The sequence below is a fragment of the Pseudomonas sp. I3-I5 genome (assembly GCF_022699445.1).
Classification (GTDB): domain Bacteria; phylum Pseudomonadota; class Gammaproteobacteria; order Pseudomonadales; family Pseudomonadaceae; genus Aquipseudomonas; species Aquipseudomonas fulva.
In genome coordinates this window covers 4,749,567-4,805,000 of record NZ_CP093940.1, presented here as the reverse complement: position 1 = coordinate 4,805,000, position 55,434 = coordinate 4,749,567, and the positions used below count along the sequence as shown (strand labels likewise).

At 61.1% G+C, this 55,434-nt stretch carries 51 protein-coding genes (2 of these 51 running past the window's edge); 28 read left to right on the top strand and 23 right to left on the bottom strand.

The window, feature by feature from the left end; genetic code table 11:
• Window positions 1–1,110, bottom strand: partial view of a CaiB/BaiF CoA-transferase family protein gene (locus tag MOP87_RS21640; protein ID WP_027913209.1) — the 5' portion only. The gene continues 111 nt to the left of window position 1, outside the view; only the first 1,110 of its 1,221 coding nucleotides appear in the window; it begins with the start codon at window positions 1,108–1,110; the stop codon falls past the left edge of the window.
• A gap of 13 nt (window positions 1,111–1,123) precedes the next feature.
• Window positions 1,124–2,305 (bottom strand): acyl-CoA dehydrogenase, encoded by a 1,182-nt coding sequence (locus MOP87_RS21635; RefSeq protein ID WP_027913210.1) that lies wholly within the window; start codon window positions 2,303–2,305, stop codon window positions 1,124–1,126.
• Between the two features lie 156 nt (window positions 2,306–2,461).
• Between MOP87_RS21635 and MOP87_RS21630 the strand changes: the two genes are divergently transcribed.
• From MOP87_RS21630 to MOP87_RS21560, 15 genes are all read left to right on the top strand, one after another.
• A complete protein-coding gene (locus tag MOP87_RS21630) occupies window positions 2,462–3,367 on the top strand; it encodes a LysR family transcriptional regulator (protein ID WP_027913211.1) in 906 nt (301 codons plus the stop codon).
• Window positions 3,368–3,782: 415 nt separating this feature from the next.
• A complete protein-coding gene (locus tag MOP87_RS21625; protein ID WP_027913212.1) occupies window positions 3,783–4,904 on the top strand; it encodes a Re/Si-specific NAD(P)(+) transhydrogenase subunit alpha in 1,122 nt (373 codons plus the stop codon).
• A gap of 12 nt (window positions 4,905–4,916) precedes the next feature.
• Window positions 4,917–5,237: an NAD(P) transhydrogenase subunit alpha gene (locus MOP87_RS21620; protein ID WP_023532697.1), complete on the top strand. Its 321-nt coding sequence runs from the start codon at window positions 4,917–4,919 to the stop codon at window positions 5,235–5,237.
• A complete protein-coding gene (locus MOP87_RS21615; RefSeq protein ID WP_027913213.1) occupies window positions 5,234–6,670 on the top strand; it encodes an NAD(P)(+) transhydrogenase (Re/Si-specific) subunit beta in 1,437 nt (478 codons plus the stop codon). The genes MOP87_RS21620 and MOP87_RS21615 overlap by 4 nt, the downstream gene beginning before the upstream one ends.
• Window positions 6,671–6,856: 186 nt before the next feature.
• The gene (locus MOP87_RS21610) at window positions 6,857–8,350 is read left to right on the top strand and encodes an acetyl-CoA hydrolase/transferase family protein (RefSeq protein ID WP_028687772.1); all 1,494 of its coding nucleotides are present in this window, start codon (window positions 6,857–6,859) and stop codon (window positions 8,348–8,350) included.
• A 339-nt stretch (window positions 8,351–8,689) separates the two neighbouring features.
• Entirely contained in the window at window positions 8,690–8,905 is a 216-nt protein-coding gene (locus MOP87_RS21605) for a DUF1127 domain-containing protein (protein WP_027913215.1), read from the top strand.
• Window positions 8,906–9,190: 285 nt separating this feature from the next.
• Entirely contained in the window at window positions 9,191–9,508 is a 318-nt protein-coding gene (locus tag MOP87_RS21600; RefSeq protein WP_027913216.1) for a DUF2388 domain-containing protein, read from the top strand.
• Between the two features lie 29 nt (window positions 9,509–9,537).
• Complete coding sequence (locus tag MOP87_RS21595; RefSeq protein WP_059183484.1) at window positions 9,538–9,831, top strand: DUF2388 domain-containing protein; 294 nt, start codon at window positions 9,538–9,540, stop codon at window positions 9,829–9,831.
• 36 nt (window positions 9,832–9,867) lie between these two features.
• Entirely contained in the window at window positions 9,868–10,188 is a 321-nt protein-coding gene (locus tag MOP87_RS21590) for a DUF2388 domain-containing protein (RefSeq protein ID WP_023532340.1), read from the top strand.
• Complete coding sequence (locus MOP87_RS21585) at window positions 10,185–12,140, top strand: DUF4105 domain-containing protein (protein WP_049695234.1); 1,956 nt, start codon at window positions 10,185–10,187, stop codon at window positions 12,138–12,140. Before MOP87_RS21590 ends, MOP87_RS21585 begins: the two co-directional genes overlap by 4 nt.
• Before the next feature lie 289 nt (window positions 12,141–12,429).
• A complete protein-coding gene (locus MOP87_RS21580) occupies window positions 12,430–13,737 on the top strand; it encodes a CitMHS family transporter (protein ID WP_023532698.1) in 1,308 nt (435 codons plus the stop codon).
• Window positions 13,738–13,807: 70 nt separating this feature from the next.
• Window positions 13,808–14,578, top strand: a complete 771-nt coding sequence (locus MOP87_RS21575; RefSeq protein WP_027913220.1) for a TerC family protein — start codon at window positions 13,808–13,810, stop codon at window positions 14,576–14,578.
• Between the two features lie 208 nt (window positions 14,579–14,786).
• Window positions 14,787–16,445 (top strand): Na/Pi cotransporter family protein, encoded by a 1,659-nt coding sequence (locus MOP87_RS21570; RefSeq protein WP_027913221.1) that lies wholly within the window; start codon window positions 14,787–14,789, stop codon window positions 16,443–16,445.
• A gap of 30 nt (window positions 16,446–16,475) precedes the next feature.
• A complete protein-coding gene (locus tag MOP87_RS21565; RefSeq protein ID WP_110606311.1) occupies window positions 16,476–17,882 on the top strand; it encodes a pitrilysin family protein in 1,407 nt (468 codons plus the stop codon).
• A 76-nt stretch (window positions 17,883–17,958) separates the two neighbouring features.
• On the top strand, window positions 17,959–18,981 hold the full coding sequence (locus MOP87_RS21560) for a DUF5924 family protein (protein WP_027913223.1): 1,023 nt from the start codon (window positions 17,959–17,961) through the stop codon (window positions 18,979–18,981).
• A gap of 31 nt (window positions 18,982–19,012) precedes the next feature.
• On the opposite strand, the gene MOP87_RS21555 is transcribed toward MOP87_RS21560, so the two are convergent.
• The 6 genes from MOP87_RS21555 to MOP87_RS21530 form a co-directional block, all read right to left on the bottom strand.
• Window positions 19,013–20,242, bottom strand: a complete 1,230-nt coding sequence (locus MOP87_RS21555) for a spore maturation protein (RefSeq protein ID WP_023532681.1) — start codon at window positions 20,240–20,242, stop codon at window positions 19,013–19,015.
• 134 nt (window positions 20,243–20,376) lie between these two features.
• The gene (gene gltP / locus MOP87_RS21550) at window positions 20,377–21,705 is read right to left on the bottom strand and encodes a glutamate/aspartate:proton symporter GltP (RefSeq protein WP_023532821.1); all 1,329 of its coding nucleotides are present in this window, start codon (window positions 21,703–21,705) and stop codon (window positions 20,377–20,379) included.
• Between the two features lie 728 nt (window positions 21,706–22,433).
• On the bottom strand, window positions 22,434–22,904 hold the full coding sequence (locus MOP87_RS21545; protein WP_088522797.1) for an inhibitor of vertebrate lysozyme family protein: 471 nt from the start codon (window positions 22,902–22,904) through the stop codon (window positions 22,434–22,436).
• A complete protein-coding gene (locus MOP87_RS21540; protein ID WP_023532363.1) occupies window positions 22,901–23,062 on the bottom strand; it encodes a DUF1328 domain-containing protein in 162 nt (53 codons plus the stop codon). Before MOP87_RS21540 ends, MOP87_RS21545 begins: the two co-directional genes overlap by 4 nt.
• 34 nt (window positions 23,063–23,096) lie before the next feature.
• Window positions 23,097–23,387 (bottom strand): hypothetical protein, encoded by a 291-nt coding sequence (locus MOP87_RS21535; protein WP_027913225.1) that lies wholly within the window; start codon window positions 23,385–23,387, stop codon window positions 23,097–23,099.
• Between the two features lie 173 nt (window positions 23,388–23,560).
• Window positions 23,561–24,382: a BON domain-containing protein gene (locus tag MOP87_RS21530; RefSeq protein WP_242809974.1), complete on the bottom strand. Its 822-nt coding sequence runs from the start codon at window positions 24,380–24,382 to the stop codon at window positions 23,561–23,563.
• Window positions 24,383–24,593: 211 nt separating this feature from the next.
• Between MOP87_RS21530 and algB the strand changes: the two genes are divergently transcribed.
• On the top strand, window positions 24,594–25,940 hold the full coding sequence (gene algB / locus MOP87_RS21525; RefSeq protein ID WP_027913227.1) for a sigma-54-dependent response regulator transcription factor AlgB: 1,347 nt from the start codon (window positions 24,594–24,596) through the stop codon (window positions 25,938–25,940).
• 11 nt (window positions 25,941–25,951) lie between these two features.
• Window positions 25,952–27,718, top strand: coding sequence for a KinB sensor domain-containing domain (locus MOP87_RS21520; RefSeq protein WP_033737087.1), 1,767 nt, complete (start codon window positions 25,952–25,954; stop codon window positions 27,716–27,718).
• A 13-nt stretch (window positions 27,719–27,731) separates the two neighbouring features.
• On the opposite strand, the gene MOP87_RS21515 is transcribed toward MOP87_RS21520, so the two are convergent.
• From MOP87_RS21515 to MOP87_RS21485, 7 genes are all read right to left on the bottom strand, one after another.
• Window positions 27,732–29,336: an EAL domain-containing protein gene (locus MOP87_RS21515; RefSeq protein ID WP_027913229.1), complete on the bottom strand. Its 1,605-nt coding sequence runs from the start codon at window positions 29,334–29,336 to the stop codon at window positions 27,732–27,734.
• A 104-nt stretch (window positions 29,337–29,440) separates the two neighbouring features.
• On the bottom strand, window positions 29,441–30,229 hold the full coding sequence (locus MOP87_RS21510) for an N-acetylmuramoyl-L-alanine amidase (protein ID WP_242809973.1): 789 nt from the start codon (window positions 30,227–30,229) through the stop codon (window positions 29,441–29,443).
• 76 nt (window positions 30,230–30,305) lie between these two features.
• Window positions 30,306–32,180 carry a GGDEF domain-containing protein gene (locus tag MOP87_RS21505; protein WP_111475826.1) on the bottom strand — a complete coding sequence of 625 codons (1,875 nt, stop codon included), beginning with the start codon at window positions 32,178–32,180 and terminating at the stop codon, window positions 30,306–30,308.
• Window positions 32,181–32,275: 95 nt separating this feature from the next.
• The gene (locus MOP87_RS21500) at window positions 32,276–33,130 is read right to left on the bottom strand and encodes an endonuclease/exonuclease/phosphatase family protein (RefSeq protein WP_242809972.1); all 855 of its coding nucleotides are present in this window, start codon (window positions 33,128–33,130) and stop codon (window positions 32,276–32,278) included.
• Between the two features lie 11 nt (window positions 33,131–33,141).
• Window positions 33,142–33,774, bottom strand: a complete 633-nt coding sequence (dsbA, locus tag MOP87_RS21495; protein ID WP_242809971.1) for a thiol:disulfide interchange protein DsbA — start codon at window positions 33,772–33,774, stop codon at window positions 33,142–33,144.
• Window positions 33,775–33,925: 151 nt separating this feature from the next.
• Complete coding sequence (locus MOP87_RS21490) at window positions 33,926–34,543, bottom strand: c-type cytochrome (RefSeq protein WP_023532830.1); 618 nt, start codon at window positions 34,541–34,543, stop codon at window positions 33,926–33,928.
• Window positions 34,544–34,574: 31 nt separating this feature from the next.
• Window positions 34,575–34,847 carry a cytochrome c5 family protein gene (locus MOP87_RS21485; protein ID WP_242810561.1) on the bottom strand — a complete coding sequence of 91 codons (273 nt, stop codon included), beginning with the start codon at window positions 34,845–34,847 and terminating at the stop codon, window positions 34,575–34,577.
• Window positions 34,848–35,075: 228 nt separating this feature from the next.
• Here MOP87_RS21485 and yihA point away from each other — a divergent pair, with 228 nt between their 5' ends.
• Window positions 35,076–35,708 (top strand): ribosome biogenesis GTP-binding protein YihA/YsxC, encoded by a 633-nt coding sequence (yihA, locus tag MOP87_RS21480; RefSeq protein ID WP_027913235.1) that lies wholly within the window; start codon window positions 35,076–35,078, stop codon window positions 35,706–35,708.
• 298 nt (window positions 35,709–36,006) lie between these two features.
• On the opposite strand, the gene polA is transcribed toward yihA, so the two are convergent.
• The gene (polA, locus tag MOP87_RS21475) at window positions 36,007–38,754 is read right to left on the bottom strand and encodes a DNA polymerase I (protein ID WP_242809970.1); all 2,748 of its coding nucleotides are present in this window, start codon (window positions 38,752–38,754) and stop codon (window positions 36,007–36,009) included.
• Window positions 38,755–38,829: 75 nt separating this feature from the next.
• Between polA and MOP87_RS21470 the strand changes: the two genes are divergently transcribed.
• On the top strand, window positions 38,830–39,117 hold the full coding sequence (locus tag MOP87_RS21470; RefSeq protein ID WP_027913237.1) for a DUF2782 domain-containing protein: 288 nt from the start codon (window positions 38,830–38,832) through the stop codon (window positions 39,115–39,117).
• A gap of 68 nt (window positions 39,118–39,185) precedes the next feature.
• On the top strand, window positions 39,186–40,136 hold the full coding sequence (locus MOP87_RS21465; protein ID WP_104925679.1) for a homoserine kinase: 951 nt from the start codon (window positions 39,186–39,188) through the stop codon (window positions 40,134–40,136).
• 99 nt (window positions 40,137–40,235) lie between these two features.
• Here MOP87_RS21465 and MOP87_RS21460 read toward each other — a convergent pair whose 3' ends face one another.
• Window positions 40,236–41,141, bottom strand: coding sequence for a zinc ABC transporter substrate-binding protein ZnuA (locus tag MOP87_RS21460; RefSeq protein ID WP_027913239.1), 906 nt, complete (start codon window positions 41,139–41,141; stop codon window positions 40,236–40,238).
• 66 nt (window positions 41,142–41,207) lie between these two features.
• Here MOP87_RS21460 and zur point away from each other — a divergent pair, with 66 nt between their 5' ends.
• From zur to MOP87_RS21440, 4 genes are all read left to right on the top strand, one after another.
• Window positions 41,208–41,693: a zinc uptake transcriptional repressor Zur gene (gene zur / locus MOP87_RS21455; protein ID WP_027913240.1), complete on the top strand. Its 486-nt coding sequence runs from the start codon at window positions 41,208–41,210 to the stop codon at window positions 41,691–41,693.
• Window positions 41,690–42,463 (top strand): zinc ABC transporter ATP-binding protein ZnuC, encoded by a 774-nt coding sequence (gene znuC, locus MOP87_RS21450; protein WP_027913241.1) that lies wholly within the window; start codon window positions 41,690–41,692, stop codon window positions 42,461–42,463. The genes zur and znuC overlap by 4 nt, the downstream gene beginning before the upstream one ends.
• Window positions 42,456–43,238, top strand: a complete 783-nt coding sequence (znuB, locus tag MOP87_RS21445; protein ID WP_027913242.1) for a zinc ABC transporter permease subunit ZnuB — start codon at window positions 42,456–42,458, stop codon at window positions 43,236–43,238. Before znuC ends, znuB begins: the two co-directional genes overlap by 8 nt.
• A 125-nt stretch (window positions 43,239–43,363) precedes the next feature.
• Window positions 43,364–44,071 (top strand): PA5502 family lipoprotein, encoded by a 708-nt coding sequence (locus tag MOP87_RS21440; RefSeq protein ID WP_027913243.1) that lies wholly within the window; start codon window positions 43,364–43,366, stop codon window positions 44,069–44,071.
• A gap of 45 nt (window positions 44,072–44,116) precedes the next feature.
• On the opposite strand, the gene katE is transcribed toward MOP87_RS21440, so the two are convergent.
• Window positions 44,117–46,252 carry a catalase HPII gene (gene katE, locus MOP87_RS21435; RefSeq protein ID WP_242809969.1) on the bottom strand — a complete coding sequence of 712 codons (2,136 nt, stop codon included), beginning with the start codon at window positions 46,250–46,252 and terminating at the stop codon, window positions 44,117–44,119.
• A 222-nt stretch (window positions 46,253–46,474) separates the two neighbouring features.
• Between katE and MOP87_RS21430 the strand changes: the two genes are divergently transcribed.
• The 3 genes from MOP87_RS21430 to MOP87_RS21420 all read left to right on the top strand — a co-directional run bounded on the left by MOP87_RS21430 (window position 46,475) and on the right by MOP87_RS21420 (window position 48,988).
• Entirely contained in the window at window positions 46,475–47,482 is a 1,008-nt protein-coding gene (locus MOP87_RS21430) for a methionine ABC transporter ATP-binding protein (RefSeq protein WP_027913245.1), read from the top strand.
• A complete protein-coding gene (locus MOP87_RS21425) occupies window positions 47,473–48,153 on the top strand; it encodes a methionine ABC transporter permease (RefSeq protein WP_173645902.1) in 681 nt (226 codons plus the stop codon). Before MOP87_RS21430 ends, MOP87_RS21425 begins: the two co-directional genes overlap by 10 nt.
• A gap of 64 nt (window positions 48,154–48,217) precedes the next feature.
• On the top strand, window positions 48,218–48,988 hold the full coding sequence (locus MOP87_RS21420) for a MetQ/NlpA family ABC transporter substrate-binding protein (RefSeq protein ID WP_027913247.1): 771 nt from the start codon (window positions 48,218–48,220) through the stop codon (window positions 48,986–48,988).
• A gap of 126 nt (window positions 48,989–49,114) precedes the next feature.
• Here the strand turns inward: MOP87_RS21420 and MOP87_RS21415 are convergent, their stop codons facing one another.
• Window positions 49,115–49,747, bottom strand: coding sequence for an SCO family protein (locus MOP87_RS21415; protein ID WP_206405052.1), 633 nt, complete (start codon window positions 49,745–49,747; stop codon window positions 49,115–49,117).
• Between the two features lie 356 nt (window positions 49,748–50,103).
• On the opposite strand from MOP87_RS21415, the gene MOP87_RS21410 reads away from it, so the two are divergent.
• Entirely contained in the window at window positions 50,104–50,745 is a 642-nt protein-coding gene (locus MOP87_RS21410) for a hypothetical protein (RefSeq protein WP_027913249.1), read from the top strand.
• A gap of 53 nt (window positions 50,746–50,798) precedes the next feature.
• On the opposite strand, the gene MOP87_RS21405 is transcribed toward MOP87_RS21410, so the two are convergent.
• The 4 genes from MOP87_RS21405 to MOP87_RS21390 all read right to left on the bottom strand — a co-directional run.
• Window positions 50,799–52,331, bottom strand: coding sequence for a SulP family inorganic anion transporter (locus MOP87_RS21405; RefSeq protein WP_132579013.1), 1,533 nt, complete (start codon window positions 52,329–52,331; stop codon window positions 50,799–50,801).
• A gap of 190 nt (window positions 52,332–52,521) precedes the next feature.
• Window positions 52,522–53,241, bottom strand: a complete 720-nt coding sequence (locus tag MOP87_RS21400; RefSeq protein WP_023532649.1) for a carbonic anhydrase — start codon at window positions 53,239–53,241, stop codon at window positions 52,522–52,524.
• A 286-nt stretch (window positions 53,242–53,527) separates the two neighbouring features.
• Entirely contained in the window at window positions 53,528–54,067 is a 540-nt protein-coding gene (traF, locus tag MOP87_RS21395) for a conjugative transfer signal peptidase TraF (protein WP_027913251.1), read from the bottom strand.
• A protein-coding gene (locus MOP87_RS21390; RefSeq protein ID WP_027913252.1) for a type IV secretory system conjugative DNA transfer family protein crosses the window boundary here: on the bottom strand, window positions 54,064–55,434 show its 3' portion. The gene runs 468 nt beyond the window's last position; only the last 1,371 of its 1,839 coding nucleotides appear in the window; its start codon lies beyond the right edge, outside the window; the stop codon is at window positions 54,064–54,066. The genes traF and MOP87_RS21390 overlap by 4 nt, the downstream gene beginning before the upstream one ends.

Sequence of the window (55,434 nt, the reverse complement as noted above, 5' to 3'; positions counted from 1 at the left end):
CTCAACAGGCGTCTGCGACAAGCGAATCGGCGAAGCGACCTGGGGCACTGTGCCTGCCAGTGGGTGCGCCATGCTCACTGCCAGTTCTCGCGCCACTACCTGTGGATCCTCAAACACCTGCGCCAGGTCATTGACCGGCCCACACGGCACGCCTACTGCTTCCAGGTCACTCACCCACTGCGCCGTCGTCCTGAACACCGTCACCTGGCGAATCAACGGTACTAGCTCGCCCCTGTTGGCTACACGTGCCTTGTTGGTTGCGAACCGCGGGTCATCAGCCCACTGTACCTGCCCAGCCACCTCTGCAAACTTTCGGAACTGACCATCGTTGCCCACAGTGAGAATGAAGTCGCCATCGGCCGTGGGAAAGTTCTGGTAAGGCACGATATTCGGGTGCGCATTGCCCAGGCGACGCGGCGGCACGCCCGTTGTCAGGTAATTCATCGCCTGATTGGCCAGGCACGCCACCTGGACATCCAGCAGAGCCATGTCGATGTGCTGACCCTCACCACGCTGCTCCCGATGAGACAGCGCCGCCAGAATCGCCACCGTCGAATACAGCCCGGTAAGAATGTCCGTCAGCGCCACCCCAACCTTCACAGGCCCCGCACCCACCTCACCCTCCGGCAGCCCTGTCAGGCTCATGAGCCCGCCAAGCCCCTGAATCATGAAGTCATAGCCCGCACGCTGCGCATAGGGACCTGTCTGCCCGAACCCGGTGATCGAGCAATAGATGAGCTTCGGATTGATAGCCTTCAGGCATGGATAATCCAGCCCATAAGCCGCCAAGCCGCCTACCTTGAAGTTTTCAATGACGATATCGCTCTTGGCAGCCAGTTCGCGGATCAGTCGCTGACCATCGGCCTGGGTGAAGTCGATCGTGATAGAGCGCTTGTTGCGGTTGGCTGCCAGATAATAAGCCGCTTCGCCAGTACTGCCACCCGCGCTGTCCTTGAGATAAGGCGGCCCCCACGCCCTCGTGTCATCGCCCTTGCCAGGACGCTCGACCTTGATGACATCGGCACCCAGGTCCGCAAGGATCTGACCAGCCCACGGCCCCGCCAGTACCCGCGACAGGTCCAGCACGCGCAGATGCGAAAGCGCTCCCATGACAGCCTCCTTATTAATAGAAAGCCTGAATACCTGTCTGCGCACGCCCCAGAATCAGAGCATGCACGTCATGGGTGCCTTCATAAGTGTTCACCACCTCGAGGTTGACCAGATGACGCGCCACGCCGAATTCGTCCGAGATGCCATTACCGCCCAACATGTCACGCGCCATGCGGGCGATGTCCAGCGCCTTGCCACATGAGTTGCGCTTCATGATCGACGTAATCTCGACAGCGGCAGTGCCCTCGTCTTTCATGCGCCCCAGACGCAAGCAGCCTTGCAGTGCCAAGGTGATCTCTGTCTGCATGTCAGCGAGCTTCTTCTGAATCAGCTGGTTGGCAGCCAGCGGCCTGCCAAACTGCTGCCGGTCCAGGGTGTACTGACGCGCTGTATGCCAGCAGGCCTCGGCAGCGCCCAGCGCTCCCCATGAAATGCCGTAGCGTGCGGAGTTCAGGCAAGTGAAAGGCCCCTTGAGCCCGCGCACCTCAGGGAACATGTTCTCCTCGGGCACAAACACATTGTCCATGACAATCTCACCCGTCACGGAGGCGCGCAGCCCGACCTTGCCATGAATCGCCGGTGCACTCAGGCCCTCCCAGCCCTTTTCCAAAACGAAACCACGGATGTCACCTGCGTCGTCCTTGCCCCACACCACGAACACATCAGCGATAGGACTGTTGGTGATCCACATCTTGCTGCCGGTCAACCGATAGCCGCCTTCGACTTTCCGGGCACGAGTGACCATCGACCCCGGGTCAGACCCATGATTGGGTTCAGTAAGGCCAAAGCAACCAATCCACTCGCCACTGGCAAGCTTGGGCAAGTACTTCTGTTTCTGTGCCTCGGAGCCAAATTCATTGATCGGCACCATCACCAACGACGACTGCACACTCATCATCGAGCGATACCCCGAGTCGATGCGCTCTACCTCGCGAGCAATGAGCCCGTAACACACGTAGTTCAGACCGCTCCCACCGTACTGCTCCGGGATCGTAGCGCCCAGCAGGCCCACTTCACCCATCTCGCGAAAGATCGCTACATCTGTCTTTTCGTGACGGAACGCTTCAAGCACGCGCGGAGCCAGCTTGTCCTGGGCGAACTGATAGGCACTGTCTCGAACCATGCGCTCTTCTTCACTGAGCTGTTGATCCAGCAAGAGGGGGTCGATCCAGCTGAAGCTTGCTTTGGCGGCCATGAATGCATTTCTCCCAGAACGGTGGATGACTTATGACGTGATCCTAGGCCGGGCAAGCGGCGACGACAAACGACGTTTCTGCACCTATGAGTGCTATTTTCTCACTCAGAGAGCATTGAAACCCCAAAACCAAATGTCCACGAGTGAGGGATAGGCATGCGTCGGAAGATACCCAGCACTACAGCCCTGGTTTGCTTCGAGGCTGCCGCCCGCCACGAAAGCTTCACCAAGGCTGCTCAGGAACTGTCGCTGACCCAGGGCGCTGTGTGCAGGCAGATCGGCAGCCTTGAGGGCTTTTTGAACGTTGAGTTGTTCCGCCGCTCACACCGGGGCGTGAAGCTGACCGAAGCAGGGCTGTCCTACAGCCGGCAAGTGGCCGCGCAACTCGATGCGGTAGAGCGCGATACGCTGTCGGTGATGCGTCAGCAGGGCGCCAGCGTGATCGAGCTGGCAGTGGTGCCCACGTTCGGCACTCAATGGTTGCTGCCGCGGTTGATGGATTTCCAGCAGCGTCAACCCGATGTCACGGTCAACCTGACCAATCGCACACGACCTTTTCTATTTGCCGATACCAGCTTCGATGCCGCCATCTACTTTGGTGACGGTGACTGGTCAGGTACCCGCTCGCACAGGCTGATGGGTGAAAATCCTGTCCCTGTCTGCAGCCCGGCGTTGCTTGGTGATAGGCACACCCTCCAGGCGCACGACATTGCACAACTCCCCCTGCTGCAACAAAGCACCCGGCCCTATGCATGGCGTCAGTGGTTCAGCAGCATCGGCATTTCTGTAGCAACCGACATGACCGGCCCCCGCCTTGAGCTCTTTTCAATGCTCGCACAAGCGGCCATGCATGGAATGGGGGTTGCGCTCATTCCCCCCTTTCTCATTCAACGCGAGCTCGGCGAGGGTAGGCTGGTGGTCGCTAACAGGCATGTTCTACGTAGCGACAGGGCCTACTATCTAATGATTCCGGAGCGCAGGGTCGAATCAACCACGCTGGATGCGTTTCGGGAATGGCTGGTGGCACAGGCGGCGGATTACGCTGACACCAAGGAAAGCTGACCCCGTAGTCAATTATAATTTACACCTACAGATATAATGATCTGTCGCATTTAAATAACTATATTGCAGCGCTTCTGACAGTGATAGAGTGCTTCAGCGATCTGTTATCAAGCCTATGTTTGCGACATTCGCCTGCTTAAACACGAAAAATGCAGATTTTCCGCTGAAAACTGTCCTAGCTTGACGAATAAAGGCGCTTGAGCGTTCGCAACAGATCAGCTGCGACATCTGGTCACATGGTGACTTGTAGTTATTTGTTAGTTTCGCTCCAGATTCTATTGAAGCTCGTCTGGTTCGTCTGCAAAATGCTGTGCCCGCCCAGGATCGGGTGGTTGGGCCCTAAGCCGCTCCGGCGCACCCTACGAAGTGCGCTGGCCTCACAAATATAAAAAAGGTCATCGCAGGAGAAATAGTCGTGCACATTGGTGTTCCGCTCGAGACGCAGACCGGCGAGACAAGGGTCGCCGCGACGCCTGAAACCATCAAGAAACTGATAGGTCAGGGTCATCAGGTTACGGTCCAGCAAGGTGCTGGGGTCAATGCCAGCATTCCGGACAGCGCCTATGAATCTGTCGGTGCCCGCCTGGGCTCGGCGGCTGAAGCCTATGGCACCCAGTTGGTGCTCAAGGTAGTCGCGCCAACCGATGGTGAATTGGCGCTGATGAGCAGCGGCAGCCTTCTGGTCGGCATGCTCAACCCGTTCAACAACGACGTTATCGCCAAGATGGCCGCGCGCGGCCTCACGGCATTTGCGCTGGAGGCCGCGCCGCGAACGTCTCGGGCACAAAGCCTGGACGTACTTTCATCCCAAGCCAACATCGCCGGCTACAAAGCCGTATTACTGGCTGCCCATCACTATCCGCGCTTCATGCCGATGCTGATGACGGCCGCCGGTACGGTGAAGGCAGCACGCGTCTTGATCCTGGGTGCAGGTGTAGCGGGGTTGCAAGCGATTGCGACGGCCAAGCGTCTTGGCGCAGTCATCGAGGCATCGGACGTGCGCCCTGCGGTGAAGGAACAGATCGAATCGCTCGGCGCGAAGTTCATCGATGTGCCTTACGAGACCGATGAGGAGCGCGACTGTGCCCAAGGCGTCGGCGGCTACGCCAGGCCCATGCCGGCAAGCTGGATGCAGCGTCAGGCTCAGGCCGTACACGAGCGTGCCCGGCAAGCGGACATCGTCATTACCACCGCACTGATCCCTGGCCGCAAGGCGCCTACGCTATTAAGCGCCGAAACGGTCGCCCACATGAAACCAGGTTCGGTAGTCATCGACCTGGCAGCGGCCCAGGGCGGCAACTGCCCACTGACCGTGGCCGACGAGGTCGTGCATGCCCATGGCGTCACCATCGTGGGCCCAACTAACCTACCCGCCCTGGTCGCAGCGGACGCTTCCGCCCTTTACGCACGCAACCTGCTGGACTTCACAAAACTGCTGTTCGACAAGGACGGCGCCCTGACCATCAACCTCGAAGACGACATCGTCGCGGCCTGCCTCATGTGCCGCGACGGTCAAATCGTCCGCAAGAACGGCTGAGGAGCACGACAAATGGAAGACATGCTGATTTCCCATGGCATTTATAACCTCATCATTTTCGTGCTGGCCATTTATGTGGGTTACCACGTGGTCTGGAATGTCACACCGGCGTTGCACACCCCGCTGATGGCAGTCACCAACGCGATATCGGCCATCGTTATCGTCGGTGCCATGCTCGCCGCTGCGCTGACGGTCACGCCTGCCGGAAAGGTGATGGGCACGCTCGCCGTTGCTCTGGCTGCAGTCAACGTATTTGGCGGGTTCCTGGTCACCCGCCGCATGCTTGAAATGTTCAAGAAAAAGGTCAAGAACGAGGGGCAGAAGTCAGCATGAGCATGAATCTGGTAACACTTCTGTACCTGGTCGCCTCGGTGTGTTTCATCCAGGCGCTCAAGGGCCTGTCGCACCCCACTACATCCCGGCGTGGCAACCTGTTCGGCATGATCGGTATGGGTATCGCGATCCTCACCACGGTCGGTCTCATTTATAAGCTCGGTGCTGAGCTGGCCACGGCCGGCATCGGCTATGTGATCGTCGGGCTGCTGGTGGGCGGCACCGCAGGCTCGGTGATGGCCAAACGCGTCGAGATGACCAAGATGCCTGAGCTGGTCGCCTTCATGCACAGCATGATCGGCCTTGCCGCGGTATTCATCGCCATTGCCGCAGTGCTCGAGCCCCAGTCGATGGGAATCGTCGCCGCCATCAGCGATCCAATCCCTACGGGTAACCGCCTGGAGCTGTTCCTGGGGGCTGCCATTGGTGCCATTACCTTCTCGGGCTCGGTGATCGCCTTCGGCAAGCTATCGGGCAAATACAAGTTTCGCCTGTTCCAAGGCGCGCCGGTGCAGTTTGCCGGTCAGCACAAACTCAACCTCATTCTCGGCCTGACCACCATCGCGCTGGGGTTGCTGTTCACCTTCACCGGCCACTACAGCGCCTTTACCCTCATGCTGGTGCTGGCGTTCATCATGGGCGTGCTGATCATCATCCCGATCGGCGGTGCCGACATGCCGGTGGTGGTGTCGATGCTCAACAGCTACTCGGGCTGGGCTGCAGCAGGGATCGGCTTCTCGCTGAACAACTCCATGTTGATCATCGCCGGCTCGCTGGTAGGTTCGTCCGGGGCGATTCTGTCCTACATCATGTGCAAGGCCATGAACCGCTCGTTCTTCAATGTCATCCTGGGCGGCTTTGGTGGCGATGCCGAAGCGGGTGCTGCCCAAGGCTCCACAGAACAGCGTCCGGTGAAGTCCGGCTCGGCCGACGATGCGACCTTCCTGCTCAGCAACGCCGACAGCGTGATCATCGTTCCCGGCTATGGCCTTGCCGTCGCACGTGCCCAGCATGCGCTCAAGGAGCTGACCGAGAAGCTCACGCACAACGGTGTCACCGTCAAATACGCCATTCACCCGGTGGCAGGGCGTATGCCTGGTCACATGAACGTGCTGTTGGCAGAAGCCGAGGTCCCCTACGACCAGGTCTTCGAGATGGAAGACATCAATGCCGAGTTCGGCCAGGCCGACGTAGTCCTGGTATTGGGCGCAAACGACGTGGTCAACCCGGCCGCCAAGAATGACCCCAAGTCACCGATCGCCGGCATGCCGATTCTCGAAGCCTTCAAAGCCAAGACCATCATCGTCAACAAGCGCTCCATGGCCAGCGGCTATGCAGGCCTGGACAACGAGCTGTTCTACCTCGACAAGACCATGATGGTATTCGGCGACGCCAAGAAGGTCATCGAAGACATGGTCAAGGCCGTGGAGTGAGGCAGGTTCTGTTCTGATCCTGTGAACAAGAAGAGCCCTGGTCGATAACGGCCAGGGCTTTTTCGTTAATTGATCCGGATCAACGGCCATGAAGCGGCGGGGGTAATACGACCATGGTCGCGGGACGGCACCGGTCTAAATCACTAGACTGCGCAGCAGTAGCTTAGTAGCCCGAGATAACAATCCATGTACCGTGATCGCATCCGCTTGTCCTCCCTGCATAGCAAGGTAATGAGTGCGGCCGACGCCGCTGGCCTGATCGAGGACGGCATGACCGTCGGCATGAGCGGCTTCACCCGCGCCGGTGAAGCCAAGGCCGTCCCTCACGCGCTGGCCGAACGCGCCAAGCAGTCGCCGCTGCAAATCAGCCTGATGACCGGCGCGAGCCTTGGCAACGACCTGGACAAACAGCTGACCGAAGCCGGTGTACTGGCCCGCCGCATGCCGTTCCAGGTGGACAGTACGCTGCGCAAGGCCATCAACGATGGCAAGGTCATGTTCATCGACCAGCACTTGTCGGAGACCGTCGAGCAACTGCGCAACCAGCAACTGAAGCTCCCCGACATTGCCGTGATCGAAGCGGTGGCCATCACCGAGCAAGGGCATATTGTACCGACCACGTCGGTCGGCAACTCGGCGAGCTTTGCGATCTTTGCCAAGAAAGTTATCGTCGAGATCAATTTGTCGCACAACCCGAATCTGGAAGGGCTGCACGACATCTATATACCTACGTACCGTCCTACCCGCACGCCCATCCCATTGGTAAAGGTGGATGACCGCATCGGCAGTACCGCCATTGCCATCGACCCTGCCAAGATCGTAGGCATCGTCATCAGTGACCAACCCGATTCGCCCTCCACGGTGCTGCCACCCGATGACGAAACCCAAGGCATTGCCGACCACCTGATCAGCTTCCTGAAGAAAGAGGTTGAAGCAGGGCGCATGACCAACCGGTTGGGGCCCCTGCAGGCGGGGATCGGCAGCATTGCCAACGCCGTGATGTGCGGGCTCATCGACTCGCCGTTCGAAGACCTGACCATGTACTCCGAGGTGCTGCAGGACTCCACGTTCGATCTGATCGATGCGGGCAAACTGCGCTTTGCCTCGGGCAGTTCCATCACCCTGTCCAGTCGCCGCAACACCGACGTGTTCGGCAACCTGGAAAAGTACAAGGACAAGCTGGTTCTGCGCCCGCAGGAAATCTCCAACCACCCCGAAGTGGTTCGGCGTCTCGGTATCATCGGTATCAACACTGCCCTGGAATTCGACCTCTACGGCAACGTCAACTCCACGCACGTCTGCGGCACCCGGATGATGAACGGCATTGGCGGTTCCGGCGACTTCGCCCGTAATGCACACCTGGCCGTATTCGTGACCAAATCGATTGCCAAAGGCGGCGCCATCTCAAGCGTGGTACCCATGGTCAGCCATGTGGACCATACCGAGCATGACGTGGACATCCTGGTCACCGAGCAAGGCCTGGCAGACTTGCGGGGCCTGGCCCCTCGGGAGCGCGCCAGGGCGATCATCGACAACTGCGTGCACCCCGACTATCGCGCGGCCTTGAACGATTACTTCGAGCGCGCTTGCCAGCGGGGCGGGCACACGCCGCACATCTTGCGTGAAGCACTGGCATGGCATGAAAACCTGGAAGAGACAGGTCGCATGCTTGCCCTGTAACGCGTCCTGAAGTAAGCACAAACCTCGAAGGGTCGCTTGGCGACCCTTTTTTTACGCCACTGAGAAAGCAGCAACAAGGCAGGAACAGAATAAACTGTACTACTGTACTGCTTTTCACCAGATGTTCTCTCCGAAAGGCAGAGGAATCACCGAAATATGCACCATATTCGCGCACACCAGTACAGTTTAGCCACTTTTGAGTGCAACAGTAGCATTACACAGTTAACTGGCTCGCCCTCTTTACCTGCAACTGTATCTACTGTTATGGACAAGAGGGGAGGATCATTGGCATCAGTTAAATCACTATCTAATGCCGCCATAAGCGGAAGGATGATCATCATGGAACGTACCCTCAGTTCCGGTCTGGTTTTTGAAAGCACCGCCAAACAATCCAATGCCTCGTTCCCCCTGCGCGTAGCCTCTACCTTGTTGCTTTGGCAGCGTCGTATGGCCAGCCGTCGTCAATTGGCCCGCTTGGATGCGCGTCTGCTGGCAGACGCCGGTATCAGCGAATCGCAGCGTTACGAAGAGTTGAGCAAGCCTTTCTGGCGCTAAGCGCCTGTGCCAGCCTGACTGGCAACGTGAATTTCGAAAACCCGTCGCAGAGCCCTGCGACGGGTTTTTTATTTGTGTTTCAAATAAAATCTCCGCCACCGGTACAGTTACCGTGAGCTCTTCTATAAGGCATAACAGTTCAACGCCGCTCTATCATTAACATCTTGATACAGCACCGCGTGATACGCTTCGCTTAACTGTCTGGTAGAACCGACTGTCATAGTCTAGGCAAGGGCCGTTGCCCACGTTCCCAGCTGGATCCCCTCACACCAGGAGCTTACGTTCATGACCCGTACTTACCTGATCGGCGCTGCGCTGATGCTTGGCCTGGCTGGTACAGCCAGTGCCAGCAGTTTTGTCGTCACCACCGACACCGTGGTACGAGGCGTCGCTGCCTCAACCAACGCCACGTCCGATGCGTCTTCATCCCTGCGCGATAACAAGATCGTGCAAGCAGCCCGCGACGACGCCGCCAGCTTCGTCGCCAGCCAGGGCAGCATCCGGGGCGCCAAGCTCGAAAGCGCGCTGGTTCACATCCGTGCCCAGGCACCTGCCTTGCACGCCAGCGACGAGCAACTGGCTCAAGCCATCCTGGCTCTTTGAGTCAGCAGGCCGTCTCCAGCCGATCGCTCATGCGTTTTCTGCTATTACCCCTGCTCTGGACCGCGGGCATAGCCACGGCTCACGCGCTGGACGCCACTACCCAAGGCCTGGTGATCTCGGGTTACGTCACGACCCAGGTCACCACTGCACCTTTTGATCGAAAGCTCATAAGCGCAGCGCGCGACGATGCAGCAGTGTTCGTCGCCACCGAGGGTCGTGTGCGCGGTGCACGCCTTGAGGCAGCCCTTGAAGCCATTCGCGTGCATAAACCCGCGCGCACTGCCAGCGACCTGGAACTGGCGCGAGCAATCCTCGTCGAATGACTATCCTTTTCCTCCCAGTATTTTCGGAGATGCTCCATGCGTAAACCGCTGATTGCCGCTACTCTCGGCATGTTCCTGTTGGCCGACCTGGCCCAGGCTCAGACCTTGGTGGCCACCAGCAACATCATCGTGCGCGCCTTTGGCCGCTCGATCGACTTCACATCGGATACCACGACATCCATTCGCGATTCGAAAGTGGTACGTGAAGCTCACGACGATGCAGCCAGCTTCGTGGCCAGCGACGGCGATATCCGTGGCGCGCAACTGGAAGCGGCGTTCACGACGTTGCGCGAGCGTGTACCGCAGGCACGCGATGCCAGTGACCAGGTATTGGCCGAAGCTATTCTCGCGCTGTGAAGTCACTGCGTGCCGGGTGGTTCGGCTGTCTTCTGACACTACTCGGCACGCCCGCGCTTGCAGACTTGCACCTGGATCTGCAAACCGCCGACCTGACCCCGCAGCAGGTCAGCGCCAGCCAGGCGCTGCTCGACCAAGCGATGGCCAGCCTGCCACCCTCGTTCAAGCAGCGGCTTGATCGCACCGTCAGCGTCAGTTGGAGTGACCAGATGCCGCCTGACGCCTACGGCCAGGCATCATTGGTGTCCAGCCTGATGCTCAATCGGCGCCTGCTGCCCAGCCTTGCCGACGGCACCGCGACCACAGAGCTGACGCATCGGCCCCATGGCACTGTGCGCAACGAACTGTTGGCGACCGTGGTCCATGAGCTCACTCATATCTACGACCGCGCCCGGTTGTGGCCGGGGCAGCAGAACGCATTGCTCACTCGATGCAACCGCCTGCAAGGCACTGTCGGGAATGTAGGCCTGCCCGGCGAATGCCGCGGCCAGGCGGGGCGACGGTTCACCCTCAGCGATGACCCACGCCTGCTGGACCTCGCCGGCTGGCCCCAGTACGTAGGCCGGCGCGGCGAGCGCGAACAGCATAACGGCCAGTTCGTGCGTAGCCCCGACCGCTACGAGCTGAGCAGCCCGAAAGAATACGTCGCGGTCAATATGGAGTACTTCCTTCTCGACCCCAGCTATGGCTGTCGCCGCCCCGCGCTCAATCGATACCTGACTCAACATTTTGGCTGGAGCCCTCCCCAGGACGCCTGCGCCAAAGGCCTGCCGTTCATCAATGCCGGTAGCGACTTCGCGCGCCAGCCACTGGGTGAGGTCGACCCCGAGCGGGTGTACGAAGTGGATTACCTGCTGGCCGAGGCCAATCAGAACCTGGTCAGCCGCTGGGGGCACAGCATGCTGCGCCTGGTCATCTGCAAGCCCGGCCGTCCGCGAGGCCCGGACTGCCGCCTGGACCTTGATCAAAGCCTGGTGCTTTCGTACCGCGCTTTCGTCAACGACGTCCAGTTGTCCAGCTGGGATGGACTGGTCGGCGTCTACCCCTCCCGGTTGTTCGTGCTGCCGCTGGGGCAGGTCATCGATGAATACACCAAGACCGAACTGCGCAGCCTGGCCTCGGTGCCACTCAAGCTCAATCGTGAGGAGATCGAGAACCTGGTCCGCCAGGCCGCCGAAATGCACTGGAGCTACGACGGCAACTACTGGTTCCTGTCCAATAACTGCGCCGTGGAATCGCTGAAGCTGCTGCGTAGCGGCACCGCCAACCCAAAACTCAACGACCTCGACAGCATCATGCCCAATGGCCTGCTTGCCGTGCTCGACGGCCGTGGGCTGGCTGACACCAGCGTGCTGGACGATCCGCGAGAGGCACTGCGCCTGGGCTACCGCTTTGACTCGTACCGCGACCGCTACCAGGCCATGTTCGATGTGCTGAAGAAGCAACTGCCGGTAAAGCAAACCAAGGTAGAGGATTGGTTGGCCCTGGACGCCGAGCAACGCAAGCCCTGGTTCGACCAGGCTGACCTGCGCACCAGTGCCGCCTTGCTGCTTCTGGAACAGGCGGGCTTGCGACGGCAACTGCTGTTGGCACAGGACGAGGTCAAGCAGCGCTATCTCAATGCCGCAGCGCTCAAGGATGGTAGCGTCGACAAGGCCGATGCCACCCTCAAGCAGATGCTCGCCAACAGCGGTTTCCTGAGTCGCCCGGCGGAATTGCTCGACACCACAGGCTACGGGCTGCCGCAGCGAGAAGAGCGGGTTCACCTGGAAAAGGTCAGCAGCGAACGCCAGGCGCAGTTGCTGCGCTTGAGTACCAACCTGGACAAAGAGGTGAGGGCGCTGCTCGAACCTTCCCGGGCCAGGCAGATAGCGGCAGTTGAAGCCAACGTGAAGCACATCGGAGAGCATCTTCGCGCACTGCATAAGGCAGCGGGTGGGCTACAGCTGTAGCGGCTCAACAGCTCATCCACCCGCCTTACCTACCTTTTGTCACCCTTGTTGGAGCGAAAGCTGGCTGAAAGCTTGCCCGCTTAGGATAGCCCCATTGCCGGCACAGACCGGTCAGCCAGGGCGAGGTACGTGCCGCGCCCGGCGCAACCAACAACAACAATGGTGATACCGATGCCTTTCCGTGCCCGACTTTTCTTAGTCCCGTCCTACCTACTCCACGCGCAGCGTCCTGCACGCTGACCCGCCCGAACCGTCCTCTTTTTCGTCGCGCCTCGCCTGGAGTATTGCCATGCTGACCTTCCTCGGCTTCGCCATGGTCGTCACGTTCATGTACCTGATCATGACCAAGCGCCTGTCGGCCTTGATCGCCCTGATCCTGGTGCCCATTCTGTTCGCCCTCTTTGGCGGTTTCGCCAGCAAGATCGGCCCCATGATGCTCGAAGGCATCAGCAAGTTGGCGCCCACCGGCGTCATGCTGATGTTCGCTATTCTCTACTTTGCCTTGATGATCGACTCCGGCCTTTTCGACCCTGCGGTGCGAAAAATCCTCAAGCTGGTCAAGGGCGACCCGCTCAAGGTGTCGGTAGGCACCGCCGTGCTGGCTCTGGTGGTATCGCTGGACGGTGACGGCGCTACCACCTACATGATCTGCTGCGCGGCCATGCTGCCCATGTACAGCCGCCTGGGCATGAGCCCGCGCATCATGGCGGGGCTCATCATTCTTGCCGGCGGGGTCATGAACATGACGCCATGGGGTGGGCCCACCGCGCGGGCGGCCAGCGCCTTGCACGTGGACCCTTCCGATATCTTCGTACCCATGATTCCAGCGATGTTGTTCGGCGTGGTCGCGATCCTGGCCATCGCCTACCTGTACGGCAAACGCGAACGTGCCCGCCTGGGCGAGCTGCACCTGCCAACTGACGATATCGATCACAGCGACATCAGTGTTTCGCAATATCCAGAGGCACGCCGGCCAAAGCTGCTGTACTTCAATGGCGCACTGACCGCTGCATTGATGGCGGCCCTCATCGCCGGCCTGCTGCCGTTGCCAGTGCTGTTCATGATCGCCTTCAGCATCGCGATGATCGTCAACTACCCCTGCCTGCAACAACAGAAAGACCGTATCGCCGCCCACGCCGGCAGCGTGCTGGCGGTTACCGGCCTGATCTTCGCCGCAGGCATCTTCACCGGCATCCTGTCGGGCACGGGCATGGTCGATGCCATGTCCAAAAGCCTGCTGGCTGTCATTCCCGAAGCGTTGGGCCCGTACCTGGCGGTGATCACGGCGATCGTGAGCATGCCGTTCACCTTCTTCATGTCCAACGACGCCTTCTATTACGGTGTTCTCCCCGTACTGGCCGAAGCGGCAAGCCACTATGGCATCAGTCCGGTCGAGATGGCCCGTGCATCCATCGTCGGGCAGCCGGTGCACCTGCTCAGCCCGCTGGTACCCTCGACTTACCTGCTGGTCGCCCTGGCCGGCATCGAATTCGGGGATCACCAACGCTTTACGCTCAAGTGGGCAGTACTGGTGTGCCTGTGCATAATGTTCGCCGCGCTGATCATGGGCATTTTCCCGCTGTTCAGTAGTCTCTGATAACAGACCTCTCTCCACCGCAATGCGCCTCGATGCAGGCGCATCGCCCATACCGCTCAAAGGAAAACACATGGAATGGCTGACCAGCCCGGAAATCTGGGTTGCCTTCTTCACCCTGACCGCGCTTGAAATCGTTCTGGGCATCGACAACATCATCATGATCTCGATCCTGGTCAGCCGCATGCCCAAGCACATGCAGCCGCGTACCCGGATCTTCGGCCTGGCCCTGGCCATGGTCACTCGCATCATGCTGCTGCTGTCCATCACTTGGGTAATGCGCCTGACCGACGATCTGTTCGTGGTGCTAGGGCAGGGTATATCCGGACGTGACCTGATCTTGTTCTTCGGTGGCTTGTTCCTGCTCTGGAAGAGCTCGCAGGAGATCTACCACGGCCTGGAAGGCGAAGAAGAAAACGCCGACGAACCCAAGGGCTCTGGCGGCAAGTTCTTGTACACCATCATCCAGATCGCGATCATCGATATCGTCTTCTCCCTGGATTCGGTGATTACCGCTGTGGGGATGGTGTCGCACGTGCCGGTGATGATCGCCGCAATCATCGTCGCCGTGCTGGTCATGATGGCTTGTGCCGGTACCATCGCCGACTTCATCGACAAGCACCCTTCATTGAAGATGCTCGCGCTGTCGTTCCTGATCGTGGTAGGTACCGTGCTGATCGCCGAAGCATTCGATGTGCATGTTCCTAAAGGCTACGTTTATTTCGCCATGGCCTTCTCCCTGGCGGTCGAAGCCATCAACATCCGCATGCGTACGTCGTTGGCACGCAAGGCTGGCAAGGAGCACGAGGCCGTGAAGCTGCGCAAGGACGTGCCGGGTCAATAACCTCACACGTCACGGAGAAAAGGGCCCTGCGGGGCCCTTTGCGCATGCCGCCAGTACGTCCCAAGGATGTTTCAAAATGATGACAGCCATGCGAAGCTGGCGGCAGCGGCATAATAGAACTAAAGCTTGAACAGGCCTTTGCAAACAGCACTGCGCCCGCGTCTTTTCGACCGGCCACCTTGGCCGGTGCACTCAGGGGGCTCTCGTCATGCTGACCCTACTCAATCTGCTTTCGGCAGTCACCTTGCTGGTGTGGGGCACGCACATCGTGCGAACCGGCATTTTACGGGTGTTCGGTTCGGATCTGCGACGCATCATCGGCCAGAACATGGACAAACGCCCGCTGGCCTTCATCGCTGGCATTCTGGTCACTGCAATGGTGCAGAGCAGCAACGCAACCGCAATGCTGGTCACCTCATTCGTAGGTCAGGGCCTGATGGCCATGACCCCGGCGCTGGCCATCATGTTAGGGGCCGACGTGGGCACGGCGCTCATGGCCCGTGTACTGACCTTCGACTTGTCCTGGCTTTCGCCCCTGCTGATTTTCCTGGGGGTGATCTTTTTCCTTTCACGCAAGCAGACCCGTGCTGGCCAACTCGGCCGCGTCGGCATCGGCCTGGGCCTGATCATCCTGGCGCTGGAACTGATCGTCCAGGCAGCCGCCCCCATCACCCATGCCCAAGGCGTGAAGGTGCTTTTCGCCTCGCTGACCGGCGACATTCTGCTCGACGCCCTGGTCGGTGCATTGTTTGCCATGGTGTCGTATTCGAGCCTGGCCGCCGTCCTGCTCACCGCCACACTGGCAGGTGCCGAGGTGATCAGCCTGCCGGTGGCCATAGGCCTTGTGGTCGGCGCCAACATTGGTAGCGGCCTGCTGGCGTTCATCAGCACCAGCATGCAGAACGCCGCCGGCCGCCGCGTGGCGCTGGGCAGCCTGCTGTACAAGCTGATCGGCCTGCTGTTGATCATCCCCGTGCTCCACCCGCTGGTGGACTGGATGGACTCACTGAGTTTCAGTCCGCAAGAACTGGTCATTGGCTTCCACTTGCTCTACAACACGGCCCGCTGCCTGATCATGCTGCCTACGGTCAAGCCCATGGGAAGGCTGTGCAACAGCCTGTTGCCAGAGCGCGAGCGCGACAACGGGCAGATACGCCCGCGCCATCTCGACGCCTCGGCCTTGGAAACGCCCAGCCTGGCGCTGGCCAATGCGGCCCGGGAGACGCTGCGCCTGGGCGATATCGTCGACAACTTGCTTGAAGCCATGCTTGGCGCCCTGCGCGGCACTCAGGCTGCATTGCCTCAGCAGGTACGCGCACTGGGTGAGGATGCCGAGGCCCTGTACAGCGCCATCAAGTTATACCTGGCGCAGATGACCCGCGAGGACCTCAGCGAACACGACAACCGTCGCTGGGCCGAGATCATCGAGCTGGCCGTCAACCTCAAGCTGGCCTGCGACCTGATCGAACGCATGTTGCGCAAAGTCCAGCAGCAGAAGACAAGCCAACGCCGTGCCTTTTCTCAGATGGGGCTGGAGGAACTGACCGGATTGCAGGAGCAATTGCTGGCCAACTTGCGCCTCGGCCTCTCGGTATTCCTCAGCGCCGACCCGGAAAGCGCGCGTTTGCTGCTGCGCGAGAAACGTCGTTTTCGCGCCCAGGAACGGCGCCTGGCCCACGCCCATGTCAGCCGCCTGCAGCGCAAAGTGGTACAGAGCATCGAGACCAGCTCCATCCACCTGGAGCTTATCGCCGACATGAAGCGGTTGAACTCTTTGTTCTGCAGCAGTGCCTATGTGGTACTGGGCGGCTCGGACACGGGCGGGCTGATGCTCGACAGCGTGCCGGACGAAGCCCCTCTGCCGTGATGTCGCCGACCTGAGGACCCCCGCTCACCCATGCGTTGCCTGATGTTCGTCTGCCTGCTGATGTGTAGCTTCTGCTCCTTTGCCCTGGACCGCGCTCGCGTGGAGGGCTATCTGCTGCCCAACGGCCTGCAGGTCATCCTCAAGGACGGCTACGAACGCGACCATGTGTCCATTCGCCTGGTCGTGGGGGTGGGCCTGGACGACTTCGGCTGCGACCAGAAAGAGCTGCCGCACCTGCTGGAGCACCTGCTGTTCAGTGGGGTGGATGACACGGGCGAAGGGGGTCTGGAAGAGCGCCTGCAGGCGCTGGGTGGCGAATGGAATGCGTTCACGGGCAATGCCGACACCACGTTCGTGATTGAGGCGCCCGCACGCAATCAGCGCAAGGTACTCGATCTGTTGCTGTCGATCATTCGCGACACCCAGATCGACGCCAAGGCCCTGGCCACTGCCAAGCGCATCATCGAGCGTGAGGACGGTGGCCATTACGGGCACCTGCAGCGCTGGCTCGACCGGCAGGATATCGGCCACCCCGCCGGGCAGCAATTGGCCACGGAATTGGGCTTGAAATGCCCCGAGCGCTCCAACCTCGACGACATGACCCTCGAGCAGGTCCAAGGCCTGCGCGAGCGTTGGTACGCGGCCAACAACATGACACTGATCATGGTGGGTGGCCTTGACCGCCTGTTGCCCGCCTACCTGGAAAGAACCTTCGGCGAACTCCCGGCCACCGAGCCGGAAGACCGCCGTGATCTGGAATCGATCAGCCACGAGGCCAAGCAACGGCGCGACCTGATGCACGGCTGGCTGGGCGATACCGCCAAACTCCACTGGCTGTTCATCGAGCCCGTGTTGGACAACGACCATCAGGCCACCCTGGATCTGCTCTCCCGTTATCTGGATTGGGCAGTGTACGACCAGCTGCGCCTGCGCAACGGCCTGTCCTACGGGCCCTCGGTCCAGCGCGAGAGCTTCGGTGATACCGGCCTGCTCAGCCTCAACGCCGACCTTGAGCGCGATGATATAGGAAGGGCCATCGAGGTCATGCGGCGCTTGTTCGATCATTTGCGCAAGCAGGGCCTGGACCCGGACACCTTTGCCCGCATCAAGCAAGCGAGCATCGCCAAGGAAAGTTGGGCAACCCAAGGTAACAGTGCCCTTGCCGATTATTACTGGGGCGCATTGAACGACTACACCGACGGCCGCTTCACCAGCCCTGTGCGTCAGCTGCGACGAGTGACACTGGAGCAAGCCAACCAGGCGCTCGAGCAGTTGCTCGCCCACGAAGGCTACATTCGTATCGAAAAACCGCTGCTTGGGTACGACGAGCTCTACGGTCTGTCGTTCCTGCTGGCAGGGTTGCTGCTCGCCGCGTGCCTTCTGCGCTGGCGTCGACAAACTCCTGACAAGCCAAGCGGTGCTACTCGGCACATGTGAAACGGCGGTATCCTTTCAATGCCCGCGTCGTGCATGCAAGGGCCGCCCCCTAGCCACTCCAAGCATTGCAGCCCCCATGCCCCCAATACCCAAGATCGCCCAGCGCATCATCGAACTGCTCAAACGCTATCCGGGCGTCATTGCCTTGGGGGGCTTTCTATCGGGTGTAGGCAGCTTCATCCTGGTCGACCGGCAGGCGGGGCTTGCCAGCTGGATCGCCGTCATGCTGCTGGTCAGCTGGGTCTGGCTGATGCTCGAAAGCACGCTCACTCGCCTGTTCACGCGTACGTTCAAGCGTGAAATACCCCAGCCGCTGTTGCGCTATGCCACGCAGATGATCCACCAGGAATCCCTGTTTTTCGTGCTGCCGTTTTTCTTCATCACTACCACCTGGAACAGCGGCCAGTCGATCTTTACAGGCTTGCTGGGCGCCGCCGGGCTGGTCTCGATCATCGACCCGCTGTACTACCGCTGGCTCGCGCCGCGGCGCTGGCTGTTCATGGCGCTGCACACCCTGACCCTGTTCGCCGCCTTGCTGACGGCCTTGCCGATCATCCTGCACCTCACCACCGCGCAAAGCTTCAAGCTGGCCCTGATCATCGCCATGGCCTTGTCCTTCCCAAGCCTGGTCAGCAGCTTCCCGGTCAGCAACTGGCGACGCGGTGTCGGCCTGGTGGTGATCACGCTGGCAGTCGGTGGCGGTGGTTGGTTGTTGCGCTCCTGGGTGCCGCCGGCCACCTTGTGGATGACCGAGGTCGCCGTGAGTACCGAGGTCATCAACCGTGAGCCGGGAGATTCACTGGATAAAATCGCTGCCAGCCGTATTCGCAGCAGCGGCCTGTACGCTTATACCGCCATCAACGCGCCGCGCGGCCTGAATGAGCGGATCTACCATGTGTGGCAGAAAGACGGGCAGGAGGTGGACCGTATCGCCCTGGACATTCACGGTGGGCGCAAGGAAGGCTATCGGGCCTGGACCCACAAGCAGAACTTCCCGCCCAACCCGGTGGGGCGTTGGCAGGTGAGGGTGCTGACCGAAGATGGCCAGGTGATAGGCGTACTGCGCTTCAAGGTAGTCGAGGATGGCGCCGCTTCATGAGCGGCGCACCCTGTAGCACCTGAAACGCCGTTCAGCCAAAGAACCAGTAGCAAACGCAGATCGCTGCCACCACACCGGAAAACTCGGCCAACAGTGCACACCCCACGGCATGGCGCACCCGTTGAATACCCACGGCACCGAAGTACACGGCGAGGACGTAGAACGTGGTTTCGGTACTACCCTGGATGGTCGCAGCGACCAAGGCAGGGAAGCTGTCCACACCCTGGGCCTGCATGGTCTCGATCAGCATCGCCCGTGCGGCACTGCCGGAAAACGGCTTGACCAGGGCAGTTGGCAGCCCTTCGACGAATCGCGTATCCAGGCCCATCCAGTTCACCGCATGGCGAATACCGTCCAACGCCACCTCAAGCGCCCCTGATGCGCGCAGCACACCGACCGCCACCAGCATCGCCACCAGGTAGGGCAGCAGGCTCTTGGCAACGTCGAAGCCTTCCTTCGCCCCTTCGACGAACGCTTCGTAGACCTGGACCCGCTTAAGCGCGCCGATGATCAAAAAGACGATGATCACCCCGAACAGCGTGAGGTTGCCCAGGATTGAGGACAAGCTGGCCAGCGCGGCTGCCGACAACGTGCCGAGAAAGGCCATGAAGCCCCCCAGCAGCAACGCACCGGGCACCAGGTAAGCCAGCACCACAGGGTCCCATAGCCGCAAACGCTGCATCACCGCGACCGACAGCAGCCCTACCAGCGTCGACACACTGGTGGCCAGCAGGATAGGCAGGAACACCATGGTTGGGTCGGGCGCGCCTTGCTGAGCCCGGTACATGAAGACGGTCACAGGGAGCAGGGTCAAGGAAGACGCATTGAGCACCAGGAACAGGATCTGTGCATTGCTGGCCGTGGTGCTGCTGGGGTTGAGCGTCTGCAGGGCACGCATGGCCTTCAAGCCGATAGGGGTAGCAGCGTTGTCCAGGCCCAGACCGTTGGCCGCAAAGTTCATGGTGATCAGCCCCAGCGCGGGGTGCCCAGGCGGCACTTCTGGCATCAGCCGTGCGAACAAGGGGCCCAGCACCTTGGCCAGCCATTCGACGATACCCGCCTGCTCGGCAATCTTCAGAAAGCCCAGCCACAGCGTCAGGGTGCCGAACAGCAATACCATGACCTCGACGGAAAGTTTCGCCATGGCGAAGATGCTTTCGACCATGGCCGCGAAGATGCCAGCGTTGCCACCCACTAGCCATTGAGCCATGGCAGATATGGCCGCTACCAGGAAAAAGCCGAGCCACAAGCCGTTGAGCATCCACGTACCTCCCCCGAAATGCCCGAATCATAACGTATCGAACACCGCCCTGGCTGCGGCCCGCCGTGAGTGTAGATGCCGCAGACAACAAAAAGCCCCGACATGTCGGGGCTTTGTGTCCAACAGGCTTAGCCTCAGCGCTTGGCTGCTTCACCCACCATGGCAGCTTCAGGCTTCTCGGCGATCAGCGAGGCGTAGTACAGCTCGCCCTTGGCTGCGTCGTACATACCTTCCCAGCGGGAGATGACCAGCGCGGCCAGGGCATTACCGATCACGTTGAGTGCCGTGCGGGCCATGTCCATGATGCGGTCGACACCGGCAATGAACGCCAGACCTTCCAGCGGGATACCCACGCTACCCAGGGTGGCCAGCAGTACCACGAACGAAACACCCGGTACTCCGGCAATACCTTTGGAGGTCACCATCAAGGTCAGTACCAGCAGCAGCTGCTGGCTCCACGACAGGTCGATGCCGTAGAGCTGGGCGATGAAGATGGCCGCGATGCTCTGGTACAGGGTAGAGCCGTCGAGGTTGAACGAGTAGCCGGTAGGCACCACGAACGAGCAGATCGATTTGGGCGCACCGTATTTCTCCATCTTCTCGATAACCCGTGGCAGGACGGTTTCCGAGCTTGAGGTGGAGTAGGCCAGGATCAGCTCATCTTTCATGATGCGCATGATCTTGATCACCGAGAAGCCGAACAGGCGCGCTACCAGCCCCAGCACCATGAAGGCGAAGAAGGCGATGGCGAAATACACCAGCAGGACCAGCTTGGCCAGTGGCAGCAATGAGCTGAAGCCAAAGTTGGCAACGGTCACCGCGATCAGCGCGAACACACCGATCGGCGCGTACTTCATGATCATGTGAGTGACTTTGAACATGGTTTCCGATACGGCCTGGAAGGTGCGTACCAGCGGATCGCGCAGCTCGGCTTGCAGGCTGGAGAGGCCAAGGCCGAACATGACCGAGAAGAAGATGATCGGCAGCATCTCACCGCGCATCAGCGCCGCGAAGATGTTCGACGGAATCAGATTGAGCAGGGTCTCGATGAAGGCATGCTCATGCTGCACCTCGGCGGCGGTCGCCTGGTACTTGGAGATGTCCACGGTGCCGAGGGTGCTCATGTCGATGCCGGCGCCCGGATGGAACAGGTTGGCAAGCACCAGGCCCACGACAATGGCGATGGTCGTGACGACTTCGAAGTAAAGGATGGTCTTCAGGCCAATACTGCCAAGCTTCTTGGCGTCGCCAACCCCGGCGATGCCCACGATCAGCGATGAGATCACGATCGGGACCACGATCATCTTGATCAGGCGAATGAAGATATCACCAGCAGGCTGAAGGACGTTGCTGATCCACCAGGCCTTTTCCGCACTGAAGTGGTTCAGGAGCGCGCCGATTGCAACGCCCAAGACCAGACCGATGACGATCTGCCAGGCGAGGCTCAGTTTTGCCTTCTTCATGTCTTTACCCTTTGTTGTAGTGGTCATGTCAACTAACGGCTACCGGAAAACTGTGGAAACAACCCCGGGCGAATGCGCCGATCAGCGACGTGTTGTAAGGACAGCGCAGACGAGCGCAGGGCTCGGTCGGCGAAAAAGGCCGCAACTATTGCGATGGGAAAGAGGGAAATCTAATGCCGGAAACGCATACCCCATACCGATCAAGCATGGGAAAGTGGAGGCATTTCGAGGGAAATAACTGACATGCGGTGCGCCGTTCGGAAACCCGAATAGGACATAAACGCCAAATGGCGGCTGGAATAGTCGCAAAAGCACGTAGGAAAAATCAGGTTGTTCGACAATCCGAATGCTTCAAACGCAGCTCGTATTGATAGCACGGCTGAGGAAAAAAAAGACATGCGGTTGAGACAAAATGTGTCCCGAGAGGGAATTCGTGCATCGTGCACTGATATTTGGATGGCTCCTCGGAAGCCAGGTCCACCCTGAAGATCGTTCAGGGCTCTACTGACCTGGAACTTCCGATTCTGCCTTACCTGACCCGGCCCAACAGGTGGAGGCACTCCCTGTACCCCTAGGCCACTCCGATCCTGTAGCGATCAGAACAGCCCGGCCCCTTGGTCATGTGCTGCTCCTCCTCGGAGCGGCGCATCATAGAAGGCTGCAAGCCTACGGCCGTTCAGCTTCTATTTCATGACAGTGCCGGACCTGAACCACACTGGTCTTGCGACTCAGTACCAGTTCGGGTCCTGCTTGAGTTGCTCCTGAAGCAGGGCTTTCATGCCATCATCAGGTTCGCCAAGCCACCGGTACTGCGCATGGCGGGTAGGCGACTTGTCGCTGGGCAGGCCTTCCGGTACCTCCACCAGCATCCCGTAGGCGTCATCCTTGTCCCAGCTGAATGCCACGATCAAACGCTTGTAAGTGCATTTGTCCGCGGCTTCGCAGAGCGGGCCCACGAGGTACTTATTACCGTCTTCCGTGACCGCCGACATCTGCTGAGGCGAACTCCCCGTGAGGTTCAATACCCAATCGGGCAGGCGTTCTTCGCCTTTGACAGCATCCTGCCAAGATTCCCGGTATTCGGCATCGCTACCCAGCAATTGATCGACGCGTTGCTGGCCATCATTGGCCGCCAACGCTGCTGCAGTGGCGCTCATCATCAGAACGCCAGCTACGGCATTGCGCAACAGCCTGCTCATCTGCGACCGCGTCCAAAGAAGAACGAAGCCACGAAAAGAACCAGGAAGACGATGAACAGGATCTTGGCGATACCCGTTGCAGCGCCAGCGATACCACCAAAGCCCAGAACTGCAGCGACGATGGCGATGATGAGGAAAGTGATAGCCCAGCTCAGCATGGTGATTCTCCTTTGTTTTTCAAAAGCAGGGTGATCAGAACACCCAACGGTCCTGTGGTACGACATGTTCAACGGTTGCAGGGGACTCGGCCTTACCCTTCGATGGCAGCGGCTCGGCTGCCTGAACGAGGTTACTGGCGCGGGTGTTCTGGATCTGCGAAAGCAGGGCGGTTTGCGCCGCTACCTGATCGGCCAACCGGGCGGTTTGCACACTGTAGTAGAACAGCCCTGCTGCCAAGGTCAGCATGACCGCGATGCCAAGCGACATGATCTGACGCAGTGGCAGGGCGGTAACTTGCAAACGGTTGACAGATGGGCGGTTCATGCCGGCTTCTCCTGCTGTAATTTTTGTCCAGACTTGAACAAGTAATTGCAGCCTGCGTGCCAGCTTTCAAATTAGAAAAAATCCTTATTTTTCAATGATTTAAAAGATTGAACCATTAGAACCTACCACGTATCCTGCACGATGCACCCTGGGGGGCCGTGCGAAATGCACGATCACCCCTCAACCTTGGTTGCCACCTTGAGCATGTCGGCATCTACGCCACGTACTCCGATGATCTGCCTGGCGATGTCCATCGCGATATTTTTCTGCTCGGGGCTAACGACTTCGCCGGAGAGTCGTACCAAGCCATCCTGGCTCACCACCTTCAGATTCAGCCCGTCGAGGTTGCGGCTGAAGCTGTAACTGCTTTGGACTTTATCCACGATCCAGGCATCGCTTGGCTGTGGTCCGCTCGGGGCATCCACGGGCTGGCCTTTGGCTTTGATCATGGCGGCGGTGTCCAGGCTGATCAGGTTGTTGACCAGGTACACCCCCTCGGTGGTACGTGCCACGACGCCCGCAAGCTCCTTGGCCTCGGGATTGTCTACCCGACCCCGGAGCGTGATGACACCGCTGTCACTTTGCACTTCTATAGATGCCTTCTCGGTCAGGCGGCTCCACAACAGCCGTGACCGTATGACCGCCGTCAGCGTCACGTCTTCCGTGCGCCGGGCATAGGCTCGCAACGCCAGCGGTCGCTCAACCAGCTCAGGATTGACCTTTACCTGATTGTCGACCTTCTCGATACCTGAAGTGGCCAAGGCCACTTCCTCGACCAAACGGCGCTCAACCTCATTTTCGACCTCCCCAGCCAAACGCGCCGATGCGCCGTCGACCTCAACGGTGATCCGATAAGGGTTGAGGATCCGGTTCAGGGACACTGCCGTCTGCAGCGAACCTTCCAAGCGAGCATCGTGAACAGGATCTCCACTCGCCATAGCGACGAAGGGCAGCAAACTGACCGCTAGCGCAAGCGCGCGAAAGGGGAAGGGCATGTCGTACTCTCCTTTTGTAGGCAAAATCTGAAACTCTTCGCAACCAATGTGCCAACCACCCTCTCTAAGCAAATCGCCAGTCCCCCGGGACTTTTGAGCATGCTGGTCGACTCGCTGGCGTGCAAAGGGCAGAATCCTTCAGAATTGACCATGCAACTTGCCCGATTTTTCCCACACTAAACAAAGATATTTCCCAAAGGAGCGCAGGTACATGGAATCAGCCCAGGACAAGCAAGGCCGCATTCTGCTGGTGGATGACGAGTCCGCGATCCTGCGCACCTTCCGCTACTGCCTGGAAGACGAGGGCTATAGCGTGGCGACCGCCAACAGCGCCACTCAGGCGGAGAGCCTGCTGCAGCGCCAGGTGTTCGACCTGTGCTTCCTTGACCTGCGCCTTGGCGAAGACAATGGCCTGGACGTGTTGGCCCAGATGCGCGTTCAGGCGCCGTGGATGCGTGTGGTCATCGTGACCGCCCACTCCGCCATCGATACAGCGGTCGATGCCATCCAGGCCGGCGCCGCCGACTATCTGGTCAAGCCTTGCAGTCCTGACCAGTTGCGCCTGGCCACAGCCAAGCAACTGGAGGTGCGCCAGCTTTCCGCCCGCCTGGAAGCCTTGGAAGGCGAAGTGCGCAAGCCCAAGGATGGCCTCGACTCCCACAGCCCGGCCATGATGGTCGTACTGGAAACAGCCCGCCAGGTGGCAACCACTGATGCCAACATCCTGATCCTGGGCGAATCCGGGACCGGCAAGGGTGAGTTGGCTCGCGCCATCCACGGCTGGAGCAAGCGCGCACGCAAGGCCTGCGTGACCATCAACTGCCCGTCGCTCAATGCCGAGCTGATGGAAAGCGAATTGTTCGGTCACACGCGAGGGGCCTTTACCGGCGCCAGCGAAAGCACTCTTGGCCGAGTCAACCAGGCGGACGGCGGCACCTTGTTCCTCGATGAAATCGGTGATTTCCCCCTGACCCTGCAACCCAAGTTGCTGCGCTTTATCCAGGACAAGGAATATGAGCGTGTTGGCGACCCGGTCACCCGCCGGGCCGATGTGCGCATTCTCGCCGCCACCAACCTCAACCTTGAAGAAATGGTGCGCGAGGGTCGTTTCCGCGAAGACCTGCTCTACCGCCTGAACGTCATTACCTTGCACCTGCCGCCCCTGCGCGAGCGCAGTGAAGACATCCTCACGCTTGCCGACCGCTTTCTGGCGCGCTTCGTCAAGGAATACTCAAGGCCGGCCCGCGGTTTCAGTGAGGAAGCACGTGCAGCGCTGCTCAATTATCGCTGGCCGGGCAACATTCGCGAATTGCGTAACGTGATCGAGCGGGCCAGCATCATCTGCCCCCAGGAAAAGGTCGAGATCAGCCATCTGGGCATGGGCGAGCAACCGGCCAGCAACGCGCCGCGCGTAGGGGCCGCCTTGAGCCTGGATGAGCTTGAGCGCGCGCACATCGGCGCTGTGCTGGCCGCCAGCGACACGCTCGACCAAGCCGCCAAGACCCTCGGAATCGACGCATCGACCCTGTATCGCAAGCGTAAGCAGTACAACCTGTGAAGTGGCCGACCATGAAGCTGCGCACGCGGCTCTTTCTCAGCATCTCGGCGCTGGTCACGGTCGCCCTGTTGGGGTTGCTACTCGGCCTGGTCAGTGTCCTGCAGATGGCTTCGGCCCAGCAGGCGCTGGTTCGCGACACCAACCACTCGCTGGATGTAGGGCTAAAGCTACGCCAGAACCTGGGTGAGCAGCTTATCCTGCTGCTGGATACGGACACGGCTCCAGGTCAGTTGCAAACGCTGCAAGACGACTTCCAACGCCTGCTCGACCAAGGCCTGGCCGACGGTGGCCAGCGGCCAGGGTTCAGCGAAGCCCGCGACCACTACCAGGCATTTCTCGAGGCTTACCACGCCACCCCGGCGCCCTCGCGCAGCCTGGCCGTGGACCAGCCACTGGGCGCCGCATTCAATCAAGTGCGTACCGACCTGATCGATTCCCACAAACAAGCGCTGGCCAACATCGCTCGCAGCGAAGAACAAAGCCGTGCCCGCGCACTGCTGGTAGGCGGCGTGCTGGGCCTGATGGGCCTGGTGGTCCTGGTTTTGGGCTTCATCACGGCCCACAACATTGCCCGCCGATTCGGCCAGCCCATCGAGGCCCTGGCCAAGGCAGCCGATCAGCTGGGCAAGGGCAATTTCGATGTCACACTCCCGATCACTCAAGCCAGCGAACTGAACCAGCTCACGCGTCGCTTCGGGATCATGGCCGACGCCCTGCGCAAGCACCAGGCCACCAATGTCGACGAATTGCTCGCCGGGCAGCAGCGCCTGCAAGCCGTGCTCGACAGTATCGATGATGGCCTGCTGATCATCGACCGACAGGGCTTGCTCGAGCACTTGAACCCGGTTGCTCAACGCCAACTGGGCTGGAACGACAGCCGCGTTGGCAGCAGCCTGGCCGAAGCCCTGGAACGACCTGAACTGGAACAGCAACTGTGCCAGGTGCTACGCGGCGGCAGTCTGGACCGTCAACCGGACGACCTTCACATCGACGTTGACGAGGAAACGCGTCTGCTGACCTATAGCTTGACGCCCGTCAGCCATCCTCAGGGCCCGATCCTGGGCGCCGTGATGGTGCTGCACGATGTGACCGAACAGCGTGCCTTCGAGCGGGTGCGCAGCGAGTTCGTGCTACGCGCCTCCCACGAGCTGCGTACGCCTGTCACCGGTATGCACATGGCGTTCGGCTTGCTGCGCGAACGGGTCAAGTTTCCCGAGGAAGCGCGTGAATACGATCTGCTGGAAACCATCGGCGAAGAAATGCAGCGCCTGACCCAGTTGATCAACGACCTGCTCAACTTCAGCCGCTATCAAAGCGGTCTGCAAAAGCTCGAGCTGGCGCCCTGTGCCATCGATGAATTGCTGGAGCGGGCGCAAGTGCGCTTCGCCGATCAGGCGGGCCAGAAGCAGATCGAACTGGTCTTGGCCCTGGAGCCGCCACTGCCGCGCATCCAGGCTGACGTTGCTCAGCTCGACCGCGTGCTGGACAACCTGCTGCACAATGCGGTCAGGCACACCCCCCAGGGCGGGCGCATCCGCCTGCATGCGCGCCGCCATGCCGAACGCGTGATCATCAGTGTCGAGGACACGGGCGAGGGTATCGCCTATGGTCAGCAGGGCCGCATCTTCGAGCCGTTCGTGCAAGTAGGCCGCAAGAAGGGCGGGGCCGGCCTGGGACTGGCCCTGTGCAAGGAAATCGTGCAGTTGCACGGTGGGCGCATGGGCGTCTTCTCGCGACCAGGTGAAGGTACCCAGTTCTACCTGGCCCTGCCGGTCTGACGCTCAAGGCCTGTCAGGCCTGTCTGCCCCGTGGCAACTTATCCCGCGTGACCAGCTCGGCAAACTGCCGGGCCGTCAGGGCCTTGGCGAACAGCCAGCCCTGGCCGTACTTCACGCCTTCGCCAAGCAGCAGCAGCGCCTGGTCCTCACGCTCGATACCTTCGGCGATCACCCGTAGATGCAGGTCGTGGGCCATGCGGATGATATGGGGCGCCACGCCGCTGCTGGCGGCATCGTGGCCCAGCGCATCGATGAATGCCTTGTCGATTTTCAGGCAATCCACGGGCAAGGTCTGAAGGTAGGCCAGGCTGCAATAACCCGTGCCGAAATCGTCGATCAGCACTTGATGGCCCTCGGCGCGCAACGCTTGCAGGTTTTCGCGCGCCACCACCACATCGATCAGGCCCCGTTCGGTCACCTCGAAGGCGATCTGCCTCGGGGCCACCCGATGCAGCGCCAGCAGGCGCGCCGCCACCTCCCCAACACGCGGAACCATCACGTCGCACGCCGCCAGGTTCACCGAGATGTAGAGCATGGGCCTTGAGCGCAACAAAGGGCCGAGTTGCTCGAGGACGCGTCGCAGGACGAAGTCGGTGATTTCACGGATCTGCCCGGTATTCTCGGCCAGCGGTATGAACAGCTCAGGGCTGGTCAGGCTGCCATCGGGACGACGCCAGCGCACCAATGCCTCGGCGCCGACACAGCGCCTGCTGTCGAGCTCGAAAATCGGCTGGTAGAGCACTTGCAGCTGGCCACGACTCAGCGCTTGCTGAAGCTCCGAGCTCATGGAGCGTCGCTGTTGAGCCAATTGCAGGACCAGCCAGCCAATGCAACAAGCTCCCAGTACGCTGCCTGGAAAGAGCAGCCACAGGGCGCCATTCATGCGCAGGGGGAGACTTGCGCGTGGTGCGATCAGAACCAACTGGTAATCAGGAGACTTGGTGGGCATGCGATAGATGAGACGATCGCTGAACTCCAGCAACGTTTTGTGACTGGTCGACCACACAGAAGGCGGTGGCCACACCTGGGGCGGGCCCAGCACCGGGATCGCCCGAGCACCGTTGTCCAGCACGACCAACAAGCTCCCGCCCGGAGGCAAATCCACTACATCGGTCAGATGCCCACGGGACGTGGACACCAGAAACCGGCCACGCCCCAACATCAGGGCGGCAAGGTTTTCGTCGGGCTCGGTGGTGGTGTTGAGCCAGTAGCTGTAGACCGGCCCCTTGATGTCTGGCGGGCGCAGCGGCACGAAAGCCCGCTCGTCACCTCGGTTCGAGCAGGCAACATTACCGTCGACATAGGCCGCCTCGTAGATGAACCGTGAACTCAAGCCGATCTGCTGCAAGGCCGTCAGCATGGCGGGGCCGCAGCCACGCAAAGGTTGCGTCTCCAATAAGTCCACACCTTCGCGCAACTGCCCGAATACCTGTTCCAGTCGTTCCAGAAAACGCTCGCCCTGAGCATTCATCTGTTCGCTTTCACTTTGCTTCATCTGCTGCAACGCAATGGCGATGCTGGCGGTTAGCAATAGGGCGGCACTGGCGATTGCCGCCAAAGCGGCAAGCATCCAGGGGCGGTAGAAAAATTGGCGCAAGGCCGCTAGGCGATCAGGCATCGAAGGCATCCAGTTGATTACCAAGGTATAGCAACTCAATGGACAATTACCTTTGCCGTTTAGCGCTTCGCTTGCGCGAGGACCAAACGGCAGCCGTCAACGCTTTACCGCATGCGGTTGAGCACCTCGAGCATGGCGGCCGTCTGCGCATCGGGCTGGCCGTCGAAGCGTTGAGGTCGGAAGCGCATCTGGAACGCCGCGATCACGTGCCGAGTCTGGACATCGAGCACGCCCGTCTGCTCGATGCCGTAGCCAAATCGGGCAAGCGCCTGCTGGTACCATCCAACCGTAGGAGGATTGACCTCGAAGTAGGCCTGCTGGCGAGCCACGCTAGAGGCGTCAGGCCACACACCCAGGCCGGCGTCGGCCAAACGTTTCCACGGGAACAGCGGGCCGGGGTCCTGCTTGCGCAGTGGGGCGATGTCGCTATGGCCAATGATGTGCCGAGGCTCGATGCCATTACGCTTGACGATATCCTTGAGCAGCGCGATCAGCGACTGGATCTGCGCTTCGCTGTAGGGGTGCCATACCCGCCCGGCAGGCGTATCGGTAAAGCCAGCGTTGACGATCTCGATACCGATGGACGATGAATTCAACCAGGTTCTGCCTTGCCACTGGCTGTCGCCAGCGTGCCAGGCCCGCCTGCTTTCATCCACCAATTGGTAGACAGTTGCGGGGCCATCACCGATCAGGTAGTGGCTGCTGACCTCGCCATGGGTCAGCAACGCCAACGAGCGCTCCAGTGAAGCATTGGTATAGTGCAGCACCACGAACTGAATGCGGTTGTCTTGGTTGGCTGACGGGTGGCTGCGGTCGATGCGCAAGCCCGTGGAGCAACCGGCGACAGTCAGCAGCAGCAGGGTGATCAGTGATTTTTTCAGCGTGGAAAGCACGGCAGTGGCCTCAGCGAATGAGCGCTACAGTATAACGCTCTCCCCGCATCTGCGCTCGCCCTTGCCAGGCGCTCGGTCAGTGCTGCTCCACGCAGTTGCGCCCCCGTTGCTTGGCACGGTAAAGCGCTGCGTCGGCACGCTTGAGCACCTGATCGGCCACCTCGCCAGGCCTGAACGCGCTCAGCCCGATGGACGTGGATACCACCACCCGCTCCCCCTTGAAGTGAAACGGGCAGGCCTCTACGGCAAGGCGCATCGTTTCGACGACCTGTAACGCGTCTGCCGGCGAGGTGTCGGGCAGCAGCAGCACGAACTCCTCGCCCCCGAAGCGGGCAATGAAATCCTGGCCCCGCAGCCGTTTGCGCAACTGATCGGCCACGATCTTCAGTACCTTGTCACCGGCCAGATGCCCATAGCCGTCGTTGATCTGCTTGAAATGATCCAGGTCCAGAATCGCCATGGCCAAGTCGCCGCCGTTTTCCTGCCAGCGCTGCATCTCGCGCTCGATTTGCTCGCTCCAGGCCGCACGATTGGGCAAGCCGGTCAGTGGGTCGAGCAACGCCTTCTGCCGCTGCTCCTCCAGGTGCTCACGGTAACCCAGCGCTTCCTGCTCCATGCTGGCCACGCGCTCGGACAGCCCCTGCAGACGCCCAGCCAGCGCCTGCTCGCGGCGATCGCGCTCGTGCTGGTGCTGGTCCATCGTCATCAGCAAGCCTTCGAGCCGGCTTTCGAGCAGGTGCTTCAAGCTCGATACGTCTGCGGCGCCTTGCATGTCGGTTTGCAGCCCGTCCACCTGCTCACGCAATTGCGTATCCAGTTCGCGTGCCGCACTGCTGTTGTCGGCGTGACCTGCGCTGGCGGCCTGCAAGTGGCCGTGGAAACCCTCGAGCCGCTCATTGAGCAATTGCAGATAGGTTTCGAACTCATGCTGGCCGCTGTCGGTGATCGCCAGCAACAACACGGCAAGATCATCCAGCACCGGAATCAACTCGTACCAGTTCATGCCGCGCGCCACCCGTTCGCGCATCGCCTGCGCCTGCGCCTTGTGGCGGTCCGGCAGGCTCAGGTCATCCAGCAGACCGAGCAGCGTCTGCTCGATATGGGCGGCCACCTGGCTGTATGGCGGCTCGACTGCGTAGGGCAGGGCATAGGCCTCTTGGTCAGACAATGGGACATCAGCCAAAGGGGTCGAATCATCCTCACCCCCACTTTGCAATGGCACGTCCATTGCCGGACCAGGAGCCGGGGGCACGGGCGGCGGCTCGCCACCCGACATTTGTTCAGACTCGATCAGTGACGGGGACGCATCGCTGTCCTCATGCCCATCGTGCTGAGGGACAATGGACGCTTCCTGAACCAGGGGCTGCGAGGCAGCAGGGACGAGGCCCGGCGCCTGCTCGCTGGCGGCCTCGACAGGCGCCAGGTCATCGCGACCTTTGAACAACCGCTGCAAAAAGCCGCCCCGCGAACTGGCTTCGGGCCTGTCCAGCGCGGCCAGCGCACGCCCTTGCAGCCCACTGAGTTCCCCCAGCAGCGGCGGCAGATCGCGAGACTGGGTGACACCGGCCTCCAGCCGCTTGGCAAGCTTCTTCAACGGCCTGGAGACATCGCTGGTCAACGGCAGGCCTTGCAACTGATCGACCAGTGCCGTCAGCGCATCGCCCACTTGGTTCATGCGGGTTTCGCGGCGCTGCTCAGACTCCAGTACCGCTTTTTCAAGACGGGGGATAAGGCCGGCAAGCCCGGCATCCATATTGTCACTGCGAATGACCTCGCGCATTTCCTTCATGCACTGGTCGACGACCTTGTCGCTGCCCTCAGCGGCTAACGTACTGCGAACCAGGCCTCGGCGCAGCAAGTCCAGTCGCGCCTCCCAGCGACGTTCGAGCTTCTCCTGTTGCTCAATGCTTATCAGGTATTTTTCTTTCCAGCGCTCGGCTTCTTCGGTCATGCCTGTGTCCGCACGGGTGATACAACTGGGGCTGTCTGATACACACTGTCGGCGCGTGCCCGGGACACTTGAGGGCAAGCGAGGCGTCAGTTGATTCAGCTCAAGGCCGGCAGCGTATCCACAGTCAATGCATCAGGCAATCGGATCTCGACGGCCACAGGAAGATGGTCGGAAATCGGCTGGGCCAGCACCTCGACCCTTTCCAGGGTAAGGCTCGGGCTGAGCAGGATATGGTCCAGGCAGCGCTGTGGTCGCCAACTGGGGAAGGTGGCCTCCACCTGAGGCGCAATCAGGCCAAGGTCGCGCAACGGTGAATGCTCGAGCAGGTCGGTAGCATGGGTGTTCATGTCCCCCATCAACACCTGATGGCGATACCCGCCGATCAGTTCGCGGATGTAGGCCAGCTGCAGTGCACGGGTCTTGGCGCCCAAGGCCAAGTGCATCATGACTACAATCAGCGCATCCTCACCCTCGCCGAAGCGCACCAGGATAGCCCCGCGCCCTGCTGGGCCAGGCAGTGGGTGATCCTCGAGTTGGTGAGGCTTCAAGCGACTGAGTACGCCATTACTGTGCTGAGCGAAGCGCCCAAGGTTGCGATTGAGCTGTTGGTACCAATAGGGGAAGGCACCCAGTTGGGCCAGATGCTCGACCTGATTGACATAGCCCGAGCGCAAGCTGCCCCCATCCGCCTCTTGCAGGGCCACCAGATCGAAGTCCCCAAGCAACTTACCGATTTTCTGCAAGTTGCTGGCTCGGCCAGTGTGCGGCAGCAGGTGCTGCCAGCTGCGCGTCAGGTAATGCCGATAGCGCTCGGTACTAATGCCCACCTGGATGTTGAAGCTGAGCAGCCGCAGACGACCATCTTCTGGCAAGCCGGGGGCTTGCAGGTGATGCTCATTGACCTGCGGCTGGGGCTGGGCAACGCCGCGCGTGACCCGTAGGCGAGGCATGGGTGCGCTGCCTATTTGGCAGCGCGCTCCTTGTCGATCAGCTGGTCGGCCACGTTGAGGACGCCCTCTGGTCCGCCAGCGGTGCCCAGGTCGAAGCGGTACTTACCGTTGACCACCATGCTGGGAACGCCAGTGATTTCATACTTCTTGGCCAGTTCTTTCGCCTGGTTGACCTGGCCCTTGATGGCGAACGAGTTGTAGGTGGCCAGGAACTTGGCCTTGTCCACTCCCTGCGTTGCCAGGAAATCGGCCATGTCTTCTGGGTCTGTCAGGCGCTTGTGCTGGTTCTGGATGGCGTCGAATACCGCCGCGTGCACCTTGTGCTCGACGCCCATCGCTTCCAGAGTCAGGAACAACTGGCCATGGGCATCCCAAGGGCCACCGAACATGGCAGGCACACGCTTGAAGTTGACGTCCTCGGGCAGCTTGTCGACCCACGGGTTGATGACAGGCTCGAAGTGATAGCAATGCGGGCAGCCATACCAGAACAACTCGACCACTTCGATCTTGCCAGGCACGGAAACCGGAACCGGGTTGCTCAGCTCGACATACTCCTTGCCGGCTACAGGCTCTGCGGCCTGAACGGAAGTCATACCAAGTACGCTGGCAGCGACCAGCGCAGCGCTGAGAATCAGTTTACGCATGCTTTACTCCTGAGCAGTCATGGGTCGCCACGGCACGACCTGGATTGAGACAGGCCGGGAAGGGCTCTAGTTCTGTAGTGTAACGGCTGCGGACGAAAAAAAGGGCAGCCGCGCCGCCCTTTCATCTTTGGCTTTGAACATTAACCGGGCATTAATGCAGGCCCTGGATGTAGCTGGCCAATGCCTCGATGTCATGGTTACTGAGCTTCCCGGCGATGGTGCGCATGGTCATGGCATCCCCATCGTTGGTGCGATTGCCTTCACGGAAGTCCGTCAGCTGCTTGCTCACGTACTGGGCATGCTGCCCGCTCAGGTGAGGGAACCCGGCCAGTGCGATACCCGCCCCGTCAGGCGAGTGGCAGCCCGTGCAGGCCGGCATGCCCTTGTCCAGGTCGCCACCGTTGAACAGCGCACGCCCGCGCTCGACCAGCGCAGGGTCGGCCGCGCCCACGCTGCCTTTCTGGCTAGCGAAATATGCCGCAATGTCGGCCAGGTCCTGGTCGTTGAAACCGGCCAGCATGCCGGTCATCTCCAGCACGACGCGTTTGCCGGACTTGATATCGTGCATTTGTTTTTCGAGGTAGCGCTGGCCTTGACCTGCCAGCTTGGGGAAGTTCGGTGCCAGGCTATTGCCATCTGGGTTGTGGCAGGCCCCGCAGACGGCCGTCTTGGCCTGACCTGCGGCGGCATCGCCTTTGACGGGCTGCGCAGCAGTGGCCGCACCTGCGACACCCAGGCTCAACAGCAGACTCACGACTAGTTTGTTCATCAGCTAATCCAACACGGCTAGGGGTGAAATGTTATGTATCGGGACTGCCATTCATCCAAAGGATGACCAGACGGTAGTCCTCGGCACTGCAGTCCATGCACAATCCACGCGGCGGCATAGCCTTGAAACCCTGAGCATTGTGCCGTGCCGAGATATTCGTGCATTGCGCCAGATCAGGATTCAGGTTGCCCGATCGCCCCTCTGGGCTCATGGAGCAGGCGTTCGCTGTACCCGCCGCGCACACGCGGTTGTACAACACCTCGGAATCCTGTGTAGCCTGTGCGCTGAAAACCGGCAGGAACAGACCGACAGCAAGCGGCCATTGCGTATTGCGCCATGACGTTCAGGGTTGGGGGCCGCGCTGCGTTCTAATGCGCAAGCTCATGTTCGACACCCCATGCTCGTTCCCCAAAGCCGGGAGAAAGAGCACACAAAAACTGGGGCATTATATACTTCCGCCACCCAAACGGAAACGACACCGCTTGCCAGGCCCCGCTCAACAGGGGGCTGGCATCACCACATCGGATATCCCATGCAAGTCAAGAACCCCATCCTCGGCCTGTGCCAGAAAGCCAAATTCGCCCTCAGCGCTGCCAAGGTCGAACAATGCCCGGACGACCAGGGTTACGAGGTGGCCTTCGCCGGCCGCTCCAACGCCGGTAAATCCAGCGCGCTGAATACGCTGACCCACGCCAGCCTGGCCCGCACCTCGAAAACGCCCGGCCGCACCCAGTTGCTGAACTTCTTCAGCCTGGATGACGAACGCCGCCTGGTCGACTTACCGGGCTACGGCTACGCCAAGGTGCCCATCCCCCTCAAGCAGCACTGGCAGCGCCACCTGGAAGCTTACCTGGGCAGCCGCGAATGCCTGCGTGGCGTGATCCTGATGATGGATGTCCGCCACCCGATGACGGATTTCGACAAGATGATGCTCGATTGGGCCAAGGCCAGCGGCATGCCCATGCATATCTTGCTGACCAAGGCCGACAAGCTCACCCATGGCGCCGCCAAGAACACCTTGCTCAAGGTGCAATCGGAGATCAGGAAAGGCTGGGGCGAAGGCGTGACCATCCAACTGTTCTCGGCCCCCAAGCGCCTGGGCCTTGAAGACGCCTACCGCGTGCTGGCCGACTGGATGGAGCTCGAAGACAAGCCTGTCGCCTGAGGGCCAAGGCCCGCGCCAGGCAAATTTCAGGCAAAAAAAACCCCGGACTTCGTATGGGGAGGGGGAAGTTCGGGGTCCAAGCCCGGACCGCTAGGGCGGGGTCCGGATATCTGCCAACACTTAACACAACATAGGAGCATCGAACGGCTTCACCAGCCATTCAGGTACTCTGAGTTGCAGTTCACTGCTTTAGTTCCTGGGGCCTGGAACTATTTGCGAGAGTTTCATGAAACCGGTTGTGACAGGCCAGGGCGACTGTGGCGGCAAACCGCACCACAACGCCCCTTGGCCCGCGCAATCAGTGGGCTTCGTCCCAGTTTGCGCCCACACCGGCCTCGACCAGCAACGGCACGTCCAGTTGCGCCGCCTGACTCATGTGCTTTCGAATTTCATCTTTCACCAGATCCACGAGGTCTTCGCGCACCTCAAGAACAAGTTCGTCGTGCACCTGCAGGATCACCCGCGCATCCAGTGCGCTTTCGGTCAGCCAGTTGTCCACATTGACCATGGCGCGCTTGATGATGTCGGCAGCCGTACCCTGCATCGGCGCGTTGATCGCCGTGCGCTCGGCTCCCCGGCGCAAGGCTGGGTTCTTGGCGTTGATATCAGGCAGGTAGAGCCGGCGACCGAACAGGGTTTCCACGAACCCCTGCTCTGCGGCCTGGGCACGGGTACGCTCCATGTAGGCCAACACCCCTGGATAGCGTGTGAAGTAACGATCGATGTAATCCTGGGACTGCTTGCGGTCCACCCCGATCTGCTTGGCGAGACCAAAGGCGCTCATGCCGTAGATCAGCCCGAAGTTGATCGCCTTGGCGCTGCGCCGCTGGTCATGGGTGACCTGTTCGAGCGCAACGCCGAATACTTCGGCCGCCGTCGCCCGGTGCACGTCCAGATCGTTCTGGAACGCGTGCAGCAAGCCTTCGTCCTTGGCCAGGTGCGCCATGATGCGCAGCTCGATCTGGGAATAGTCGGCGGCCAGCAGCTTGTAGCCAGGGCTTGCGATGAAGGCCTGGCGGATTCGCCGGCCTTCGGCCGTGCGGATCGGAATGTTCTGCAAGTTCGGGTCACTGGACGACAACCGGCCCGTGGCCGCCACTGCCTGCTGGTACGACGTGTGGATTCGCCCCGTGCGAGGGTTGATCTGCCCCGGCAGCTTGTCGGTGTAGGTGCTCTTGAGCTTGCTCAGGCTGCGGTACTGCATCAGCACTTCAGGCAGTGGGTACCCTTGCTCGGCCAGCTCGTCCAGCACAGCTTCTGCCGTCGATGGCTGGCCCTTGGCCGTCTTGCTGATCACCGGCATGCCCAGCTTGTCGTACAGGATCGCGCCCAGCTGCTTGGGCGAACCCAGGTTGAATTCCTCACCAGCCAGTTCGAAGGCCCGCTGTTCCAGCTCGGCCATCTTCACACCCAGCTCGCCGCTCTGGACGTGCAACAGCGCCGCATCGACCAACGCGCCCTGGCGCTCGATCTTGGCCAGCACCGGCACCAGCGGCATTTCGATGTCCGTGAGCACCGGCTGCACACTGGGGGTCTTGGCCATGTGCGCCTGCAATGCCTGGTGCAGGCGCAGGGTGATGTCGGCATCTTCAGCCGCGTAGGGGCCGGCCTTGTCCAGATGGATCTGGTTGAAGGTCAGCTGCTTGGCACCTTTGCCTGCAATGTCCTCGAACGCAATGGTGGTATGCCCAAGGTACTTTTGCGCCAGGCTGTCCATGTCGTGCCGCGTGCCGGTCGAGTTGAACACGTACGATTCGAGCATGGTGTCATAGGCCACCCCCTGCACCTGGATCGCGGGAGAACCATTGGCAAAGATGTTGATGTCGTACTTGGCGTTCTGGCCGACCTTGGCTTTTGCCGGGTCCTCCAACAAGGGCTTGAGCGCGAGCAGAACGGCCTCACGGTCCAACTGGGCAGGGGCGCCTTCGTAGTCGTGCATCAAGGGGACGTAGGCCGCTTCATGGGGCTCAACGGCGAAGGAAATCCCTACCAGCTGGGCGCGCTGCGCATCGAGGCCGGTGGTTTCGGTATCGAACGCGAACAGCGGTGCCTGGCGCAGCTTCTCGAGCCAGGCGTCGAAGCGGTCCTGGTCAAGGATGGTTTCATAGCGGGCCTCGACCATGGCCGCCGGGGCCTCTACCGGGGGCAACTGGTCCCCTTCCCGAGCCGCATCGCGCTGCAGGTCGGCAATCCAGCTCTTGAACTCCATTTCGGTATACAGCGCCAGCAGCGCCTCGCGGTCTGGTTCGCCGCACACCAGCGCATCGACTTCGATGTCCAGCGGCACATCGATCTTGATGGTGGCCAGCTCGTACGACATGAAAGCCGCTTCACGGTGTTCTTCAAGCTTGGCGGGCAGGCTCTTGGCGCCTCGAATAGGCAGCGCAGGCACCTTGTCCAGGTTCGCGTACAGGTCGCTGAGCCCCCCGCCGATCCCGGTCAACAGCCCGACGGCGGTCTTTTCACCCACACCTGGCACACCTGGAATGTTGTCCACCTTGTCGCCCATCAGCGCCAGGAAGTCGATGATGTGCTCGGGGCCGACCCCGAATTTCTCGTGCACGCCAGCCACGTCCAGCACGCTACCGGTCATGGTGTTGACCAGGGTAATGTGCCCGTCGACCAGTTGCGCCATGTCCTTGTCGCCGGTGGAAATGATGACCGGCCGGTCCAGCGCCGCGCTGCTGCGTGCCAAGGTACCGATGACATCGTCAGCTTCGACCCCTTCGACGCACAACAGTGGGTAGCCCATGGCCTTGACGCTGGCATGCAGCGGCTCGATCTGCACCCGCAGATCGTCAGGCATGCTGGGGCGGTTGGCCTTGTAGTCGGCGAACAGGGTGTCGCGGAACGTGCCGCCCTTGGCGTCGAACACCACGGCGAACAAGCTGTCCGGGTACTGCCTGCGCAGGCTCTTGAGCATGTTGAGCACACCCTTCACCGCACCGGTTGGCATGCCCTTGGACGTGGTCAGCGGGGGCAAGGCATGGAAGGCGCGATAAAGGTAGGAGGAACCGTCCACGAGGACGAGGGGCGCTTGGCTCATGAGCAGAATCAACCTTTTCGACGGGTCCGGCGCTAGAATAGCCAGAATCATTGACGACAAAGGGACTAGGTTATCATGCGTACACTCAATCGCCTGTTACTGCTCTGCCTGATGGCAGGTCTGCCCGTCGTTACCTTGGCGGCGGATGACGCGCCCTCGGCCGATCCCGAGGTGACCATTCGCACGGAAGGCGACAAGACCATCCAGGAATATCGCCAAAACGGCTTCCTGTATGCGATCAAGATCACGCCCAAACATGGCAAGCCTTACTTTCTGGTACGCGCCGATGGCTCCGATGGCAATTTCATTCGTTCCGACCAGCCGGACATGCTGATTCCGTCCTGGAAGATCTTCGAGTGGTAATCTGACGCGCACCGTTCACATCAACCCGGCACTTCGGCCAGAAGTGCCTGCATGGGCAATCTTTCATCATGTCAGTCTTCACCCCCGTGACCCGGCCTGAGCTGGAAATCTTTCTGGCACCTTACGAGCTGGGTCGCCTGCTCGATTTCCAGGGTATCGCCGCCGGCACCGAGAACAGCAACTTCTTCGTCAGCCTCGAACAGGGGGAGTTCGTGCTGACGCTGATCGAGCGTGGGCCCAGCGAGGACATGCCGTTCTTCATCGAGCTGCTCGATACCCTGCACACGGCCCGGATGCCAGTGCCCTACGCCATTCGTGACCGTGACGGCCATGGCCTGCGCGAACTGTGCGGCAAACCGGCGTTGCTGCAACCCAGGCTCTCGGGCAAACACATCAAGGCGCCCAATGCCCAGCATTGTGCCCAGGTCGGTGAACTGCTCGCACACATTCACCTGGCCACCCGTGAACACATCATCGAGCGCCGCACGGACCGAGGCCTTGAGTGGATGCTGGCCGCCGGGGCTGAACTGCTGCCGCGCCTGAACGCCGAGCAGGCGAGCCTGCTGCAACCGGCGCTGGATGAAATCGCCGCCCATCAGGCGCAGATCCTGGCACTGCCCCGGGCCAACCTGCATGCCGACCTGTTCCGCGACAACGTGATGTTCGAGGGCACCCATCTGTCCGGGGTCATCGACTTCTACAACGCCTGCTCGGGGCCGATGCTGTATGACATTGCCATTACCCTGAACGACTGGTGCCTGGATGCGCAGGCCGGCATCGATGTGCCGCGCGCCCAGGCCTTGCTTGCCGCCTACGCCGCATTGCGGCCGTTCACAGCAGCCGAAGCCGAACTCTGGCCACAGATGTTGCGCGTTGCCTGCGTGCGGTTCTGGCTGTCTCGCTTGATCGCAGCGGAGTCCTTTGCTGGCATGGATGTGATGATCCACGACCCAAGCGAGTTCGAGGTGCGCCTGGCGCAGCGCCAGCAGGTGGCCGTGAAGCTGCCGTTCGCCCTCTGATCCAAACCCTGGCGGCAGGCCCTGTGCGCCTGCCCATGGGGCAGAAGGCATCAGGCGCTGCCCCGGGCGCCCACCCAGATATGCAGCCGCAGCGTACCTTTACAGCTGCTCCAGGCAGCTCGCCAGGTCGCCCCCTAGCTTGTCGAGCAATCGCTCGTAGCCTTGCGCATCTACCGGATCGGTGCCACCCAGCGCATCGAGCTCGGCCAGGCGCACCGGCAGACCGGCTGTCAGGGTTTCGGCCAGCCGGGGGCGCAAGGGCGGCTCGCTGAAGACGCAAGTCTTGCCCACTTCCTGCAGCCGCTTACGCATGGCGGCCACGTGCTGAGCGCCGGGCTGCACTTCGGACGCCACGCTGAACACGCCGGTATGCTTGAGGCCATACTCAGCCTCGAAATAATCGAAGGCCTCGTGGAACACGAAGTAAGGCTTACCGGCCACACCCGCCACCCGAGCCTTGATGCGGGTGTCGAGCGCGTCCAGGCGCTGGGTGAAGGTCGCCAGGTTACGCGTGTAGCGGTCGGCATTGGCAGGGTCCACGCTGGCGAGATCGGCGGCCATTTTCCCGGCGATCACCCGGGCGTTCACCGAAGACAACCACAAGTGCGCATCCAGGCTGCCTGGGCGGTGATCATGGTCATGGTCGTCGTGGTCTTCGTCGTGGGAATGGCTGTCCTCGCCAAAGTGACGCAGCTTCATGCCCGGCAGCGACTGTACCGCGACGGTCGTCTTGCTGCGGCTGGTCAGCACCTTGGGCAAAAAGCCCTCCATGTCCGGGCCTATCCAGTACAGCAAATCCGCCTCCGCGACCCTGCGCACGTCCGAGGGACGCAGTGCGTAATGGTGAGGCGAGGCACCCGGCGGCAACAGCACTTCAGGGCTGCCGACGCCTTCCTGCACAGCAGCGGCGATCTGTTGCAGAGGCTTGATGCTGGTCAGCACATGCACGTCAGCGTGGGCGGAAAATGCGATGAAAGCGACAAACAGGGTAAGGAATCGGGCCACAGTAGGTACTCGAATCGTCAGAAACAGGTAACATAATAACGTCTCTATCCAGAATCGTCGCTGCCCATGTCCATTACGCCGCTGGCCACCCGTCCTCATGACCACTCCCATTGCGTGCACAGCGCCCTGGCTGAAGCCGACGCTCTGTGCGCTCGTCAAGGGCTGCGCCTGACGGCGCTGCGCCGCCGGGTACTGGAGCTGGTGTGGCAGAGCCACAAACCGTTGGGCGCCTACGACATCCTGGCGGTGCTGAGCGAACAGGATGGCCGTCGCGCGGCGCCGCCAACGGTGTACCGCGCGCTGGACTTCCTTCTGGAAAACGGTCTCGTGCACCGCATCGCTTCGCTCAACGCCTTTATCGGTTGTAGCCATCCCGAGCATACGCACCAGGGGCAGTTTCTCATTTGCCGACTGTGCCATATCGCCATTGAGCTGGAGCAGGCGAGTATCAGCGATGCCATCGTCGGCAGCGCCAGGCATGTAGGTTTCACGGTCGAGAACCAGACCGTCGAGGTCGTGGGCGTGTGCAGCAACTGCAAGGACGCGGCATGAGCGACGCGCTGATCCGCCTGGAGCAGGTTGGCGTCACCTATGGCGGGGAGGCCGTGCTCGACAGCATCGACTTGGCAGTCGCACCCGGCCAGATCGTCACCCTGATCGGGCCCAATGGAGCGGGCAAGACCACGCTGGTCCGCGCCGTGCTGGGGCTACTCAAGCCACACCGCGGCTCGGTATGGCGCAAACCCCGGCTGCGCATTGGCTACATGCCGCAAAAAATCCAGGTCGACGCCACGCTGCCGTTGTCGGTGCTGCGCTTTCTGCGCCTGGTACCTGGCGTGGATCGCGCAGCGGCCCTGTCGGCGCTTCAGGAGGTCGGCGCCGAGCACGTGATCGACAGTCCCATCCAGACTGTGTCCGGGGGTGAAATGCAGCGTGTGCTGCTGGCCCGTGCGCTGCTGCGAGAGCCGCAGTTGCTGGTGCTGGACGAGCCGGTGCAAGGTGTTGACGTAGTAGGGCAAACGGAGCTGTACAACCTCATCACCCGACTGCGCGACCGCCTGGGTTGCGGCGTATTGATGGTTTCCCACGACCTGCACCTGGTCATGAGTGCCACCGATCAGGTGGTGTGCCTGAACCGCCATGTGTGCTGCTCCGGTCATCCCGAACAGGTCAGCGGTGACCCGGCATTCGTCGAACTGTTCGGCCAGACCGCACCCAGCCTGGCCATTTATCACCATCATCATGACCACAGTCACGACCTGCACGGTTCTGTGGTCGCCCCAGCCCCCCATGTTCACGGAGCGCACTGCAAGCATGGCTGATTTTCTTCTCTACGCCCTGCTCGCTGGTCTGTCCCTCGCGCTGGTAGCTGGCCCCCTTGGCTCGTTCGTCGTCTGGCGGCGCATGGCCTACTTTGGCGACACCCTGTCCCATGCTGCTTTGCTGGGTGTGGCCCTGGGCTTCGTGCTGGATGTCAGCCCCACATTGGCCGTCACCGTGGGCTGCCTGTTGCTGGCGATTCTGCTGGTGACCTTGCAGCAACGCCAGCCTCTGGCATCCGACACGCTGCTCGGTATCCTGGCACCCAGTACCTTGTCCTTGGGCCTGGTGGTGCTGAGCTTCATGCACGACGTGCGCATCGACCTGATGGCTTACCTGTTCGGGGATCTGCTGGCCATCAGCCCGACCGATCTTGCCTGGATTTTGGGCGGCAGCGCCCTGGTACTCGTACTGATCGCCGTCTTGTGGCGCCCCTTGCTCGCCGTCACCGTCCACGAAGAACTGGCAACGGTCGAAGGGCTACCGGTTGCAGCGTTGCGCATGGCGCTGATGCTGCTCATCGCCGTGGTCATCGCGGTGGCCATGAAGATCGTCGGCGTCTTGCTGATCACCTCTTTGCTGATCATTCCGGCGGCAGCCGCTCAGCGGCATGCGCGCTCTCCCGAGCAGATGGCCGTAGGCGCCAGCGTCATAGGCGTGGTAGCGGTCTGCGGCGGGCTGGCCTTGTCATGGTTCAAGGACACGCCTGCCGGTCCATCCATTGTGGTGTGCGCTGCGGTGCTATTCTTGCTGAGTCTGGCCCTGCCCAAACGGTGAGCGACAGGCGTCCAAGTCCTGCCTTGCAACCTTCGGCGGAGTAAAGGGTCTGTAAGACCAGTTTTCGAGCGTGCGCACCTGGGTGTAGACTTGCTCGCTTTTTGCGCAAATAGAGAGCCGCAGGAATGAAGCCGTTTGCCTCCCGTTGTCTGCTTGTTGGCGTCTTTTCCCTGTTCCTTGCCGCGTGCTCCCATGCACCGGTCGAACAGGCCAGCACGCCTGCCCAGCCTGATGCATGGCAGCAGTTGCAACAAAATATCGCCAGCAACGAGCTGGCCACCGCAGAAGACCAACTGGTCTCCCTGCAAGCGCAGTCGCCTGGCGATGGCCGCGTCGAGCAATACCAGCGCGAGCTGGCCGAAGCCTACCTGCAACGCAGCCAGATCATGTTGCAGAAGGGTGACGTGAATGCGGCGGTCACAGCCCTGGCGCGCGCGCGCGCACTGATGCCACAGGCACCGGCGGTCACTGGCGGTGATGCCGTTTCACAAGCGCGCAAGGCCGAGCTGGCCAAGGCCGAAGCCGCACTCAAGGCTGCCGAAGCCAAACCCAAGGCTCGAGTGATCGACCCCAGTGCGCCCAGTACGGTGATTGCGTTGGAAACCACCGACATCCAAGCCATGCGCCAGCAGCTCGATGACATCGCCGCCGACGTGGTCAATTATGGTTGCGATGTGGTGTTCCAGGTGCCACGCAGCGCGGATGCGCCGTGGCTGAAGACATTGCTGGCCAAGCGTGTTCGCAAGATCGACAGCACCTTCGACCTGAAACAAAAGCACGACATCCAGCGCGCGTTGCCCGCTCAGGTGGTGCTGGTACCCCACCAGCGCTAGGCCCGTGGATAGGGGCTGCAATGCAGCCCCTGACACGCGGAGGGTTTAAGCAGGAACCGCTTCGGCAGCCGCTTCACGCTCCCACACGCGATGCCCTTCCACTGCCTTGACGAACGCGTCCATGGCCTTCTGGTCGTCGCCGGTCAGCAGACCCTTGTCTTCCTTCAGGCCCAGCGTTGCAAGCAGTTCCTGGGTCAGCACCATCGCCTTGAGATGCTTGTAGCCCTCAAGCAGGAAGTGCTTGGCCAGGCCACTGGCCGCCATGGCATCGGTGGACGCCTTGCCAGCGGGTACAACGATGCCATCGAACATGATCGACGGCATGCCTTCCATGGAGGCATCTACCGGCAGTTGCGTACCGTTGGCGGCTTTCACAGGCGCCGAGGTCGGGCCCAGCAGCATGGGGCGAGCGCTCTGCGCCTCCAGGGCCTTGACCATCTTGTCGACGCTGGCGGCATCCACGCCGTTGGCGATCAGTACAGCGATCTTGCGACCCTTGATCCCGACCTTGCCCGGATGGTTCATCTGGCTCAAGGCTGGCGATTCGGCCAGCTGGCTGCCCTTGACCTTGACGGTACCGGCTTTAGGGGCTGGCAGGCCCAGGTTTTCCGCCACGGCTGCTGCCAGCTTCAGGTCGATGTTGGCGAGAATCTCATTCACCTGGCGTGCACGTATGTGCTCACGCTCAACCTTGCCCAATTCGAAGCTGTAGGCCTTGATGATGTGCTGCTGCTCGGTCGGGCTCATGCTCTGGAAGAACAGGCGCGCCTGGGAGAAGTGATCACCGAACGAGTCGCTGCGCTGGCGAATCTTGTGCGCATCGACGCGCTCCTGATACGTCTCGAAACCGCCGTCGCGTGGGCCGGGCGGGGTTTCCTTCGGCCAGCCGCCGTCGATGGAGTTGGGCTCGTAGGCGGCGCGGCCTTTGTGCACGATATGCTGGTGCATCGCATCGCGCTGGTTGTTGTGGTTCGGGGCAACCGGGCGATTGATCGGGATCTGGTGGAAGTTTGGGCCACCCAGGCGGCTGATCTGAGTATCGGTGTAGGAGAACAGGCGACCCTGCAGTAACGGGTCATTGGTGAAGTCGATGCCCGGCACGATGTGGCCTGGGCAGAAAGCGATCTGCTCGACCTCGGAGAAGAAGTTGTCCGGGTTGCGATTGAGCACCATCTTGCCCAGCGGGGTGACCGGGACCAGCTCTTCAGGGATGATCTTGGTCGGGTCCAGCAGGTCGAAGTCGAACTTGTGCTCGTCGGCCTCAGGCACGATCTGCACGCCGAGTTCCCATTCCGGGTAGTCGCCGGTTTCGATGGCTTCCCACAGGTCACGACGGTGGTAGTCGGTGTCCTTGCCCGCCAGTTTCTGCGCCTCGTCCCACAGCACGGAATGCACGCCCTCGCTGGGCTTCCAGTGGAACTTGACGAAGTGGGCCACGCCTTCGGCGTTGACCAGACGGAAGGTGTGCACGCCGAAACCTTCCATCATGCGCAGGCTGCGTGGGATGGCGCGGTCCGACATGGCCCAGACGACCATGTGCGCCGATTCAGGCACCAACGAGACAAAGTCCCAGAAGGTGTCGTGGGCCGAACCGCCGGTGGGGATCTCGTTATGCGGCTCGGGCTTGACGGCGTGTACGAAGTCCGGGAACTTGATGGCGTCCTGGATAAAGAACACCGGCATGTTGTTGCCGACCAGGTCGAAGTTGCCTTCATCGGTATAGAACTTCACGGCAAAGCCGCGCACGTCGCGCACCGTGTCACCGGAGCCGCGCGGCCCCTGAACGGTGGAAAAGCGCACAAATACCGGGGTGATCTTCTCCGGATCTTGCAGGAAACCGGCCTTGGTCAGTTCGGCGTGGCAGCCATAGCTCTGGAAATAACCATGGGCACCGGTGCCTCGTGCATGGACGATCCGCTCCGGGATGCGCTCATGGTCAAAATGGGTGATTTTCTCGCGCATGATGAAGTCTTCAAGCAGCGAGGGGCCGCGGTCGCCGGCCTTCAAGGTGTTCTGGTTGTCCGAAATGCGCACACCCTGGTTGGTGCGCAGCGCCTGCCCGGTGGCATCGCTGCGGTCTGCTTCCAGGCTCTGCAACTTGGCATTGGTATTGGCCCGATCCGGGGTCTGAGTACCTGCGGCCTCGCTGTGCTTCGGCGCATCCTTGTTCTTGCTGGGCATGGTTGGCTTTCCTCATCAGTCTTCGGGCGCCCGATCGGGCTTGTCCAGTTAGTGACCCGGGCACAAGAGCGAGCGTTCCATCGGGATGACCAGCTGTCGCCATATAGCGTTCTGATTGGTCAGAGGCAAAATAAATGCTAAGAACAGCGGTTATAAAAGGCTAAAATGCGGCCCCCAGCCCACCGCTGAATCAATTTCCATGCGCCCCACAAGGTTCGCTACGTGATCGAGTTCCAACAGGTACACAAAACTTACCGCGTTGCCGGTAGAGAAATTCCCGCCCTGAATCCGACGACCCTGACGATCGAGGATGGCCAGGTGTTTGGCCTGATCGGCCACTCCGGGGCCGGCAAGAGCACCATGCTGCGCCTGATCAACCGCCTGGAAGAGCCTTCCGGCGGCAAGATCATTGTCGACGGTGAAGAAGTGACCGCGTTCAATGCCACCCAATTGCGCGGCTTTCGCCAGCAGGTCGGCATGATTTTCCAGCATTTCAACCTGCTGGCGTCCAAGACCGTCGCCGACAATGTCGCCCTGCCACTCACCCTCGCTGGCCAATTGTCGCGCGCCGAGATCGACAAACGCGTGGTCGAGCTTCTGGCCAGGGTCGGTCTGTCGGACCATGCGCGCAAGTACCCTGCGCAGTTGTCGGGTGGTCAAAAGCAGCGCGTCGGCATTGCCCGTGCTTTGTCCACCAACCCGAAGATTCTGCTGTGTGACGAAGCAACCAGCGCCCTGGACCCGCAGACCACCGCCTCGGTACTGCAGCTGCTGGCCGAGATCAATCGTGAGCTGAAGCTCACCATTGTGCTGATCACCCATGAAATGGACGTGATCCGCCGTGTCTGCGACCGGGTGGCAGTAATGGACGCCGGCCAGATCGTCGAGCAGGGCTCGGTGGCGGACGTGTTCCTCCATCCGCAGCACCCCACCACCAAACGCTTCGTGCAGGAAGACGAGCAAGTCGACGAAGGCGAGCAGCGCGACGATTTCGCCCATGTGCCAGGCCGCATCGTGCGACTGACCTTCCAGGGTGACGCGACCTATGCACCGCTGCTGGGCACCGTCGCCCGTGAAACCGGCGTCGACTACAGCATCCTTGCCGGGCGTATCGATCGCATCAAGGACGTCCCCTACGGCCAGCTCACGCTTGCCCTGATCGGCGGCGACATGGAAGCGGCCTTTGCCTGCTTCAAGGCTGCTGATGTTCATATGGAGGTATTGCGTTGATGGACGCCCTGAGTTTCTTCGCCAACGTCGACTGGGCCGAAATCTGGCTGGCAACCGTCGATACCATGATCATGCTGTTCGGCTCGCTGTTCTTCACCGTACTGCTCGGCCTGCCACTCGGTGTGCTGTTGTTCCTGTGCGGCCCGCGGCAAATGTTCGAACAAAAGGGCGTGTACGCGTTGCTGTCGCTGGTGGTCAACATCCTGCGCTCGCTGCCGTTCATCATCCTGCTGATCGTAATGATCCCTATCACCGTGCTGATCACGGGTACATCGCTAGGCGTGGCAGGTGCGATCCCGCCGCTGGTGGTGGGTGCTACCCCGTTCTTTGCACGTCTGGTCGAAACCGCCCTGCGCGAAGTGGACCGCGGCATCATCGAAGCTACCCAGTCGATGGGCGCCACCACGCGCCAGATCATCACCAGCGCGCTGTTGCCTGAGGCCCGGCCAGGGATCTTCGCCGCGATCACCGTCACGGCCATCACGTTGGTTTCCTACACCGCCATGGCCGGTGTCGTGGGTGCCGGTGGCCTGGGGGACCTGGCGATTCGTTTCGGCTACCAGCGCTTCCAGACCGACGTCATGGTCGTGACCGTGGTGCTGCTGCTGGTGCTGGTGCAGGTCCTGCAAAGTGTCGGCGACCGGCTGGTTGTGCATTTTTCCCGTAAGTAACCCCAATGGGGTCGGCTCGACCGACCCGTTCGGGGGCCGTCGCGGCCCTCACAAGGAGTGATCAATGAAGAAGCTGCTTGCTGTCGCTGCCGCCATCGCGGCCTTCTCGGCCCAGGCCGATACCCTCACCGTCGCCGCTACGCCGGTACCGCATGCCGAGATTCTCAATGTGGTCAAGCCGCTGCTGGCCAAGCAAGGGGTGGAGCTGAAGGTGAAGGAATTCACCGACTACATCCAGCCAAACGTACAGGTGGCGGAAAAGCGTCTGGACGCCAACTTCTTCCAGCACCAGCCTTACCTCGATGAGTTCAACAAGGCCAAGGGCACTGACCTGGTGAGCGTGACTGGCGTGCACATCGAACCGCTGGGCGTTTACTCCACCAAGATCAAGAAGCTCGACGAACTCCCGTCCGGCGCCACCGTAGTCATCCCCAACGATGCCACCAACGGTGGCCGTGCTCTGCTGCTGCTGGACAAGGCTGGTGTCATCAAGCTCAAGGACAACACCAACATCCTCTCCACTGTGAAAGACGTTGCCGAGAACCCGAAGAACATCAAGTTCCGCGAACTTGAAGCGGCCACCATCCCGCGCGTGCTGACCCAGGTCGATGCCGCCCTGATCAACACCAACTATGCACTGGAAGCCAAGCTGAACCCGGAAAAGGATGCGCTGGCCATCGAGGGCAGCGATTCGCCTTACGTGAACATCCTCGTCGCGCGTCCGGACAACAAGGACAGCGAGGACATGAAGAAGCTGGCAGCCGCTCTGCATTCGCCTGAGGTGAAGCAGTTCATCACCGAGAAGTACAAAGGCGCTGTAGTACCCGCGTTCTGAGCCTGCGCCCTGGGTCGCCTGGCGACCCAGGGTAAGGTTGCTACTGGCGCGTGACACAAGCACGGGGGCAATGCGCCTGTGCTATCGCCCCAGAGGCCAGGCCCCGCGCAGGGCCCTGAGCGATGCTCAGTCGCCCTGGACCAGACCAGGTAGGCGGGCCACCAATTTCTGGCTGTCGAACGGCGCACGAATGAAGCCACGCTGACGGCCGTCCGGGCCGACGATGGCCAGGTTGCCGCTGTGGTCCACGGTGTAACCGGGCTTGCTGGTATCGGCTGGGATGAAGGGAATGCTGAGCGCATTGGCCAGCTTCTGAGTGTCTTCCACGGAACCGGCCAGCCCCATGAAGTCCTTGTCGAAATAACCCAGGTACTGCTTGAGCTGGTTCGGCGTGTCGCGGTTGGGGTCCACGCTCACCAATACCACCTGCAAGCGGTCCAGCGCCTGCTTGGGCAGTTCACTCTTTACCTGCCGCAGCTGCGCCAACGTGGTGGGGCAGATGTCCGGGCAGTAGGTATAGCCGAAGAACAGCAGCGACCACTTGCCTTTCAGCTGGTCCAGCTGCACCGGCTGGCCATCCTGGTTGGTCATGGTCACGCCAGCCACCGTCCGGCTTTGCGGCAGCAGGATGATGCCAGCATCGATAAGCTCGGTGGCGCTCGGGGCGTGTTTGGCGTTGAGCACATTGTTGAGGATCAGGCCCATGATCACAACGATCAGGGCAGCGATGATGAAGACGGCTTTCTGGGTTCGGGTCATGGGCTCGGTAACAGGTTGAGGTCGACGATCGCTGTGGCGAACAGCGCACAAGGTAGGCAGTAGGGTACGCGATGCCGACATGCTGCGCATGCGGCGCGGCGCCACGGCCTGCACTGGCCTTTTCAGGCTGCCCGGAAGGATCAGCACGGTGGGCGAGGCTCTTCATGAAATGAACTTCATCCGCCGCCTCAAGGCTCTAAACCGGTGTAATTGAAGGAAAACCGTCAGGCAGGGAACGCCATATATGCTGGATGCCACAGGGATTGGATCCGTTTATAACAAATGGATCTTAACTTAATTGAATATCCAGCTAAGTTAGTGTCTTCCGTTTGAAACGTTTTGTCCTTGGAGTTGTCATGAACATCGCTGCTGTACGCGAGCAGGTGAATCAAGCCCATCAACATGAAGGCCAGACCGGCCAGCTGAAAAAACGTCTCGCGCTGCAACTGCCGCACCTGCACCCGTCCATTCAATTGCCGGAGCAGGGTGCTCAGGACACGCTGGCGCGCTTTGTGGGTGCCTACATCGATCAAGTGCCGGAACTGCTCGAAGCGGCTCATGAGGTGGCGCGTGAAGCCGGCATCGAGTCGCAGATCACGCCGGTGCTGAAGATTGCCGAGGCTTACTTCCTGCAGCCGCCCAGCGTGATGCAAGGGCATGTCGGCCTGGACTGCCTGTTGGATGAGGCCTATCTGGCCCATCGCCTGGTGGAGGAGGTGAACGACCTGTACATCCGGCACTTCCAGCAGCCGCTCATCCCCGTCGATACCACCGTTGCCAACCTGATCGCTCACCAGCTGATCGGCGAGGCGTTCGCCAATCAGCTCGACGAAGTGGTGCACCATTCGGTCGATGAAATGCTCGACGACGAGAGCTTCGCCGCCGAATCCGTAGAGGCCTACCGCGAGAAGCTGAGCAGCCCTGAAACCGGCGCCGCCTGGAAACGTTGGCCTTGCTTGTCACGTCAGCTGGGCGTGGAGCTCGGCCAGCCAGCCTGAGCAGGGCCAGGCTGGCTGTTCTTGCGATGGCCGGCCTGGGCCACGGCCCGCTGTCAGGCGCCGACGCCGGACGTGGTACGTAACCGTCCCTCTACCCGCCGTTTCAAGCGCTTGTGCTCGACGCGAAGCTTGGAGCCATTGGCTGCATTGCTGCGGCTCCAGTCTTCGAGTAATTCCAGGCAGGCGTGGTCGATGTAACTGAGGTTGCCCAGCGGCACATGCAAGGTGGTGCCGGCCGGTACGCCGTCGAGCACCTTGGTCAGCGCCGGCACCTTGAGGAAGGTGGCCGCGCCGCTCAGGCGAAGTTCCATGTGCCCGGCCTTGGGCAGGTCCACCAGATTGATCTTCAGGCGTGCTGCCTTTAAGGCGAGCTTGAGCAACGTCAGGGCAAAGCCCAGCAAGACGCCCGTGAGCAGGTCGGTGAAGATGATCGCCAAGGCGGTGGCCGCATAGGTGAACATCGGCATCCGGCCATAGCGTCCAAGGCCCCGGAAGGCTTTGAGATCGACCAGTTTTATCCCGGTAAACACCAGCACCCCGGCCAGGCTTGCAATCGGGATCTGCTGCAAGATGCTGCTGAGCACCACCACGAACGCCAACAGCCACACGCCATGCAGAATCGCCGAAGCCCGGGTTTGTGCGCCGGCCTGAACGTTGGCCGAGCTACGCACGATCACGCCGGTCATGGGCAGCGCGCCCAGTACGCCACACAGCATGTTGCCGATGCCTTGGGCCGAGAGTTCCCGGTCGAAATCCGAGCGCTGGCCACTGTGCATGCGGTCCACCGCTGCGGCGGACAACAAGGTTTCGGCGCTGGCGATGAATGCCAGTGCGAAGGCAGCCACCAGCAGGCTAGGGTCGGTCAGTTTCATCAGGTCATCGAGCCGAATCCAGTCGATGGCCTCGGACAAGTCCGCCGGTACCTCCACGCGGTTCACCGGCAGCGCCAGCCACAGGCTGATGGCAGTCATGGCTGTCACGCCCAGCAATGCCCCCGGAATGAAGCGCAAACGCTGTGGCCGCAACCGTTCCCAGCCCCACATGATGACCATGGTACCCAACCCCAATGCACCGGCCTGCCAACCCATGCCTGCGCTTTCCAGTGGCAATGCCCCAGCGACGGTTGCGGGGAACGCCAGCAGGTTCTGCATGCCCGACGGCTGAGGCGCCGTGTCGAACATCACATGGACCTGCGACAGCACGATCAGTACCCCGATACCCGCCAGCATGCCGTACACCACCGCAGGCGCCGTCACTCGAAACCAGCAGCCCAGGCGCAGGCGCCCGGCCAGCAACTGCAGTATCCCTGCCAGGAGCAGAATCGGCCCGAGCATGGCCATGCCGTGCTGGCGCACCAACTCAAAGACCAACACCGCCAGCCCAGCTGCCGGTCCGCTGACCTGCAACGGGGAACCGGCAAGAAAACCGACGACAATGCCGCCGATGATACCGGTGATCAGTCCCTTGGCCGGCGGCATACCGGAGGCAATCGCAATGCCCATGCACAAGGGCAGGGCCACCAGAAAGACCACTACCGAGGCCAGCAACTCACGCGGCAGGGCCGCTTTCAGCTGTGTAATGTTCACCGTATTACTCCTTTCTCTATCGCACGGCCATTCCTCTGGCCGCGGGCACGTTTAGCCCCGACAGGCGCGCGGCAGCAAGCCGCCAGCGCAGAAGCCGGCACACCAGTCAGGGAATTCAGGGCAGCAGACGGCCACGCCACACCCCAGCGGGGTGTAGCCGGCCATCAAGGTTCAGCGGTGGTCGGGTCGCTTAGTAGCGGCCTCTCGGAGTAGCGCAGGGCACTGGCTGGTCTGCCGACAACGGCAGGAAGCTGTCGCTCAAGGCGTCGTAGGCTTCGATCTTGCTCGTCTCGATGTCGTACACCCAACCATGGATATACAGCTCGCCAGCGGCAAGGCGCGAAGCAACGGAGGGGTGCGTACGCAGGTGATGCAGCTGGGCGATGACGTTTTCCTTGGTCAGCACCTGCATGTTCTCGTGCTCGGTTTCGCACGTGCAGTTGTTCTCGACCACGGTGCGGGCTACTTCGGCATGACGCAGCCATGCGCTGACGGTCGGCATCTTGGCCAGCGACTGCGGGTTGAGCACGGCGCGCATGGCGCCGCAGTCGGAGTGACCGCACACGATGATGTGATGCACCTTCAACGCCATGACGGCGTATTCGATGGCGCTGGAAACGCCGCCGTTCATCTGGCCATAAGGCGGGACCACGTTGCCGACGTTGCGAGTAACGAACAGATCGCCCGGCGAGCTTTGCGTGATCAGCTCCGGCACGATGCGCGAGTCGGCGCAGGTAATGAACATGGCGCGCGGCGTTTGCGCCGTGGCGAGCTTCTTGAACAGCTCTTGCTGCTCAGGAAAAACGTCATGATGAAAGCGCAGGAAGCCGTCGACAATGTGCTTCAGGGCGGCATCGGCGCTCTCCGCAGGGACCTGCGGCACGACCTTGGATGGGTCCTTTACGGGCATGATTCATCCTCTTGACGGTGAGTAGGCAAATCCATTTTACCGGTGAAAGATTCTGGCAATGCTGGGATTTAGATGACAGGCATTGAGCATAAATCACAGTCGGTGTGGACTGATTTCCTACGCTAGCCGGGAAAACTTAACTGAAACTTAATTCGGAGGCTCTAGAACGGGCGTTCCAGATGATCAGGAGGGAGTTTCAATAGTAGCAAAAAAGCATCAATTGCCAAGTACCATGACTGCAATTATTTGCTCGGATTAGTGAGGCTGGGGATTAAGGCCCCAGCGCTCAACGTGGCTCGCGCTGCCATACCAGCCAAGGCCTGACCACTTCGTTCACTTGCTTGCGTGGCAAGACACCGAAATAGCGACCGTCGAACGACAGGCTGCTGTAGTCGGAGAGCAGAAGCACCTCGCTGCCCGCCAGGCGCAGGTGAGCCTGAGGCGGGCGTGGCAGGCTCCGCCCACTGGGGTCCTTGGCCAGCGGCTGGCTGCGCACCTGCAACTGACCATTGACCCGCACGCCCGTCTCGGCGAAGTCCACCTCGTCATCCGCCACGGCCACAAGGCGCTTGAGCATGTGCATGTAGCCGCCAGGGCATGTCCCGCTGCCCACATAGCCACGGCTATGGGCCAAATCGAACAAGGGCTGCTCTGGCGGGCAGAACATCACCAAGTCGCCCTTGGCCGGCGTCTTGTCGACTACCCAATAGATACCGGGCGGGAAACTGCTGGTCACATTGATCCTGGCGCCGCAGTGCAGCGCCAGGGGCAGCAACAGGAAACACAGGATGGCCAAGGCGGCGGCCACGCTCAGCGGACGTTTCATGCCGGGGTCACAGTGTCCCGTAGATCGATGGTGCGATCGCTCTCGCGCGGCGCAGGCACCTTGGCGCGGGCCAGGAAGATCGGGTCCTGGAAGTACAACGGCTGCTTGCCATAGAAGGCTGGGTAACCTGCGCAGTACACCACCATGTCCCCGGCTTCCTGAATGTTGCCTTGGCTGTCCTTGCGCGGGCCGGGCATGCGCAGGGCTTCGTCGGTGGTGAGCAAGGGGCGCTGGACCTCCTGGATGGTGCGCGAAACCTGCCCGAGCAACGCACTGGAGCGGCGCCCGCTGGTGGTGATCTGCTCTTTCACGATGGTGGTCTGGCCTGTCAGCTTGGACAGGTGCTCGGCCGTTTCCACGCGGTTAGGCGGGTAGGCGTTCTGGATATGGCAGTTGGAGGTGATGCTCTCGTTCTGCCCGTAGAACTCCTGCAACTGCGACAAGTCCTGGATGATCAGGTAGCACTTGATGCCGTAACCGGCCACGAACGCCAACGACTCCTGCATGATGTCCAGCTTGCCCAGGCTTGGGAACTCATCGAGCATCATCAACAGGCGGTGCTTGTAATGGGCCTTGGGCCGGCCGTCCTCGAAGTCCATCTTGTCGGCCAGCAGCCGCACGATCATGTTCACCAGGATTCGCACCAGCGGGCGCAGGCGCGCCTTGTCGTTGGGCTGGGTGATGATGAACAGGCTGACCGGGTCGTCGTGGTTCATCAGGTCGCGGATCTTGAACTCCGAGCGCGCCACGTTGCGGGCCACGATCGGGTCGCGGAACAGCGACAGGTAGGACTTGGCGGTAGACAGCACCGAGCCGGCTTCCTCGGCCGGCCGATCGAGCATGTCGCGCGCGGCAGAGCCCACCAGCGGGTGGTTTTCGCCGTCCAGGTGACCGTAATGGGTCATCTCTTCCCACAACTCCGCAATGGGCCGGGAGGGATCGGCCAGCATGGCATCGAGCATCGGCAGGCTGGCCACGCCCCCTTCATCCTGGGCGCGGTAGCACAGGTGCAGGATGCAGCCGACCAGCATGGCCTGGGAGGTCTTCTGCCAGTGGTCGTTCAGGCCCTTGCCGTCAGGGTCGACGATCAGCGTGGCCAGGTTCTGCACATCACCCACCTCGAACTCGGTGCCCAGGCGGATCTCTTCCAGCGGGTTCCAACCCACACAGCCATTGGCGGTTGCCGGTTCGAACCGTAGCACGCGGTTGCCCGCATGCTGTTGACGCCACCCTGCGGTCAACGCCCACAGCTCACCCTTCAAGTCAGTGATCACGGCGCTGTGCTTCCACGACAGCAAGGTAGGAATCACCAGCCCCACGCCCTTACCACTGCGCGTGGGGGCAAAGGTGAGGATGTGTTCCGGCCC

Coding starts and splice junctions, on each gene's coding strand:
- MOP87_RS21500 (WP_242809972.1), bottom strand. CDS start 33,130: ATGCCTCGCCTACGGGTCACGCGCGGCGTTGCCCAGCCCCAGCCGCAG.
- yihA (WP_027913235.1), top strand. CDS start 35,076: ATGCAAGTCAAGAACCCCATCCTCGGCCTGTGCCAGAAAGCCAAATTC.
- znuC (WP_027913241.1), top strand. CDS start 41,690: ATGAGCGACGCGCTGATCCGCCTGGAGCAGGTTGGCGTCACCTATGGC.
- MOP87_RS21490 (WP_023532830.1), bottom strand. CDS start 34,543: ATGAACAAACTAGTCGTGAGTCTGCTGTTGAGCCTGGGTGTCGCAGGT.
- polA (WP_242809970.1), bottom strand. CDS start 38,754: ATGAGCCAAGCGCCCCTCGTCCTCGTGGACGGTTCCTCCTACCTTTAT.
- traF (WP_027913251.1), bottom strand. CDS start 54,067: ATGAAACGTCCGCTGAGCGTGGCCGCCGCCTTGGCCATCCTGTGTTTC.
- MOP87_RS21530 (WP_242809974.1), bottom strand. CDS start 24,382: ATGCCCTTCCCCTTTCGCGCGCTTGCGCTAGCGGTCAGTTTGCTGCCC.
- MOP87_RS21410 (WP_027913249.1), top strand. CDS start 50,104: ATGAACATCGCTGCTGTACGCGAGCAGGTGAATCAAGCCCATCAACAT.
- MOP87_RS21590 (WP_023532340.1), top strand. CDS start 9,868: ATGCGTAAACCGCTGATTGCCGCTACTCTCGGCATGTTCCTGTTGGCC.
- katE (WP_242809969.1), bottom strand. CDS start 46,252: ATGCCCAGCAAGAACAAGGATGCGCCGAAGCACAGCGAGGCCGCAGGT.
- algB (WP_027913227.1), top strand. CDS start 24,594: ATGGAATCAGCCCAGGACAAGCAAGGCCGCATTCTGCTGGTGGATGAC.
- dsbA (WP_242809971.1), bottom strand. CDS start 33,774: ATGCGTAAACTGATTCTCAGCGCTGCGCTGGTCGCTGCCAGCGTACTT.
- MOP87_RS21465 (WP_104925679.1), top strand. CDS start 39,186: ATGTCAGTCTTCACCCCCGTGACCCGGCCTGAGCTGGAAATCTTTCTG.
- MOP87_RS21575 (WP_027913220.1), top strand. CDS start 13,808: ATGGAATGGCTGACCAGCCCGGAAATCTGGGTTGCCTTCTTCACCCTG.
- MOP87_RS21515 (WP_027913229.1), bottom strand. CDS start 29,336: ATGCCTGATCGCCTAGCGGCCTTGCGCCAATTTTTCTACCGCCCCTGG.
- MOP87_RS21610 (WP_028687772.1), top strand. CDS start 6,857: ATGTACCGTGATCGCATCCGCTTGTCCTCCCTGCATAGCAAGGTAATG.
- MOP87_RS21600 (WP_027913216.1), top strand. CDS start 9,191: ATGACCCGTACTTACCTGATCGGCGCTGCGCTGATGCTTGGCCTGGCT.
- MOP87_RS21615 (WP_027913213.1), top strand. CDS start 5,234: ATGAGCATGAATCTGGTAACACTTCTGTACCTGGTCGCCTCGGTGTGT.
- MOP87_RS21520 (WP_033737087.1), top strand. CDS start 25,952: ATGAAGCTGCGCACGCGGCTCTTTCTCAGCATCTCGGCGCTGGTCACG.
- MOP87_RS21635 (WP_027913210.1), bottom strand. CDS start 2,305: ATGGCCGCCAAAGCAAGCTTCAGCTGGATCGACCCCCTCTTGCTGGAT.
- MOP87_RS21400 (WP_023532649.1), bottom strand. CDS start 53,241: ATGCCCGTAAAGGACCCATCCAAGGTCGTGCCGCAGGTCCCTGCGGAG.
- MOP87_RS21415 (WP_206405052.1), bottom strand. CDS start 49,747: ATGACCCGAACCCAGAAAGCCGTCTTCATCATCGCTGCCCTGATCGTT.
- MOP87_RS21440 (WP_027913243.1), top strand. CDS start 43,364: ATGAAGCCGTTTGCCTCCCGTTGTCTGCTTGTTGGCGTCTTTTCCCTG.
- MOP87_RS21620 (WP_023532697.1), top strand. CDS start 4,917: ATGGAAGACATGCTGATTTCCCATGGCATTTATAACCTCATCATTTTC.
- MOP87_RS21570 (WP_027913221.1), top strand. CDS start 14,787: ATGCTGACCCTACTCAATCTGCTTTCGGCAGTCACCTTGCTGGTGTGG.
- MOP87_RS21565 (WP_110606311.1), top strand. CDS start 16,476: ATGCGTTGCCTGATGTTCGTCTGCCTGCTGATGTGTAGCTTCTGCTCC.
- MOP87_RS21540 (WP_023532363.1), bottom strand. CDS start 23,062: ATGCTGAGCTGGGCTATCACTTTCCTCATCATCGCCATCGTCGCTGCA.
- MOP87_RS21470 (WP_027913237.1), top strand. CDS start 38,830: ATGCGTACACTCAATCGCCTGTTACTGCTCTGCCTGATGGCAGGTCTG.
- MOP87_RS21505 (WP_111475826.1), bottom strand. CDS start 32,180: ATGACCGAAGAAGCCGAGCGCTGGAAAGAAAAATACCTGATAAGCATT.
- MOP87_RS21560 (WP_027913223.1), top strand. CDS start 17,959: ATGCCCCCAATACCCAAGATCGCCCAGCGCATCATCGAACTGCTCAAA.
- zur (WP_027913240.1), top strand. CDS start 41,208: ATGTCCATTACGCCGCTGGCCACCCGTCCTCATGACCACTCCCATTGC.
- MOP87_RS21535 (WP_027913225.1), bottom strand. CDS start 23,387: ATGAACCGCCCATCTGTCAACCGTTTGCAAGTTACCGCCCTGCCACTG.
- MOP87_RS21595 (WP_059183484.1), top strand. CDS start 9,538: ATGCGTTTTCTGCTATTACCCCTGCTCTGGACCGCGGGCATAGCCACG.
- MOP87_RS21630 (WP_027913211.1), top strand. CDS start 2,462: ATGCGTCGGAAGATACCCAGCACTACAGCCCTGGTTTGCTTCGAGGCT.
- gltP (WP_023532821.1), bottom strand. CDS start 21,705: ATGAAGAAGGCAAAACTGAGCCTCGCCTGGCAGATCGTCATCGGTCTG.
- MOP87_RS21545 (WP_088522797.1), bottom strand. CDS start 22,904: ATGAGCAGGCTGTTGCGCAATGCCGTAGCTGGCGTTCTGATGATGAGC.
- znuB (WP_027913242.1), top strand. CDS start 42,456: ATGGCTGATTTTCTTCTCTACGCCCTGCTCGCTGGTCTGTCCCTCGCG.
- MOP87_RS21420 (WP_027913247.1), top strand. CDS start 48,218: ATGAAGAAGCTGCTTGCTGTCGCTGCCGCCATCGCGGCCTTCTCGGCC.
- MOP87_RS21605 (WP_027913215.1), top strand. CDS start 8,690: ATGGAACGTACCCTCAGTTCCGGTCTGGTTTTTGAAAGCACCGCCAAA.
- MOP87_RS21580 (WP_023532698.1), top strand. CDS start 12,430: ATGCTGACCTTCCTCGGCTTCGCCATGGTCGTCACGTTCATGTACCTG.
- MOP87_RS21555 (WP_023532681.1), bottom strand. CDS start 20,242: ATGCTCAACGGCTTGTGGCTCGGCTTTTTCCTGGTAGCGGCCATATCT.